This is a genomic window from Ruminococcus sp. AF31-8BH (assembly GCF_003460605.1).
GTDB lineage: Bacteria > Bacillota > Clostridia > Lachnospirales > Lachnospiraceae > Blautia_A > Blautia_A acetigignens.
The window spans coordinates 13,204-70,874 of the sequence record NZ_QTVN01000020.1 but is presented as its reverse complement, the minus strand read 5'-3'; the positions used below and the strand labels follow the sequence as shown (position 1 = coordinate 70,874).

Below are 57,671 nucleotides of genomic sequence, written 5' to 3'. Positions count from 1 at the left end.
ATTCCAAGAAGGATTGTTTTTCTTGATATTTGAAATCACGCCAACCCAATAGGTGCGTGATTTTTCGTCTAACTTAGATGCAAATATCTTACTTAGATGGCCTTTTGCAACAGGAAAATCATAAACAAGCTTAAAAAATCTATTTTGATCCAGCAAATATGCTTCAAGAAAATTTTTGAGCACATCAGTTAAAAAGCTGGCATCCTGTTTGTTGACAGAATATTTCAACTGTATATGAGTAATATCATTACTACCATTTTTCTGCATGATACAATCAATATCTTCAATCCCCTCAAGCTGGAAAAAATTGCTTGGATTTGATGACGAAAGAATTAAATAACACGAATACAAAAATTGATATGAATACCCCCTGAGTGCAATTTGTCCGCCATCCCTAGAAATACTTAATTCCTGAATATTTGCTTTTGGAGCTGTAACCTTTTTGTTTTTCTTCTTTGTGCTTTTTCCCATATTTCTCCTTTCGTTCTCTTATTACATCTACACGTGCTCTAATCTGTACTTATCAAATTTTCCAATTCAGAATATCGAAAGATTCTATTTCTATTAGGAAGTTTAATGGCATTCATCAATTCCATTTTCTTGTAATGAATAAAACATTTTAGATACTATAATAAAAAATCCCGCTGCTTTAATAATACCATCTTCTTAACCCATTTTCTATATAATCTCTTCCAAACAGCGAAAAGCTCCCGAAGGAGCTTTCCATTACCTTAAATATACACTAATTCTTTTAACACAATCTCTTCCGCTGCATTCCGGATGTTATTTACAGCTCCAACCCACACCATCTGATCACGAGCTTTCAATTCTTCCGTAACGCCTTGCTTCTCCATCATCTGACGCACCAGAATATCCATTCTCTCCTGTGCTTCATCGTCCACAGTATTCAGATGTTCTGTCAATCTGTCTTCCAACATATACAGAGAATACATTGCCGAACGATGCTCTTTCAGATACGTTTTCCGAATCATTCCATATTTCCCATAATGCGGTTCTTCATCTGTACTGACAAGATTCGAATAGTAAATTCCGTCTGCGCCAAGTGTGTAGGTTCCACCCATTTTTTCAAATGTACTTTTCATGTGTTATTCCTCCTTGAAATCAGCGATGTCCTTAGATCATCGCAAAATATTTCAGGGCAGCCTTGATAGCATCTTCTTTCTTTTTCGGGCATTGTGGAACTCTTGCATTTTCTGATTTTGGAAGATTATAGTTTTCTCCCACTTCAATTCCACATTTGCGTTTTACCTGAGAAATATATAAACTTGAAACCTTCAAGCCAAATTCTTTCAGCACATAATCTTTGATTTCCTGATAGGTCGCTTTCGTCTCTGCACTGGTTGCATCCAGCTCATCTAAGTCTAAGTCGATCTCTATCGTGTCATCTGGTTTTTGTTGGGACAAAAGAACAACCGTCTCAACATGTTTCTCATTGGATAGGGAATTTTCTGTATCTTCATCATCAAAAAACATTGTGTCAACAAGCTTTCCATCAACATTTAATGGAATCTTGAACTGTACTGATTTCACCCAACGACCGTCTTTCTGCTTCTCTTCATAAATTTCCACTTTCTCAATCAACAGATTCATCATCAGCTTTTTATCACTGTCTGGCATATCGTCTATGTGGTCTAACATTTCATCAATAATTCTTTTATAGACCTCAGCCGACAGATTTTCACCCTGAGCATTTTCAATACTCAAATCATTCTGATACATCTGATTCTCTATTATAGCAATCTGTTCATTGATTTCCTGCACACCAGCTCTGTATGTCTTCATCAAATCATCGTATAATTCATCATCAATATCCAACCCATTGATTCTGCGTAATTGCTTTGATTTCTTTGAATCCAGCTTCTCATGTTCTTTCGTAAGACGTTCTTTTTCTTGTAATAATTCACTCAAAGAATCATCAGAACCCAGCTTTTTAAGAATCTGGTCTTTCATATCGTTTTCACCACAAAAAACATACTTCACAAGCTGTATGACCTCTGCATTGATTTCATCTTGTCTGATATGCTTCTTGTAGTCGCACAGATGCCCTGAGACCATTTTTCGATTCTTACAAAGATAATACCACATATCAGTGTAGAATTCGTCAGAACCCTTCTTTTTCTTACGATTTACCACACCATACATTGACGAACCACACACAGGACATTTTATAATTCCTGACAAGATATGTTCATGCAATAATGAATGTGTCTTCTCTCTCTTGAAAGCATTCTTCTTACGTTTCACTTGCACTCTGTACCATGTATCTTCATCAATGATTGCTTTGTGTTGCCCCTGATACAGCTTGTATGATTCTTTATCCTGCTTAACCACATGAAACTCATTTCTAGTACCGTCAATCTTTTCAGTTCTCCTACGTCCATACGAAATCTTTCCGCAATAGACAGGATTATCAAGCACATTCGTTACAAAATGAGCTGATATGTTAGGAACAGTTCCATTCTGTCTCACAGTCTTTGTGTATCCATTCTCATTAAGCCATTTTGCAACCGCATTTACGCCCATACCCTGTAAATACTTTTCATAAATCAATCGAATCAGCTTTGCTTCTTCTTCATCAACAACCAGCATCTTTGATTTCTGACCGTCTACATTGACCAATTTATATCCATATGGAGCAAAACCACCGTTCCAGAGTCCGTCACGTGCCTTTTGCTGTCTTCCAGCCATTGTCTGCTCTTTGATATTTTCACGCTCGATTTCAGCAACCGCCGCTAACACTGAAATCATCAGTTTTCCAGATGCACCAGCAGAATCTATATTGTCTTCAACACATAGTAGATTCACTCCGTAATCTTCCATATATTGCAGACTATTCAGTGTATCAGCTGTATTTCTACCGAAACGACTGAGCTTGAATACAAGTACATAATCAACATTATCTTTGCCAGATTTAATATCAGCAAGCATCTTACGAAATTCCGGTCTTCCAGCAACGTTTTTACCTGATTTTCCCTCATCTGAATATTCACCAACAATTCTCATTCCTCGATGACTTGCTTCTTTCCGTAGTCGTTCCTTTTGAGCTTCTAACGAATATCCATCAAGCTGTAATTCTGTTGATACTCTCGTATATATATAGCAATTCAACTTCCTTTTCGCCATTTTCCTACCCACTTTCTTAGGTTTAGTCAATATCGTGTTTCTATTATATATCAATGATACATTTCTTTCAACATTTTTCTACATGATTGAAAGCAAAGAAAAAGACACCTGATTTCCCAGATGCCATTTTATTTATAAATCAATCAATGTCATTTCAATTCACGCTCCCTGTACAGGGAGCGACCATTACTATAAATCAATGTCTGGAACTTTCCATAATTCTTCCATGTAATCTTTTAGTCTTCCAGACTGAACCGTTCTCAACAATTCTTCCATCTCTTCTTTTGCCTTGCTGTATTTTTTATGATAGTCCAGCCAGTCCTTGCCTGTCTCTACATGACCACATTCGATTTCATCCTCACAAATTTCTCCAAGAGTATTTCTTACATCCTCTAATGCTTTTTTCAACACATCAATTCTATCTCTGATTTGATAATCTAAATCACCATAGACATACAAATATTTTTTTGTATTTTCATTCATGTAAACGCCTCATTCTCTTACAAACTTCTATCTCCACGTTCATCTTGTTCATCAGACATATCAAAATATGTACCCTGCTGAATCTGTTCACGTTTCACTCTTGTTTCGTTAATTTTTGCCTGATATTTTCTATTCAGCATATCTGTATTTCTTGTCAGAACACCAATCATATCACTTGTAACTCTTTTACCTTTTTCATTCATTGATTCTTTCAAAATTTCCAAAACATTCTTTGCAACAGAAACAGGGGATTTATAAGATTGTACATCATCAATCAAAGAATCAAGAAGAACTAATTTTTTACCATATTCTGCTGATTTTTGAGCAACCTCATTTTCTTTTACATCAACTGAATTTTCTCTTTCAGAAACGCTTTTTTCACGTTGTGAAATAACACGTTGTTGAGCTTCCATCTTATCTTCTTTCATCTGAAAATCTTTTTCGTCCTGCTCCTGCTTCTTTTTCAATTTTTCTTCACGCTCATCAATTTCTGATTCCTTAATAAGAACATTCGATTCTCTAAGAATCAATTCAGAATTTTTCTCAGAAAATGCCATTTCTTTTTTGCGAACTTGTTCATCTCTGTCATTGATTTCTTTTGATTTTTCATCATTCAATGCTTTCTGTCGTTTGACACTATTTTCTCTCTGTTCCAGAGCAAATTCTCTTAATTGATTATCTGCAACTGCATCATTGACTTCCATTTGTAATTCTTTCAAATCCTGTCTTTCCGCAGCCATTTCTCTAAATTCTGAAACATCTGAACGCTTTCTATGCTCACCAGAATCAGGTGTTCTTTGAATTGCTTCATAGCCATATTCAAGTGCATCATTTATCATTTCTTCTTCAATGATTTCTTTGAATCTTTCATGCAACTGTACAATTCCATATTCAGATTCTTTTGTCTTTTTAAATCCCATCTGTTCAAGTGCTTTCACACTTGCAACTCTTGATTCCATACCCTTTTCATATCCTGTTGCTCTTAACACGTATGCAAGATGACCATGACCTGTTCCACATGGTTCATCTCCATGATATGTCGCACGAATGACAATTAAATGTTCAGGGTCTAATGTTGCAATTCTTTCAACTGCTTTATGAAGAATTCTTTTTGTTCTTTCTGTATTTTCACTTTTATTCAAATGTGAAATCGCATACTCCGATGCTTCTTTTTCATGTCCAGATTTTTTCAATGTTTTCCAATGTTCCATACCAAAATCTTTATCTGTCACACCATTGTCATCTTTATTTCCAATCTGTAAAACAACCTCTTGAATCGGTGTTTCTTTTTGCTTTCCTTTTCCATAGCAAAATGTTCCATCCACAACACCATCATAATAACTTTTCTGTCGTTCTGGGCTTGTAGATTCCGCACCCATTTTTCGTGATGGTCTTGTTTGCTTTGCGTTAAAATCATCCACTGAATCTTGAAAAATTTCATTAAATTTATCCGCATCTGTTGAATTCATATCGCCAATCCAAAACTCATTTCTTGAACTCAATTCAACATCTGCATTTGCCGATGTAGTCAGTCGCTGGTCGTGCCATTCTGCTGTATGACCCTGCGATGATGATACTGTCATTGTTTCAGCCATCTCGTCCATCTCCTTTCCTGTAATATATCCGCATCCGTATTTGTTTCCAACCTTGCCTCTGCCAAGGTTGCTCAATACAACCTTTGACGCTTCGCATCAAAGGTTTTCTTTCGCCAAAAGGGGCTGTCTGCCCCTTTCTGGACTTACCCCGACCCTGCGGGGCTTGAAAAAATGTTCTTTACTGATTCTGTCCGTAGAATGGATTTGTAACATTTTCTCTCTCCTGTTCAACTACATTTTCAACTGGAACAGATTCTTCCTGATGTGAAATTTGTGTCTGAACAGGTTCTGTTTTCTGCTCTGCATTTCTCGCTTTGCGATTTTCAAGAATGTGCTGATAAACTTCTTCCTCACGTTCATCAATTTCTTTCCAGAAGTTGATTTCTTTCTTCTGTCTTTTTACAGCAACATCTCTTTTTGCTTTCAGCTTTGCTTCAAATTCTTCATAAACTTTTCTTTCATCTTCACTCAGATAATTTAATAATTCATTTTCTTTTTTACTACGTTTGTTCATAAAAATTTACCTCAACTTTCTATCAAAAAAATTTGTAATAAAAAACGGTGAACAGAATCAAGAAACAATAAGTTTCCATCATCTGCTCACCGCTGCGTCTCTCACGTATTTTTATTTCAGAATACGCTTCTGCCAGAAGCTGTGCGTCCGTAAACAATTCGGTTTTCTACACCGTACTGCGTAGATATTTTTTCATATCGGACATTCTCTCGTGAACTTTTTTATTTAATTGTTCAATGTAAATATAACAGATTTCACTCCATGAAGATAGTCTTTATATCATTTTATTTTTACATTAACATATATTTAATAATTCAAAGTTTCCAATTATTTTTTCTGATATATTCATCTCCTTCTTCATGCGTTGTTCCATATAATTCCAATCTGGTTCTCCAGTAGATGTCGCAGGTAACTTAACTATCATTGTTTTTAAACTATCTTTTGTAGCTTTTACATCATAATTAAATAAATTCTCCATTGTTTTATTAAGAACCGCAATAATAAAACGAACATTATATATATTCAAATTATTATTTTTGAAAATACTTGTTGCACCGTGTCCATCTTTTAAATAAAATGGTTCATCAATACAAAAACTTAAATGATTATTTGAATGAATTATTATCGCAATATCTTTTTCTTTGTTATTCAGTAAAACTTCATCATCTAAATAAATATATGAAATAATACAGTTATTTTCACTCGATTGTCCCAAAAAAGGATACAAAACATCACTTTTTTGCGAATTATTTAACGCATAAATCGGACTGACTTCTTTCTGTGGTTGAATCTCAAACACTTCTCCAAAAACAAAATCCCTCCATTCCTTTATGTCAACAACGCTTTGCTTTTCTTTCACTTTCTTCAAATTCTCAATATTTATATCAACTTCATTCAGAATTTTCTGCATATATTTCTCCATATACGTATAATCTGGTTTTTCAGTATTTTTTACGATAGGTAACCAAATTATTTCATCAGCTATTGTCTGAGAATTTAATTGGTCTGAATAAGAATACTTGGTTAAAGCATTACGAATAACAGAAGCAATAAATAAACCTGATAATTCTGTTAATTCATCATTTCTTAACATTAAAATTGCCGAACCTGCACCACCTCTCCCCAAAAAATTTTCTTTTTGATAGAAGGCAGAACCATCCAATGGACTTACAGTAATACAATTTCCTAAATCTAATGCTTCATCTTCTTTAGGCATACACCATTTAACAATTCCATTGTTATAATTTCCAGAAGCTACAAAAGGTACATTTCCCTCAGTATACTTTGCTTGACTTCTCGCAATAGGTCTACTAATTTCAAACAACTCACCAATGACAAATTCTTTCCAATCGTTTGTATTAATCTTTTTCACTTCTTGTACCGCCTTTCTCCATCGAAATTGTTACGGTTTTATCATCCGCTTCAACTTTGCTTGAATACATGGCTTTATTCAACAATCTTTCTCCAAAATCTTTTGTGTCAATTCCTTTTTGAAACATAATATAATCCATTGCTGTTTTTCTAAAATCTTCTTCAAAAATTTCAAATGGTTTCTGTGGTATTTGATAAGATAAATGTTCTTCTGGATTTACCCACTGACATGTATCATCACCTGACTGTTTCATCACAATGTCAACCCATTTATCTTCAATAGTTGACCATTTATTATAAACGTCATGACGACCTTTATTCTTCACAGTCGCAAGACCGTCTGATTCCATCCAGCAGGCAAAAAATTCATTTTTATCTTGTGGAATTCCTGTTTCAAAAATAAAAATACTTGTAGTAACACCAACATTAAAAAATACATCTTCTGGCAATTTAATCACCTTACGCAATCTATGATGTTTTAAAATACGCTTCATTTGAGCCTTAGACGCTTTTTCTAACTTCTTATCCGGCAAAATGAACCCACACATTGTATGTGCCGGTACGTTATCAAGAACATTCTCAACAATCTTCATACAACCATATTTATTCTCATATGGTGGATTCATCAACACTTTAGTTACATTTTGTTTAGCAATCCATTTTCCAGAAGTTTCAGTTCTAGCATCCATCTGCTCCAAATTCGTTTTTCCATCTTTATGAATAAGCATGTTGGCACATGCCAATGCATAAATTTCACGGTCATACTCAATACCAAAAAGCTGAGAACTTTTAATTTCCTTTGCTTTGTCTGTTTGCAGACCACCAGCTTCTTGAATCATATTTGCCATTGCTTTTACAAGGAAACCACCAGAACCGCAACAAGCATCCAATACACGGTCATCTTTATTCACTTCAAGAATGCGATACATAAAATCTGTAATATGCTCAGGTGTAAAAATCTGTCCCGCTTCCGATTTTTTCTTATATCTGTTGAACTCATTGAAAAAGATACCCATAACATCTTCACCACGCCATGCATCTGAATTCAAACAATCACTAATATCAGAAACCCAATCAATAAATTGTCCAATCAAATCTTTTACTCTCTGCTGTTCCTTTGCATCCTCACTATCAACATTCAAATTCATTCTGATTTCTGAAAACACATCTGACAACAAAGAAAGTTTCTGATTCTGTCTCTTATCTCGCATAAGCTCTTTGTTTAAGCAATTAAGAATAGCATTATGAAATTCTGAATAATCCATGCCCTTAACCATAAGTGCATCATATCTCTTTGCAACCAATGCACATGCTGTAAAAATCATACGATGATACAGATTCTTAATTCCAAACTCAAAATGCAAACAATTATTGATTTTAGCAGTCAATTCATATATGTATTCTTTGTCAATATGTTCCTTATTGAACAAAGATATATAATACTCAAGGTTATGTAAAATATTAGAACCATTACCCTGAAATTCAATTTCACCTTTAAACACTCTTGTATCATCACCGTTATACAGGATTCCAACAACATTTCCATATTGTTCTTGTACGATTTTGACATTCTTCAAAACTTCATCTACCTGTTTATCGCCCAATGGGATATATGATGCTTTCGTTTCGAGAACAAGAGCTGTATCTGCATGATTATCAGGCAAATACCATCCATCCGGTTTATCAGCTATTCCCGCAAATCCTAGCTGATTGAATGCAGTCAACTGACCAACTCCAGACCTTACACCATCTTTATCTTTAAATCCGAGAATATCTCGTGCTTTATCACGCACAGCATCCTCTGTCAATTTCTTTGCCATGTGAATCTCTCCTTAGTATCATGATTTCATGAATTCATTAAAATCCTTGTAATTTCAAAAAATCCTCTGTAATTTTATTCAAAACATCTGTCATCTTTGTATCATTGGACAGACAATACATTTTCAATCTTTTTTTCATATCATTTGTCATATAGAACTGGGCAGGAACCATTTTCTGATTTCCATGATTTTTTGCAGATACAGATGTAGTTCCACCCTTTGCCTGTTCCAGACGTGATTCTTCCTCAACAGCTCGCTTTTGCTGACGAACTTTGAATCTATTTTCAGTCATATCTTAAAATCTCCTTTCTTAACTTTGTGGAAAATATGGATAACTCTACGAGTTACCCACATATCCCACAAAATCGGCTACTACTGCTAATTCAATTTTCATGATTTCATTCTATCATGATTTCATTAAAATTTCAATTTTAAGATTTTCCATACGCCATGTGTCAGCACGCTTGTAGCCAATGCAGCTGGAAGCCTTGGATTATATGCAACCACCGACTGATTTGCAAGCCTTGACTGTACAAACGCTTCACTTTGTGGCAGACAATAGATTGGCTCGTCTTTATGTTCTTCTTTGAAAAATTCCATAAATTCCTTTGTAGCCTTAAATCTATTTGTACCATTAACCACATACACAATAGGTGTATCTGGTGCATTACGCTTTACAAGGTCAATCGTTGTTTCCGTAGCTGGCATATCCGTCACACTTGGACGCATAGGAATAATAACCACATCCGCATCTTTGACCCATTCACCCATCTCACCTTGTAATGAACCCGGTGTATCAATAATTGATATATCCGCATTATCCATTTCAACAGGTTCATGCAGTGTACCGCCCTGACCGTCGAGGTCATAAAAGCAATACGGAACATTCTTGGCATCCAAAGCAAAAGCAAGTTCATCTGCAACCAATGTCTTACCAACACCACCCTTACGGTTGATAATCAATATGTTCTTCATGATTCATGCTCCTTTCATGATTTCATTTTTTCATGAAAACATTATATCATGATAATACAGTGAATTTCAAGCTGTTTTTCCCTACCCAAATACACATTTGAAATTGCTATCATGTTTCAATATGCTGTATTTGATTAAAAATAAGCCCGTGGTGAAGATTTTTTAGAAAATCGAGGGATTTTACAAGTTTGAGATTTTATGCTTGTGGTGACGTCATACGGTGTGTTAAACGATAGGTTTTGATTTGTTCTGCTGATTACATACAGAAAAAATAGATGATAGATGTTATTGACCATTGAAAATACAGAAGCAAAAAACGTAGCACGTTTCTTGCTACGCATAAATCCGTTGTCTCCCAACGCATCCAGCGTTTTGTAGCAGAAAACGTAGCAGACCGAAAAAACGGCTTGCTACGCATAAATCCATTGCTGGGTAAAGGATTTATGTGTTTTGTAGCACGTGTAGCACGTTTTCCAAAAAACATATATATAACATTTTTATTTTAGTCTACACTAAATACAAATCCATTGCGTATCAACACATTTATCCAAATTACACATAGTATCATAGTGATACAAAGTAAAATACACTTATAGATAACATCACAATGATACAAAGTAAAGCCCTTATAAATCAATGTTTTTAGGCTTTTTTATTTTTCACGTGTATATATCTTAAAAAAATGTGCTACATCTGCTACAAATAGATAAATCTGTTGTCTCCCAACACATTTCATGTATCATCAACATTTTTCTACATGCTACATTTTTTTGTAGGATTCGCTAAACCTGTTGTCTCCCAACAGATTTAGCGTAGCTGAAAACGTGCTACGTTTCTGCTACATTTCTCAAAAAATCACCTAAAAACAAAAAGTGATAGCACATTTTCTGTACTATCACTCTGTATTACACTCTAAAAATCCCTCTATAACTAACTTTCAATGCTGGACAACATTTTTTACTCAAATCATTTCCCTTGTAGGTCGGATGATACCAATCTTCCAGCTTGTATTCATCAATCAGCCATTCAGGTTTATCCATCATATTCTTAGGTCTGACAGCTTTTTTACTGTCAGGACAATCCCAGTCTGGATAATCTTTAAGCAGATTCAGAACATCTTTGATAAATACCTGTAATGATTTTACTTCCTGTTTTCCAACGTACTTTTTGTACCATTCTTTGTATAAATCATACAAGAATGTAAATGGAACTGAATATTACGGTGCGGCAGAGCCGCCTGTCCGGTCATCTTAGAGCCAGCCTTCCGGAGGCATAGAGCCACTATGATTTTGCTTGATTATTGGTTATTTGACAGAACAGTGCTTGTCAAGGCCGAAGCCGCATTAGCGGGGCGTTAGCAGCCTTTACAAGGGCTTTTCTGACAGATACTATTATCAAACCAAAATCAGAAAATTTGGCTGGCTCTCATTCTCTGGAATGGTGGCTCTCAGAGTCCGGACAGATGGCTCAGAAGCCCCCGGAATAATCATGGAACAAAATCCCACTGCAACTGTGGCATGATTTCAGCCATAAACTGACGTACCGGGTCATTGAACTCTTTATATTCTTCCAACGCATTCTTACATACTTCTGGTACATCAAACTCATAATAGTTCATGTTCAGAACCTTATACATCACATATTCTACGACTTCTTTACGTTTCAAATAATCATCCTTGATATATTTGCGTTCAGCTCCAGTAAAGCATTTTGTAAATGGGATGAAAAGCTGTCTTCTGTAGAATGAATCCGACTTATCTTTCACTCTTGGCATTTCATTCAGACACTGCACCATAAATCCTTTAAACTTAAAAGAAATCGGTGCTTTAAATTTACGATTAACCTGAATTGTATCACCTGTAATTACAGCCTTTAAATTCGCAGCCTTGTCAATATATGTACCGACATCGTTTTCATCAACAATAACAGATGTGGCTCTAATCAATGGTTCCAGCATGAAATCTTTACCGAAATCTTTCAATGGAATAGATGCATATCTTCCTTCGCCAACAAGCTGTCTCATCAATACACATAATGTACCTTTACCATTGTTACCAGATTCTGAATACATGAAACAAGCCTTATTCCATGATACATTTGGACGAATGATAGCACCTAAAATCTGCCAGAGAATTGTGACCACACCTTTGTCATCAGACAATGTGTTCATCCAGCTTTCCACATCCCAGTCTGTACCATCTTCGTCGTTATGAATCACCACATTTTTTGCATTTGGATTGTAATCTACTCTTGATTTTGAAGTGAACACTTTATCCGGTGTAAACGGCATTAAGGTCTTTGTATCAAAATCAAAGATTCCGTTATTGACAGCAATCAGATTCCGCTCACTACAGCGTTTCACTCTCGGAGCTTCCTCTCTCATGATATACATCATTTCCTGGAATTCTTTGTATGTAATTCTTCTCTTATAAAGTCTTGCAATACGACGGATTTCAGAATCCTTTGTTGTATAGATACCTTCATCCTCACCATCTTCCATGTATACTCCTAAGAGAGCACAATCTGCATCATCTTCAGATTCAGTTGTCTCAATCAATGCGATATAATGCACATGCAGCATAATATACGCAATCTGGTATGTTTCCAGCTCCATTGGAACCTTCCACTTCGCCCCTGCTGAGCAATCGAGTTATACATCGTAACTTCGTTTCTGCTGTTATCTAAAATATTTCCTTTAATTTCATCAGGTGTTGGCAACACTGGCTGTGCTAATGCATCGTTCACAGCATCTACTGTTGCATCATAAATTGTTTCTTCGTAAGTTCTAGCCATATATTAACACGTCCTTTCTCATGATTTCATGTTTTCATGAATCTTCTGTTTTTCTCTTGAAGTCACCAAGAAAATATGCTAATATATGAGCATAAATAATAAAAGAAAGAAGTTTTCATGATAACTTGCCTTTTCCTTGATGACTTCCTTGATAGCAACAGTGATGCCACTCACAGTTGCTATTTTTTTGTAATTTTACTTTTCAATATGTTTTTTCGCTTTAAGGAAATTTTCAAAAGCAATTCTATCAACCATAACTTTATTCTGTTTTCCTACTGTAATATAATCTTCAAATTCCCCACCCTTGACATATTTTCTAACTAAATCATAGCTGATGCCAGTATATCTACTAAGCTCTCTCTGGGTAAGAAATGTTCTTTCCTGAACAGGAATTGAATTTGTCCAACCTTTTTGCTTTGCCATCTTTATTCCTCCATTTTACTGTATTTCTTACGGTTTAATAAAAGTCTAGCACACTGAATTTCTAATTGCAATACTTTTCCTACCCAATTATGTGTCATTTACTTTTAACGTGTTGCCTAGCAACGCATCCAGCTCAAAAAATTTTTTTTCAGAACATCAAAAAAAAGAGAAAGCAGATGTTCTCCACTTTCTCTCATTCTGATTTTTTCTTATATCATTCTAAAATGCTTGAACGCTTCCAGAATCAATTTTTCTTTCTCAGCTGGACAGTTCGGTACTCTATGACCGTCAGCACCTTTATTATAATTTTCACGCTTCCCAAAGCCTAATTTGTCTTTTACTTGAGCAATGTATAGATTTGATACAGAAACATCATGTTGTTCCTTAATCCACTCTTTGATTTCTCTGTATGACGCTGAACCCTTAGCACTTTTCAGATACTCTGCATCTTTTGGTTCATAATCAACATGAGCATACTCAACATTCTTATCGTTGACTATTTTCCTACCCAAAAGGCAAACCGTCTCTACCGACACCGTGTTCGGGAACATGTCTACGGGGCAGACTTTCTTTAACTGGTAGCCGTGGGCGCAGAGGTACTTCAGGTCACGGGCCAGAGTGGCGCTATCGCAGCTTACGTAGACCACTCGGTCGGGCTGCATTTCGATGATGGTGGCAAGGAGGGTCTCGTCACAACCTTTGCGGGGCGGATCCACTACGATCACGTCGGCGCGCTCGCCTGTGCGAGCGTACTGCTCCGGCAAAACCTCTTCGGCTTTTCCTACAAAGAATTCTGTATTGGTAAATCCGTTCAGCTTGGCGTTTTCTTTGGCATTCTCAATAGCTGCAGGAATAATCTCCACGCCTCTTACCATCTTCGCCTTCTGTGCCAGGAACAGGGAAATGGTTCCGATTCCGCAGTAAAGATCCCATACGGTTTCATTACTGGTAAGGTCTGCGTATTCCAGTGCCTTTCCATAAAGCCGTCCCGTCTGGTAAGGATTTACCTGGAAAAAGGACAGCGGCGAAATCTGATAGGAAATCTCCCCAATCTTATCTGTAATGTAAGGCTTGCCCCAAAGCAGCCGCACTGTTTCCCCAAGGATCACGTTATTTCGCTTCTTATTCACATTCACCATCACACTTACAGTCTCCGGAATTTCCCGAAGGGATTTCACAAGAGCGTCCTCCCCCGGAAGCTCCTCCCCGTTGATGATCAGACAGACCATCATCTCATCTGTGAAAAAGCCGTAGCGGATCAGCACATGGCGCACCAGCCCTTTGCCTGTGTTCTCGTCATAGGGCTGGATATGGTACTTTTCCATGTGGGAGATCACACGGTCCAGCACCTCTTTATTCTGGGAAACTCCAAGAGCGCAGTCCCGGTTCTCAATAATGCTGTGAGTCCTTCCTGCATAAAATCCGGTAATAATTCTGCCGTCCTTTGATTTTCCCACAGGAAACTGGGCTTTATTTCGATAGTGGAAAGGCTGCTCCATTCCAAGGATCTCTTCCATGGGAATATCCGTAAAGCCGCCGATCCGTTCCAGATGTCCCCTTACCTTGTCGGCCTTGAATTCCAGCTGCTTCTCATAAGAAAGAGCCTGCAGCTGACAGCCTCCGCACTGTCTTGCAAAAGCACATTCTGGCTCCACACGGTTTGGTGAGGGTGTAAGGATCTCCTCCAGCCTGCCATATCCGTAATTTTTCTTCGCTTTCATGATCTTTGCGCGAACTGTGTCTCCGATTACCGCATCCTTGACAAAAACGGTGAAGCCATCAGCCTTTCCGATACCTTCACCGTCAATTCCGCAATCTTCAATCTTTAACGTAACAATATCATTCTTACGATACTCCATAAAGATTACCATTCTCCTGTCTTTCTTAAGTTAGATTCAAACAATCTGTTATATCCAAGCCATTCCTTCTTGCTCTTGTCTGCCGCAAAAATCTCGGTAAGGGTCTCCATGCGGGCGTCTGTATTATCTGCAAGGTTTAAGGCAACCGCCTCTACCATAGCAGGCTTCTTCGGGGAACCGTATTCCAGTTCGCCGTGATGGGCCAGAATGCAGTGTACCAGCTGGTTCTCAAGATCTTGCGGAAAATCCGGGATCTCCTTAGCCAGATCATGGATCATCTGTGCTCCGATAATAATATGTCCAAGAAGCTGTCCTTCATCTGTGTAGTCATTCATCGGAAAAGAAGAAAGCTCCCTTGTCTTGCCCACATCATGCAGAAGAGCGGCTGTGATCAGCAAATCACGCTTGATCATCGGATAAGCACCTGCCATATAATCACAAAGTCTGGCAACGCTTAAGGTATGCTCCATCAGACCGCCCATAAAACCGTGGTGCACAGTCTTGGCTGCAGAATGCTCCTCAAAGGATTTCAAAAATTCCTGATCCTCCACAAACAGCTTCTTCAGAAGGGTATTCAGATACCCATTCTTCACGGTACCGATCATAGCCGTCAGCTGTGCGTACATATCATCCGTGCTGTTCTCACTTACCGGAAGGTAATCTGCCGGATTGTATTCGCCCTCGCCTGCCTTGCGCACGCGCTTGATATTCAGCTGCATGGCACCTGCAAAGCTAGTCACATCTCCCATGACCTCAATATAATCCAGTGCATCAAAATCGTCGATTCCAAGGGAATTGGGATCCCAGATCTTGCCGTCCATCACTCCGGTTTTATCCTGAAGAATAATATTTTCATAGGGCTTTCCGTTCTTGGTCACAGCCGGCTGCTTCTGCTTGCACAGGTAAATGCCGCTGATCCGGTCACCCTCATGTAACTCGTTCAAAAAACGCATATAATCTCTTTCCTAACCTTTCTAAACACATATACCTCTAAATCATGCTCTGCGCACAGGCGCTCACAATAAAGAATCCGAATCTTTTATAGCATACCAAATATTTATGAACATTTTATGAATTTCTTCCCACTTTTTCCTTTTCAAGCGGGGATAAATCATGTACAATAGGTGTTGCAGCAAAGCTGCCCGCAGAGAGCACATTTCTGATGCTGCCTCTGTGAACAGCGTAAAGAGCAGTATATTTGCGTTACTGTTCACTCTGTGCCCAGTAACATATTTACAGGAGAAATTATGAATCAAAAAGCTTTAAAATCACTTGAATATTACAAGATCATCGACCAGCTGGCCGAGAAGGCTTCTTCCCCTATGGGAAAAGACCTGTGCAAACACCTTCTCCCATCTGAAGATGTTTATGAGATCCGTCATATGCAGACCCAGACAAGAGATGCCCTCACCCGCCTTTTCCAGAAGGGAAACATTTCCTTTGGAAGCGTGAAGGATGTGCGGGGCTCCCTGAAGCGCCTGGAGATCGGAAGCTCTCTGGGAATTTCCGAGCTGCTTGCCATTGCCGGACTTCTTGAAAATACCAACCGTGTCAAAGCATATTCCCGCAACGAGCGCGGAGATGCCAGAGAGGATTCCCTTGACGGCATGTTCGAGAGCCTGGAGCCGCTGACTCCTCTCTCCTCTGAGATCCGCCGCTGCATCCTTTCCCAGGATGAGATCAGCGATGACGCCAGCAGCGGACTGATGCATGTGCGCCGCAGCATGAAAATTGCCAACGACCGCATTCACACACAGCTTGCCTCCCTGGTAAACGGCAGCGCCCGCAATTACCTGCAGGATTCTGTGATCACCATGCGAAACGGCCGCTACTGTATTCCAGTCAAGGCAGAATACAAAGGACAGGTTCCCGGCATGATCCACGACCAGTCCTCCACAGGCTCCACCTTATTTATTGAGCCTCTTGCCATCGTCAAGCTGAACAACGACATCCGCGAACTGGAGCTGGAAGAACAGAAAGAAATCGAAGCAGTCCTTGCCGCCTTGAGTGAGCAAACCGCACAGAACGTGGATGCCATCCGTGCAGACCTGGAGATCATGATCCAGCTGGACTTTATTTTTGCCAGAGCCGGACTTGCCATGGATATGAATGCCACTGAACCTATTTTTAATACAGAAAAAAGAATCCGCCTGAAACAGGCACGCCACCCTCTGATTCCGAAGAAACAGGCAGTTCCCATTGACATTCGTCTGGGCGAGGATTTCGATCTGCTTGTGGTAACCGGACCGAACACCGGCGGTAAAACCGTTTCCCTGAAAACCGTGGGACTTCTCACACTGATGGGACAGGCTGGCCTTCACATTCCGGCCCTTGACCGCTCCGAACTTTCTGTTTTCCGTGAAGTTTACGCGGACATCGGGGATGAACAGAGCATTGAGCAGTCCTTAAGTACCTTCTCCTCCCACATGACCAATGTGGTGTCTTTCCTCGAGAAAGCAGATCAGGACTCTCTGGTACTTTTCGACGAGCTTGGTTCCGGTACGGATCCCACAGAGGGGGCCGCACTTGCCATTTCCATTCTCTCCTTCCTTCATGAGCAGGGAATCCGGGCCATGGCAACCACCCACTACAGCGAGCTGAAGGTTTACGCCCTTTCCACCAAAGGCGTGGAAAATGCCTGCTGTGAATTTGATGTAGAGACCTTGCGTCCCACTTACCGTCTGCTCATCGGAGTTCCTGGAAAGAGCAACGCATTTGCAATTTCCTCCAAGCTTGGTCTTCCTGATTTCATCATCGACCGTGCCAGAAAGCGCATCAGCAAAAAGGACGAATCCTTTGAGGATGTACTTGCTTCCCTGGAAAACAGCCGTGTGATCATTGAAAACGAACGTCAGGAGGTGGAGCGCTACAAGACAGAGATTGCAGCCCTAAAGCAGGAGCTGGAGTCCAAGCAGGAGAAGCTGGATGAGCGCAAGGAGCGTATTCTCCGGGAGGCCAACGAGGAGGCCCGCAAGATTCTTGCAGACACCAAGGAATACGCAGACCAGACTATGAAGATGTTCCACAAATTCCAGAAGGATCATGTGGACACCGCTGCCATAGAGAAAGAGCGCCAGAACCTGCGCGCCCGCATGAACAAAGCCGAAAAAGGCATGTCCATGAACACTGCAGTAAAGAAACCAAAGAAAGAGCTCAAGCCCAAGGATCTTTCCCTTGGAGATACGGTTCACGTACTGAGCATGAATCTGAAGGGAACCGTCAGCAGCCATCCGGATTCCAAAGGCTTCCTTTTTGTACAGATGGGAATCATCCGCTCCAAGGTACATATTTCCGACCTGGAGCTGGTAGACGAGCCGGTGATCAATACTCCCGGACTTTCCCGCACAGGCGCAGGCAAGATCCGCATGTCCAAATCCACCAGTGTCTCCACAGAAATCAATCTTCTTGGAAAAACTGTGGACGAGGCCGTGGCAGAGTTGGACAAATATCTGGATGACGCTTACCTTGCACACTTAAAAAGCGTCCGCATCGTACACGGAAAAGGAACCGGAGCCCTCAGAAAAGGCGTACACAATTATCTCCGCCGCCAGAAGCATGTGGCTGATTTCCACCTGGCTGAGTTCGGCGAAGGAGACGCAGGCGTTACTATTGTAGAGTTTAAGAAATAAAAGGAGAAGTTATGGTTGCTAAACAGAAAATCCTCATCGTAGATGATGACAATAACATTGCAGAGCTGATTTCTCTGTATCTTACCAAGGAATGCTTTGAAACCAAAATCGTAAATGACGGCGAGCTTGCACTGAAGGAATTCCAGACCTTCCGCCCGAACCTGATCCTTCTGGATCTGATGCTTCCGGGCATTGACGGCTATCAGGTATGCCGGGAAATCCGCCACACCTCTGATGTGCCCATTATCATGCTCTCCGCAAAAGGAGAAACCTTTGACAAGGTGCTTGGCCTGGAGCTTGGAGCTGATGATTACATTATCAAGCCTTTTGACTCCAAGGAACTGGTAGCCCGCGTCCGCGCCGTGCTCCGCCGCTTCCAGCCAAAGCCGACAGCCGTTGTCAGCGACGAAAAATGTGCATCCTACCCAGATCTTACCGTGAACCTTACCAACTACTCTGTTACCTACATGGGAAAACAGGTGGACATGCCGCCTAAGGAACTGGAGCTTCTTTATTTCCTGGCAGCCTCACCCAATCAGGTATTTACAAGAGAGCAGCTTCTGGACCATATCTGGGGCTATGAATATATTGGAGATACCAGAACCGTAGACGTGCACATCAAGCGTCTCCGTGAAAAGATCAAAGATCATCCAAGCTGGTCCATCTCCACAGTCTGGGGAATCGGATATAAATTCGAGGTGAAAAGCGAATGAGAAAAACAGTGCACAGCAAACTGATCGCCTGTTATATTCTCATCGGAATCATTGGTTTTCTTTTTGCCACAGCAGGAGGATCACATTTTGTGGAATCCTATCTGGAAGGTGAGGTAGGACACCGCTTATATGACGGTGCCACCCGCTTTGCTTCGGATGAGATTGCAAAGACGCAGATCACAGAAGCGGACAAAGAAGGCCTTCAGAAACTGGTGGATATTCTGGCTTCTGGGGAAGAAGCAGGCGTGCTGCTTTTTGATGAGAATGCTCATGTGCTGGTTCATTCCTCCAATATTGCTTCCCGAATGGCAGTTTTTGATGCAAAGTCCACTGAAACGGACTTTGCAGATGCAGATAAAGCAGCTATCAATGATAATATCTCCCCATTTGAGCTGGATTCTGAGCTTTGGGAATCAGCGGAATACCGAATCAGCAATTTTTACGGTTATTTCGACAGCCCGCAGTTAAACGTGGTAGCTCCCATAAAGGATTCTGAGAAAATCCTGGGATATGTGACCTATCATTATGACATGCAGCAGCTTTATCAGAAACGCAGTGGTCTTCTTGGAATCCTTCAGATGATTTTCTTTGGAGTATACGCACTTTGCGGACTTTTGCTTCTGTTCTACCAGAAATGGGTGCACATTCCCATGAAGCAGATCATTAAGGGGGCTTCGGAGTATGCAAACGGAGATCTGACCTACCGCATTCCGGTAAAGTCAGAGGACGAGCTGGGTTACCTTTCCAATACCCTAAATTACATGGCTGACAAGATCAACCAGAACGGGGAGTACCAGCGAACCTTTATCGCCAATGTTTCCCATGATTTCCGCTCTCCCCTTACTTCCATCAAGGGCTATGTGGAAGCGATTCTGGATGGTACCATTCCGCCGGAGATGCAGGACAAATACCTGAATATTATTTCCCATGAGGCAGACCGTCTGGAAAAACTGACCCGCAGTCTTCTGGTGTTGAACGATCTGGATCAGCGCAAACGGATGATGAACATCCGCCGTTTTGATATCAACGATGTGATCAAGAATACAGCCAATACCTTCGAGGGAACCTGCTCCCGGAAAAATATTGATCTGGAGCTTTTGCTGTCCGGCAAGGAACTGTTTGTGGAAGCGGATATGGAACAAATCCAGCAGGTACTGTACAACTTACTGGACAATGCTATTAAGTTCAGCAATGACAATTCTTCCATCAACATTGAGACAACTGTGAAGAATGGAAAGGTGTTCGTGTCTGTGAAGGATCACGGAGTGGGAATTCCAAAAGAAAGTCTTTCCAAAGTGTGGGATCGTTTTTATAAGACAGATACTTCCCGTGGAAAGGATAGAAAAGGAACCGGACTTGGACTTTCCATTGTAAAGGAAATCATCCGGGCACATAATCAGAATATTAATGTAATCAGTACAGAAGGGGTTGGAACAGAGTTTATCTTTACCCTGGAAAAAGCGAAGTGAGAAATTTGGGGATGGCAGAATCTGCCATCCCCTGTTTATTATTTCCAATTTTCTCTGCCATACAACTGCTTATTCTTTACTTCCAGTCGTATTTCCGTAAATGTCCTTCCAGCTTCAGATGGGCGAAATCATGCTGGCGGAAGGCTTCGTAGAGAATGATGGCTACGGAGTTGCTTAAATTCAGGGACCTGGTCTCGCCGAACATGGGGATTCTGACACAGGTTTCCTGATTGTCTCTTAAAATCTCTTCCGGAATTCCGGCGCTCTCTTTGCCAAACATGATGAAGCAATCGTCCTCATACTGTACATCCGCGTAGGTCTGAGGAGCTTTGGTAGTGGCATAGTAAATCTTCGCTCCTGGATTCTTTGCCAGAAAGTCCTCGTAATCCACATATCTGGTTACGTCCAGATCCTTCCAGTAATCCATTCCGGCACGCTTCAGTGCTTTCTCACTTAGAGAAAAGCCCAGGGGCTCGATCAGATGAAGACGTGTTCCTGTTGCCACACAGGTACGTCCGATATTTCCTGTATTTGCCGGAATCTCCGGCTCATGAAGTACAATGTTTAAGGTTCCCATTTTATTCTATTATTATCTCCTGTTTCTGCAGTACTTTATAAATCTCATCTTTCGCAGGTCTTTCCAGATATCTGCCGTTTCCGTTATAATACAGCATTCTGTCATTCCCACTGTTGGTCTGGCCAATTACGGCAGCCATAAGGCCCATGCGGCGAAGCTCCAAAACCAGCGCCTCTCCTGCCGGAACGCCAATCAAAATAGTTCCCTCTGACTGCAGTTTATATGGATTTACATCAAAAATCTCACAAATCTCAATGGTTTCCTGCCGGATGGGCACTTTGGTAAAATCCATTTCCAATCCCACCTGGGAAGCTTCCGCCATTTTCCAGAGGGCACTTAGAAATCCGCCCTCTCCCATAGCATATAAAGCAGTGGCCCCAGCTTTCTTAGCTGTTTCCCAGGCTGCGCTTTCCTCTGGATTTTCTCCTACACCGTAACTCTCCTGCATGTTCTCAGAATCATACAGAAATCCCTGGGAAAAATGTTCCCTGAGAATCTCATGCTTTTCTTTTGCAATCAGGGCAGTTCCCTTAAGGGCTACGGCTCCTGCCACAACCAGCTCATTTCCCGGCGAAAGCTGCCCGCAGATTTCTGCCTGCAGCGCCTCCATAGCTGCTTTTCCAAGTCTCATCTTCCCACATCCTTACAGAAGAAGAGAAATGACCGTAGGCACTACCATTGCCAGAACAAGAATCACTGCAATGATGGCTGTCACAAGCTTTCTTTTTTTCGGATCAAACATTCCCATATTTCTAACCTCTCTTTATAGCTGGATCTCACGCACTGCGGCATTGTTCAGCAGCGGATCCCGGTTTTCATAATCAAATAATAATACTCTGCCGTCACGGAATACCTCAATCTGGGCAGTCTTCGGAATCTCCTCCCTGCGCCTGTATTCCCAGATGGCTTTCTCGTAAGGCTTCTGGTCCTTTTCAAAGGACGGATGGCTTTTGAGCTTTTCCCGAAGATACAGATCGTAAATCATGGAATCTGCCACCTTTTCCCAGGTAATGGCGTCCTTAGAACCGCCAGTCTCTTCCCTGACAAACTCCAGCAAAATCTCATAGCGTCTCATTCTGGAATGGGAAATTTCAGAATAGCCTTTTTTCTCATAGTACTGTCCCAGTTTCTCGTACAGGGTAAACGCATCCTCAAAAAGCGGCTCTATACAGGCAATAGTATTCTGAAACTGTCCGCTGTTATAGTACACTTCTACCATACTTTCCACCATTTTCAGGCGCAGAATGTCCTCGTAAGGCAGCCATTTGGTTCCCAGTACCTCATAAGGCTCCTGTTCTTTGTACACGATCTGGTACTCTTCCACCATCTCTTTCATATGAGAGCCTTTCAGCACCTTCAAAAATCCAAGCTGAAGCTGCTGGGGCTTCAGTGCGTACACGTCGTTGAAGGATCTGTGAAAGCTTTCATAGTCCTCGTAGGGAAGACCTGCGATCAGATCCAGGTGCTGGTGAATATTCTGAAAACTATGAATGCGGTTTACGATTTCTGCCAGCCTTGGGAAATCCATGGTACGGTGAATGGCACGGATAGTGTCCGGATTTGTGGACTGTACTCCAATCTCCAGCTGGATCAGTCCCGGGCGCATAGTGCTCATCAGCTCCAGTTCATTCTCCCTGATCAGGTCTGCGGAAATCTCAAAATGGAAGTTGGTGATTCCATTGTCGTGATCCTTTATGTACTGCCAGATGGCCATCGCATGGTCATGCTTGCAGTTAAAGGTTCTGTCCACAAATTTTACCTGAGGCACCTTGTGATCCAGGAAAAACTGCAGTTCCTTTTTGACCAGGTTAATATCTCGGAATCTTAATTTCTTGTCGATGGAAGACAGACAGTAGCTGCAGGAAAAAGGACAGCCCCTACTGCTTTCATAATAGATGATGCGGTTCTCAAAATCCTCCAGGTTCTCATATGCAAAGGGAACCTTGCTCAGATCCATAAGCTGACGCCATCCGTTGTTCTGAAGAGCTCCGTCCGCTTTTCGATATACAAGTCCTCTGGTTTCTTCCAGGGTGACACTTCCGTCCACATAATGCTTCAAAAGCTCCAGGAAGGTTTCCTCCCCTTCTCCTACCATAACGCCATTAAAGGCAGGATTTTTCCCAAGAAAGGTTTCTGCATCGTAGGAAACCTCCGGGCCGCCTGCCCAGAACGGAACATCCGGCAGGATCTTGCGAAGATCCTGCATCAGTTCCCGCACAAAGGTAATGTTCCAGATGTAGCAGGAGACACATACCACATCCGGATGACAGCGGTAGATGTCTTTCAAGATGTCATCTTTTAGCTGGTTAATGGTGTATTCCCGAAGCACAACCTGGCTGTCATATTCCTTTGCATAGGCTTTCAGATTAAAGACAGCCAGATTGGAGTGTATATATTTTGCGTTGCATGCTGCAAGTAATATCTTCATTTTAGATTACTCGTCAAGCAGCTTTTTCAGGTCTTCTTTTTCTGTAAGGCCAACCAGACGGTGTGCTTCCTCGCCATTCTTGAATACGATCAGAGTGGGAATGCTCATAACACGGAACTGCTGTGCAAGCTCCATGTTCTGGTCTACGTCAACCTTGCCTACTGCATAGCCTTCTTCTCCCAGTTCTTCCACGATTGGGCCCTGACGCATGCATGGTCCGCACCAGGTTGCCCAGAAGTCCAGAAGGAACGGTTTCTCAGATTTCAGTACTTCTTCTTCAAAATTCTGTGTTGTGATTACTTTTGCCATAATTGATTCATCCTTTCTATCTGATATTATTTTGTAACTGTTGATTTGCTGCGCACATACTGATTGGCGCTGATGCCTGCCTGGGCGCCGTCATAGACGGCTTTCGCCACCTGGAGAAGTCCTCCGGTACAGTCGCCTGCCGCGAAAAGACCGGGGATGGAGCTCTCCATCTTATCGTTTACTTTTATGTTTCCTTTCTCGGTAAGGGATGCGCCCATCTGCCTTGCCATCTCCGCGCTTCCTGCAGTTCCCATAGCCACGAAAATGCCGTCAGCGGGGGCGAAGGTTTCCTGCTTCGTGGAATCTTTGCACTCCTGTGTGCTGACTTCTGCCTCTTCTTTCTTTCCAGAAATCACACGCAGCCCGGATACCTTGTCATCACCTTCCACGCACTGAATCTTCATGGTATTCACTGCAAAAGACGGCTCTCTGGAAAATTCCGGTTCTTTGCCATCGGTATAGATGGTAACAGAACCTGCCATTGGGGCCAGTTCTTCTGCCTCATGAAGCGCAAAGTCACTGTTTCCAACCACGGCAACGTCTTTGCCTCTGTAAAAGAATGCGTCGCACACCGCACAGTAGCTGACTCCTCTTCCCTCGAACTCCTTAATTCCAGGAATGGAAGGAGCTTTTCGTTTGCTTCCTGTGGCAAGGATCACGCTGATAGTCTCGAAATCTCCGGCAGTAGTCTTTACCTGGAAGGTATCAAATCCGCCAATGCCAAGAACCTGGGCATCCAGAATCCGCACGCCAAGAGCCTTCGCCTGGGCTAATCCAATCTCAAAAAGCTCTTTGCCGGACACAGGATGATCCATGCCGTAGTAATTCTCTATTTTCTCCGCTTTTTCCAAAGCGCCGATTCCATTGTTGATCACAAGGGGATCCATGTTGGCCCGCGCAGCATACAAGGCTGCTGAAATTCCAGCCGGTCCGGCGCCGATGATCACTATTTTTTCCACATTCTCACCTGCTTTTTATCAGATTGCCTGTAGGGATTTCTCTGTTGCTGCTCACTGTGAGTCAGCAATACTGCTTCTACAGGTTACTGCCATTCTAACATTACTATATATGAAAAGCAAGGCATGGATTTTACAATGGCTATCTCTTTTGGACGTTTTGCATTCTTGAAATTGACAGATTTTACAGATTTTTGCAAAAATTCTGTTGCATGCGAAACATTTCTGTGGTATGATAACGTCTGTAAGTTCAAAGAACTTGCAAATGCCCAGATAGCTCAGTTGGTAGAGCAGAGGACTGAAAATCCTCGTGTCGCTGGTTCGATTCCGGCTCTGGGCATTTTTCTATACCTTTTTTTTTGCTCACGGCTGGTTAGAAAAAGCCTGGGCATTTTTCTATACCTTTTTTTTGCTCACGGCTGGTTAGAAAAAGCCTGGGCATTTTTTTGTTAGAAAAAGCTGCCCCCGGAGGGACAGCCTTTTTATTTACTCGGATAGCATTTTGTCGAGGATTTCGTTCAGCATCTCTCTTGATGTGACCTGGATTGCCTCAATTCCCATATTCCTTGCCGCTTCCACATTGTCTGCGCGGTCATCGAAGAACAGGCACTCCTCTGCTTTCAGATCATATTTCTCCAGAAGCAGCTCGTAGATTCTTCTGCCAGGTTTGATCTCCTTCACCTGATAGGAAACGATTCCACCGTCAAGAACCTTCAAAAAAGAAGCATCCTTCGTATGCATCTCGAATAATTCTTTTGAATAATTGGACAATATGTAGATGTTATAGCCTTTTTTCTTTAGTCCGATAACCTTTTCCCAGATTTCAGGACGCTTCACAGCCATCCTTTCTCCATTTCTGAGAAACCATTCCATTACCCGAATATCCTGCGGATACAATTTACCGTATTCCAGAATCGCCTCATCCAGAGTAATCCGGCCACCGTCCAGACCAAGTCCCCACAGATCATTCTCAAACATTTCGTTTCCGATTCTGTTTGCCTCCTCCGAAGACAGCCCAAAATCTTCTGTGAGCATCTCAAACCAACGATACCCGATCAGAACATTTCCAACATCAAAAATCAAATTGCGAACCATATTAGTCATCATAACCATTCGGGTTATTGCTCTGCCATCTCCAGGAATCCTCGCACATTTCACGGATGCCATTTTCTGCAGTCCAGCCAAGCTCTCTGGCTGCCTTGGAAGCATCGCAGTAGCAGGTTGCAATATCACCGGCACGACGAGGTTTGATCACGTATGGGATCTTCACGCCTGTTGCAGCCTCGAAGTTCTTCACAATGTCAAGAACGCTGTAGCCTTTGCCTGTACCAAGGTTGTAGATTGCAAGTCCCGGATTCTCCTCGATCTTCTTGAGGGCTTTTACATGGCCTTTGGCAAGATCCACTACGTGGATATAATCTCTCACACCAGTTCCGTCCGGAGTGTCGTAGTCGTTTCCGAATACGCCAAGCTCTTTCAGCTTGCCAACAGCAACCTGTGTGATGTATGGCATAAGGTTGTTCGGGATACCATTTGGGTTCTCTCCGATGGTTCCGCTCTTGTGTGCTCCAATTGGATTGAAGTAACGAAGAAGCATTACATTCCACTCAGGATCAGCCTTCTGAATGTCAGTCAGCACCTGCTCCAGCATGGATTTGGTCCAGCCGTATGGGTTGGTGCACTGTCCCTTCGGGCACTCTTCTGTGATCGGGATCTGAGCCGGATCACCATATACAGTTGCAGAGGAAGAGAAAATAATATTCTTAACGCCGTGTTTTCTCATTACATCTACAAGAGTCAGGGTTCCTGCAATATTATTCTCATAATATTCCCATGGTTTCACTACAGACTCTCCAACTGCCTTCAGTCCGGCGAAATGAATACAGGAGTCAATGTCTTCTTTGTCAAAAATCTGGTCGAGGGCTTCTCTGTCCAGGATATCAGCTTTATAGAATTTCACTGGCTTGCCTGTAATTTTGGAAACTCTATCAAGTGCCTTCTCGCTGGAATTGGACAGATTGTCCAGAACTACTACATCGTAACCGGAGTTCTGAAGTTCTACAACTGTGTGGCTTCCAATATATCCTGCACCGCCTGTTACTAAAATTGCCATGATAATTTCCTCCTTATGCAACCAACTTTTGGTTTCCTTATGGTATCCGCAAAGACAACTTATTCTCTGCAAGTTTTAGGATACCACTATTTATATTTTTGTACAATAGCTTTCATCTCAGATAATTTCTGTTCCATATCCCAAACAAGCTTAAACTGGGTTCTGGCACGATCCAGATTGTGATTTTCCCTGTGGATACGGAAATAATGGTCTCCCTCAAGGTGATCTGCAAGGAAGCGCATTCCACATTCAAAGGTCATAAGAATGGCGCCCATAGGAAGCATTTCCACTTCCAGATCTGTAAGTGCACCGCCGCAGCCTTCCAGGAATCCCTTTACATACACTTCAAACAGGTGAAGGTCACAGGATACTTTGGAAATGTCCTGTTCGTCCTCTGCTGCCGTGCTGGCTCCGAAGCGGATGGAATCTCCGAAATCATTCAGGGAAAGTCCCGGCATTACCGTATCAAGGTCAATGACGCAGATTCCCTTGTGGGTGACATCATCGATCATAATATTGTTCAGCTTGGTGTCATTGTGAGTTACGCGAAGCGGCAGCTTTCCTGCTTTCTGAAGGTCCACAAGGGTATGTGCCAGCTGCTCTCTTTCCAGGACAAACTGAATCTCCTTCTGGACATCAGCTGCGCGGCCGCACGCATCCTCTGCCACAGCCTTTTTGAAATCGCCGAAACGCTTCACTGTATTGTGAAAATCCGGAATGGTCTCATGAAGAGTTTCTGCCGGATAATCAGAAAGAAGTCTCTGGAAATTACCAAATGCAAGGGCACTCTGGTAGAAATCCTCATCATTTTCCACCTGGTCAAAGCAGGTCGCTCCTTCAATAAACAGGTAGGCTCTCCAGTATTCTCCTTCTTTATCTACCAGATAAGGGGAACCCTCGCGGTCATTGACAATATTCAAAGTCTCACGCTCCACATCCCCGCCGTTCTCCTGGATTTTCTTCTTCAGCCAGGAGGTGACTCCGCTGATATTTTCCATAAGGCCAACGGGATCCTTGAAAATCTGGTGATTCATTTTCTGCAGAATAAATTTTTTCTTTCCGGTATCTGTGGAAAATACCGCACAGTAAGTCTCGTTAATATGACCGTTTCCAAAAATACCAACCTCTTCCAGTTCTCCGCCAAAATCAAAGCCTGAAATTACTTCCAGCAGTTCCTGACGGCTTGCCTCTTTTGCTCTTTCCACGGATCAGTCCTCCCACAGCTTCTGAGGATAAACGCCTTCATCCTTCATCTTCTGGACAGCAGCCATTACAACCGGCTTGTCCTCTTTATAGGTAACGCCATACCATTTGTCCATGGATTTCAGCACCTTAACAGTGGCTTTCTTCTCACCAAGAAGCTCATCTACTACAAATGGAAGGAAATACTCGCACTTCAGCGGGTTCTTCTCTATGTTCTTCTCAAGGAATAACGGGAATCTGTCCTTCAGCTCCTTCAGAATGCTTGCGGAAAATCCCCACATGTTCATGGATACGGTAGCATCCATAGGAAGTGCGGTCCAGGTAGCACCGTCATCCTCTGTGTAGGCTGCGCCGCCGTCCTTTTTCTCAATGTGGGTACGCTCATTGATATCCTTCAGGTATCCGTCCTCGTCTGTCACACATACGCCTCGTGCCACATGGCCGTTGTCGGTAAGGGTGTTCTCCAGCTTGTAGCCAACCATCATATACTGGTAAACACCATCCTGATCCTGGTTCTTGGTAAGGAAATCATAAGCCATCTGAAATGCATGACGACCATAATAATCGTCTGCATTGATAACTGCAAATGGTCCGTCGATCACATCGATACAGCTCATGATCGCATGACCTGTGCCCCATGGTTTCACACGTCCTTCCGGAACCTGATAGCCTTCCGGAAGATTGTGCAGATCCTGGAATACAAAGACTACCTCTGCATGCTTGCTCATGCGGTCGCCGATGGCTGCACGGAAATCTGCCTCGTTTTCTTTCTTTATGATAAATACAATTTTTTCAAATCCTGCCTGGAGCGCATCATAGATAGAAAAATCGATAATAATATCTCCCTCTTTATCTACCGGGTCGATCTGTTTGAGACCGCCGTATCTGCTTCCCATACCTGCTGCCATTACTACTAATGCTGGCTTTTTCATATTACTGCTACCTCCCTGCTTTCGCGCAATAAAATTTCAATTTTGTTACTCTGATTATCGTAACAGACTATCCCATTCTTGTCAATTTTAACCTCAAAGTTCCTGCAGAACTCCCAGCCCGTTTCCAAGTTTTTTCCCGGACAGAAGATACTGTTTTGCCCTTTTTTGCAGGGTGGTGTTTTCTGGATATTTTTCCGGATTTTCTTCCACCTTTCCGAAAATTCGCCACTCTGCTTCTTTCTCTGCAAAATCAATGTCCACAATCTGAAAATAATTCTGAAACTGCAGGATATTGCTTGTCTGTGAAAGTACTTCTTTCAGCCCCGGATATAAAAGCCAGGAATGACACAGATAAGGCAGCTCATCTCCCCAGAAGCTTTTTCCTTTTTCCAGGGAATGGGCTGCTGCCTGGGGTGTCAGCTTTTCCCCCTGCGGAATGTGGACACTGATCACCGGGTGGCCTTTTCTTATTTCCCAGCCCGCAGCGTGGATCTCCCATGGAGATTCCATTTTTTCAAATTCCAGCCTTCCCAGCCGGAAAATCTGCAGGTCAAAATGACGGAAAAACCAGTCGTATTCGTTGATGCCATACTCCCCATATTCCCGGAAGCAGTTTTCACACCATAGGGTAAGATCATAAAAGGTAGCGTCAAATATTTCATCCCCGATTCCCTGTGACTGATAATCCTCATAGGCTTCTACTCCCATGCGGCAGAAATCATACAAAAACCGCAGCCGATAGTCCTTATGCTGCTTTACCTTCTCATAAAACTGCTGCCTGTTTCTTTTATAAAGCATTTTATCCTGCAAATACTGTTCTTCTTTTATTCTTTTGGAAGCAGCCAGCTGTTTCAACATTTCCACAGCTGGCTGTACCATATGAATTCTATTCAAAAATTCAATTAATTCCACTTACAAAACTCCCCGAAATCGATAACCTGTCCTTTTACTCTTGCTTCCTCTGCTGCCAGGGCCATCAGATGGCTTTCCACAGAAACGGAGGCATCTGTCTTTCCTTTTTTGCCTTCTCCGATCATTCTTACGAAATCACGCATCATGCTCATGTCGCTTCCGTTGTGTCCCTTGGCCGGAGTGTGCAGCTGTATGGTTTCATGGTTCTGGCTTACGAAATCAATGATCTCGATCACGCCCGTGTCCATATCTCCCTTGATTTCCCCCTTTGTTCCCATAAGGCGGATCCGTCTTGCACACTGGTTGGTAAATGCGGTCATAAGGAAGGTAGCGGTCACCTGATTTTCAAAATGGATATCCACACTCTGATGATCCACAACGGTGTTATCACAGTGGAACACACATCTGCCGTAAGGCCCTTTTTTCAGCGCTTCCAGAACATGCTCCGGGTCTGCCGGATCTGTTACGGCATACACAAGCCCGTCATCCACTGCTTTGGGATGCTCCAGATAAAACCTTGGTGCATAAAAGGCACATTCATCCCTGTGGCTGCAGCCATCCAGACAATAGGCAGGCGCACCTTCGGGACTGTTTTCCTCTTTGAAATAAGATAATTCCCCGAAGGAGCTGATGCTTTCGCATTTGCTGTCCGCCAGCCACAGCATAATATCCATATCATGGCAGCATTTCTGCAGGATCATAGGGCTGGATTCCTCTGCATTTCGCCAGTTTCCGCGGACAAAGCTGTGAGCGTGGTGCCAGTAGCCCACTTCCTCCATGTGCTGAATGGTCATCAGCCTTCCGATTCTGCCCTCTTCCAGAAGTTCCTTTAATTTGGAAAAGAAGGGTGAATACCGAAGTACGTGGCACACAGACAAAATCCGGTTGTATTTTTTCGCCATCTCCCCCATCTTTATGATTTCTTTTTTGTCCGGTGACATGGGCTTTTCACAAAGTACGTGATAGCCTTTTTCCATTGCCATTACAACTGGCTCATAATGCATTTTATCCTGGGTGCAGACCATTGCGCAGTCCGCCATTTTTTCTTTTGCCAGAAGCTCCTCATAGCTTTTGAAGCATAATTCTTCCGGAATGTGATGCTTCGCAGCAAAAATCTCCCTGCGTTCTTTATCCGGCTCTGCAACTGCCACAACCTGAAATTCGTCCGGATGATCCAAAGCGTACTGGGAATACACATAGCCGCCCCTAAGACCCGCTCCGATCAAAATTGCTGTAACTTTTTTCATATTCTGCTCACCCCTGTCTCAAACGGATTTTTAAAACTGTGTCTTTCTCATCGGGCAGTGGATATGTAAATACCGGATTCTCCCCAAAGGATAAAAATGCCACATCCGGATACAATACGGTATTCCAAGCCTCTCCTCTGTTTACCTCACTTCCATCTGCAAGATAGGTAACGGATTCCAGCTTATCCGGCCCGATTCCATATAAAGGCAATGCACCAAGAGGAGTTTCATAAACATGGGCATAAATTACATCGCCATTCTGGGTATACCTTCCCCAATCCGGTTTTTCCAGCTGTGAAATACCGCAGCCGTAAATGCTCTCTTTATTTTTGTCCATCCATTTTCCCATCTCCGTGAGAATTTCCTCACTCTTAGTCGGAATGTTTCCCCGACCATCCGGACCCACGTTCAGGATCATGTTGCCGCCCTTGCTGACGCACTCCACCAGTTTTCGCACAAGCATCTGAGGTGTTTTGTACTGATAGTCGAAATTGCAATATCCCCAGTGGTTGTTCATAGTGGCACACAGTTCCCATGGAATGGGATTTCCATGTTCATCACACACACCCTTTGGCGGAATGATCTGCTCCGGGCTTGCGAAATCGCCGCTGTAGATCAGAGGTTCATCTGTGGTGATGCTGCCGTGATTGTCTCCTGCCCCTTCCAGGCGGTTGTCTATAATTACGTCCGGCTGGTAGGTGCGCACCATTTTAATCAGCTCAGTTGCCTTCCATTTTTCCCCAGTCATATCATCATAAGAAAAGTCAAACCACAGAAGATCCAGTTTGCCGTAATTGGTCACAAGCTCTTTTACCTGTCCATGCATGTATTCCAAATACCGGTCAAAATCAATTTTTTCATCCTTGTATGCCAGATTGTTCCGCATTGGATGCTGCCTGTCCCCATATTTTGGAAAGTCCGGATGGTGCCAGTCAATAATGGAAAAATATAGTCCGGTCTTCAGCCCTTCCTCATGGCAGGCATCTACAAATTCTCTTACCAGATCGCGTCCGGCTTTTGTATTTGTTGCTTTGTAATCGGTCAGCTTGGAATCAAACAGGCAGAATCCATCGTGATGCTTTGCAGTAAGAACTGCATATTTCATTCCCGCTTTTTTCGCCAGGCGAGCCCACTTTTTCGGGTCATAATCTACAGGATCAAACTGTTCAAAATACTTGTGATATTCTTCTGTTGTCATTTCTTTTTCTGACATCATCCACTCGCCGCAAGCAGGAATGGAGTAAAGTCCCCAGTGAATAAACATGCCGAATCTGGCATCCATAAACCATTTTGTACGCTGTCTTATTTCTTCGTTCATATTATTTTCTCCTATTGTTTTCTAAGTCTTCAAGCGTGTTTGGTAAATCATCCCTTTACTGCTCCGCCGGACAGTGCCTCAATAAAGAATCTGCTGAAAATACAGTACAGAAGCACAGGAGGCAAAATGATAATTACCATAGCAGAAAAAAGTCCGTTGTAATTAGTATTAAAGGCAGTTGTAAAGGTGGACAAAAGTGCAGGCACGGTCAGCTTTTCCCTGGTGATCAGTACAAGAGAAGCCCAGTAATATTCGTTCCAGTTGTTCAAAAACGCAAGCACTGCAGCTGTCATAATACCAGGACGTGCAATTGGGAAAATTACTTTTACCCAGGTCTGTACATAGCCGCATCCGTCGATTCTGGCAGCCTCCTCAAGCTCTCTTGGAATATTGTCATAATAGTTCTTGATTACAAAAAAACTGACTGCAATTCCGCTGCAGGAGTAGATTAAAATCAGGGCGGATCTTGTATCATACAGATGCAGGCGATTTACCAGGTTGTAAACCGGATAGGTAAGAGCTGTAGCAGGAATAAACATGGTAGAATATAATAAAATATTTACCAAAGCTTTTCCCTTGAATTCCATTCTTGCAACTACATAGGCAGACATGGAGATCATCACAACACTGATCATAACAGATACACCTGCTACGAATAAACTGTTTCCGAAGTACCTCAGCACATGCAGATCCCTAAAGGTAGAAATATATCCATCCAGGCAGATGGTCTCCGGAAGCTGAAATCCTGGCCGCGCCATAGGGTCCTTTTTCAAACTGGAGAGTACCAGCCATCCAAGTGGAACCAGTGACACGACAAGTGCCCACACAAGACAAATATAAGTGACAATTCTGGTTCCTGCCGGCATACTGTTTATGCCCCTTCCAGATTTCGTTTTTTTCATATTCTTCCTCTTTTCTTACTTTTTCTCTTTTTTGAAAGAAACACTGTATACAAAATTAATTACCAGAATGATCACCATTCCAGCCAAAATCTGAATCATGGCAACTGCATTTGCACGACCAAACTGGGTTCTTGGACTGGTGATTGCCAGTTCACGGATAATGTAGCTGATACTGTAGGTTCCGGCAGCACCTTTTGTCAGGAAATAAACCTCGTTGTAAAGGAGGAAACCGGAAGTGGCAGCAAGTACAGATACGGTTTTTAAGGTTCCTTTTATCATAGGAATGGTGATATGCCAGTCCTGCTTCAGACCACTGGCTCCATCCAGCATGGCTGCTTCCCTTACCTCTTCCGGTACTGCCATAATATTTCCCAGAATCATCAGGGTGGTGGTCCCGGTAAAAAAAATGTAGGCGCAGGTCATTGCCACAAAAGCAGATCCCTTCAGAAGCAGAATATTATCAGTAAAGTCCTTATGAAAAAGACGAATAATCGGATTGATGATTCCATAGGACGGATTATACAGCTGTAAAAATACAATGCCCATTGCGGCAGTTGAAATCATATTTGGAATAATATAAACATTTCGTACAAATTTGATGCCTTTTACTTTTCTGGACAATGCCAGAGCGATCAGAGTTGCTATAGGAATCTGAACTACCGCACCCAAAATTGCCCATGTTGTGGAATTGCGAAGGGCTTCCCAGAAAAACGGATACTTGTTAAAAATATAATCATAATTGTCCCAAAGATTGCTCCAGCCGAAAAATTCCGGGCTGGTAATGTTAGTGTAATCCCATTTGCAAAAAGAAGTGACAAACACGGTGATAATGGGATACAGATAAAATACGCAAAATGCAATAAGAGTAGGTGCAAGAAAAGCAATGATAAAGCCTTTTTTACGCATTCCCAGCTTATTCTTTCTTTTGTTCACAGCTTTTAAATTTTCCAAATTAATACCTCCGGAGTAACCGTTTACAGTTACCTTTCAAAAAGGGAAGGGATTGCTCCCCTCCCTTTCCTTCATAGTTTATGTTCATCACAGCATATTTCTGAATTTCTGTTATTCAGGCGATCAGTGCAATCAGTTCTGTCTGAAGCGCTGCGAATCTTGCCTCAATATCAGTTCCGGATACTGCGCACTCCATCAGGGCATTGATAATTGCCTTGTCAACGTCAGATCCCCATGTGTAGTTTATATCGATTACTACATTTTCAGCTCCGTTTACCTCAGAGCAAGCCAGTGCAAGCTTCTTGGTTGCTGCATCATCACTGTTTTCAGCCAGTGCATTTAAATCGATTGTTGTATTACATGGATTCGCCTGTACGCCTGTGAAGATTTTTTCCTGAACCTCTTCGCTTGTCATGTATTTGATAAACTCAAGTGCAAGCTCTGTTTTTTCCTCGCTCATGTTGTTTGCAACAGCAAGTCCGCCGCCTGCGGAAGCGATTGCGATGTTTCCCGGGAAAAGAGCCGGCTCAATCACATCACTAAGGGATGCGTCGATTCCACTTGCATTCCATACGCCGTTGAACAGAACACCAGCTTTGCCATTTGTATTAAACTCAGCCATAAGGTTTCCGTTGTCATCCGTTGTGTGCTCAGATCCGTTGTCCTGATCCAGCTTTGCTGCAGTCTTAAATGCATTTGCGAACTCATCAGAATTGATGGTATCTTCTGTAAGTTCAGATTCCAGCATTGCTTTTCCTTCGTCAGTAGATGCCATGACCGTATTTACAATATAGCTGGAGCCCTGTCCTGCAATGTATCCGTAAACATCCTCATCCAGAGCACGGATTTTCTCCATAGCTGCTGCAAAGGAATCCCAGTTGGCAAAAGCATCCTCTGTGATTCCGGCTTTTTCAAAAATGTCGGAGTTGTACCACAGTCCGCGGCTTTCAATCTGATCATGCACTGCATAGATATGTCCGTCAATGTCATGCTGTGTGTAGTTCAGTCCAACAGCATCCTGAAGACCGTTCTCATCAATGTATGGTTTCAGGTCATATACAAGATCCTGGGAAAGTGCTGCCTGTGGAACTCCACCGCCTCCAACATCTACCATATCCGGAAAGGAACCGCCGGCAACCTGTGCGCTTACAATATCATCTCTGTTCTCCACTGCGATTGGTTTGAAAGTAACCGGTCCGTCTGCATGGGCTTCTGCAAACCCGTCATAAATATCACGCATTACCTGCGCTGCTGCCCACTCACTCTCATCCTGATAATAGCCATGGTAAAATTCCAGAACATCATCAGCTGCATAAGCTGTGCTTCCAAATCCAACCAATCCAGTAGCCCCCATTGCTGCTGCCAGTAACACACTTACCATTTTTTTCTTCATTGAAAATTCCTCCTTCATAGCTTTATATGTCTTTGCTTTTACTATCCTTATTGTATCGTTGTTTTTGGTATTTTTGAATGAATCCAATTTGCATTTTACAGGTAATTATTGACATTTTCACAATGAAAACCAGGAATATATTTACCGTCGCTCAATATTTTACACTTTTTGCATAAAAAATAAGATGAAGTTCAGCTTTTTCTTTTCCACTTCTGCCGATCTCCATCTTATTTTTTTGTTTGACAGTATTTATTTCTGACTGTTATTTTCTGTAATTCGCATTTTTCCAAGACGTTTCTGAAAGTTCTCCGGCGTCATTGCACCTGTCAATACACGGAAAATATTGCCTGTAAAATAAGCCTTCTGGTCTGCCGGCCACAGGTTATCCGGAACTTCAATTTTCCTGTCAGCTTCAAGCACCAAAGAAGCAGCCTGATACAGACGGGGCATTGCCTCCTTGTAGGCATCCAGCACCACGTGTTCATTTGCTGGAATCTGCTCTGTTTCCTCCAGGATTCTTTTTTGTACCTTTTCGCTGAGCATATATTTCAGAAAATCAACAGACGCATTCTCCTTCTGCTCATTTTGGCTGTTTCCCAGCACATAGCCAAGGCATGCTGATTCGCAGGAAACCGCATCCTGGGAAAAGGTGGGAAGCAGAGCATATCTGGCATTGATATTTTCGGAAATCATGGAAGCGCCCCAGACACCATTTACATACACTGCCAGCTTTCCTTCGTTAAACAGTCTGGTCTCATCCAGATAGCTGTATTCTGCATTTTCTGAAGCAGAATAAGCATAGATTCCCTGAAGCTGCTTGAGCACCTCCCGAACCTGGTTCTTCCATAAAATCTGATTTCCCTCATCTTCCAACAGCATCTGATCCATAAAATAAAGATATCCCTCCGGCGAGGTCTGAAGCGGCTTTACCTCATTTTTCTGCTCGTTGGCCCATTTAAGTATTTTGTAGCACATGCCGCGAAATGCATCCCAGGATTTCGGAAGGCTTTTCACCCCTGCTGCATCTAAAATATCCTCGTTATACCAATATCCACCACTCAAGGATAAAACATCTGCTACGGTGAACAGCTGTCCCTTATCTGTCGTCCAGTAATTCAAATTAGTTCTGGAAATATTCGCCGCAAACTCCTTATCTTCTTTCAGATAAGGCATAATATCCAGTGCCATATTGTTTTTCACAATAAAATCATAGGTTGTGTTCTGTCCCATTCCGCTGAAGGTGATCACATCCGGCATGTTTCCCACCATGATCATATCTTCCACTTTGCGCAGCATCTCCTCCCGTGCCGGCATGGATATCATTTGGACTTCAATATCCGGATTTTCCTTCTGGAAGCCATCGTAAATATCACGCATTGCAACATGGTCTGCCCCGGTTCCGCCCCAGGCATGGATCACTGTAATAGTCACAGGCTCTTTTTCCCTTTCTCCGCATCCGTAAAGAGACAGTGCCAGCAGCAATATAAGACCAGACAGGCTGTTTCTACTTCGTCTCTTCATTTTTTTCTCTTTTCCTGAATTCTTTTGGAGATACTCCTGTGATCTTTTTGAACATCTTGGAAAAATATCCTGCATCCTCCACTCCCACAGCCTCTGAAATTTCATAGGTCTTCATATCGGTATTCCGCAAATAATCCTTCGCAGCCTCAATACGTTTATTCAAAATAGCATCAAACAGATTTACTCCTGTTTTGTTCTTGTAAAAACGGCTTAAATAGCTCCGGTTCACATGCATAGTATCTGCAATGTCATCCAGCGTAATCTTATTACGGTAATTTTCTTCCACATACTGTTCTACCTGGGAAAGCAGGGATTCCGGTTCCTCAGTTCTTCTGGCTTCGGTTGTTTCAAATTCTTTTTTCAGCCTGGATAGGTTCCCGATTGCTTTTTCCACAGCTTCCGGAAGCTCATCAATAATGGAAATTTTCAGTACATAACCGCAGGCACTATACTTGATGGCTTCCTTTGCATATTCAAAATCCGAATATGCAGTAAGAATGATCACCTGGGTTTCCGGACTTGTTTCATATATATATTTACATACCTGAAGCCCGTCTACGCCTGGCATCTGGATATCAGTGATCACAATATCCGGCATGCTTCCGGTAATCCCGTCCAAAAGTTCCTGACCATCGCTAACCACCTTTTCCAGACTACAGTCCATTTTCTCCCAGTTGATCAGCTTCTGCAGGGCTTCCCTGATATAGCTTTCATCATCTGCTGCCAATACTTTCCACATAGCTCTCTCCTCTTTCAATAGGAACCAGTATCTCAATTCTGGTTCCCTTTCCCTTCTCACTCCATACCTTAAATTCATGGGCATCTCCATACAGGATCTGAAGCATTCTTCTGGTGTTTTCCCATCCGGTATGAGTGTGTTCTATCTTATTCGTTTCTCCTGATTTCTCCTGTTTTTCCTCCATTTTGGTAAAATCAATACCCACTCCGTTATCTTCCACGCAAATATGAAACATCTCCCTTTCGTAAAGATGAACCTTCAGCATTCCTTTTTCCCGTTTTGGTTCCAAACCATGGGACACCGCATTTTCCACCAGAGGCTCGATAAGAAGGCGTGGAATCAGATTGTTCTCTATGTCCGGATTTTCCAACATCACTTCATAGGAAAGCTTGTCCTGGTATCTGCTTTTCTGCAGATACAAATAAAACTGCACAATTTCCAGTTCTTCCTTTACCTTGATCTTAATCTCTTTTTCCCTGAAGATCTTACCCTGCATCAGCTTAGAAAACGCATTCAGGCCGTCGTAAACCTCTTCGTTTCCCGCCATTTTTGCCTTCAGACTGAGCATAGCCAGAATGTTGAACTGAAAATGAGGATTAATCTGAGACTGCAGATACTTTACCTGGGCGCGGACCGCCAGAATCTCTTTCTCATATACCTGTGTGATCAGATACTCAATTCTGTCTGCCATCTGGTTGAACACAATCCCCATATCGTGAAATTCCTGAATGGAGGAATCCTCCATACGCACATCCAGCTTGGGCTTGCCAAACGCCTGAATACTCTGAATCATTCTTGTTACCGGTTTGGTAAAACGATAGCTGGTAACATAGGATACCAGAAAGGTGATGGCAATTACCACAACCAGGCCCACCAAAAAGATCAAAAGAGTGGGCTTCAAAATAGAAAAAATATTTCCATATCCAACTGCGATAACTGTTCGCATCCCGAAGCCGCACTGATCTGCATAACCAATTACCCTCGCATTACCCAGTGTTCTGATTCCGCTCCAGGAAATCTCTGTTTTCTGAAGTGCCAGAATATTTTCCTTATCACCATCTGATGCAAGAAGCATATCTGTTTTATCAAGTACTGCCCAGGAACCGTCGCTGTAGGAATTCACTGCATTTAATAAAGCCGCTGCAGCTGTCTGGGAAATCTGGACGATTCCCAAGCCTTTTTCCTTCATGCTGTCATCATAGATACGGAAAAAAATATTTATCTCATCCTCATCGGTCAGACAGATATATTGGCTTTCTGTTATTTTCAAACTCTGCAGCATGTTTTCATACCGGCTTTTCTGCTCCCGCTCAGCAGCCAGGGTAGTAGCATAATAATGTTCATAAATGCAGTCATCACTGTTGTTAAACAGATAAATGCTTGTCACAAAGGGCAGCTGCCTGTCCACCATGTTCCGCTGTGAAAACAATTCCATGCTATAGGAAAGCTGGGATTCAATTTCATCCGGATCATAGTCTTTCTCCTGAAAAAACTCATTCAGCACTGTATTGTGGCGTATAGTGATCACACTGTCCTCAATGAACTGCATATGTGCTTGATACTGCTGGCTGGTGTTGCGAAGCACATACTCAATATCTTCCTGTGTCTTCTGGAAAAAGAAAGAAAAGAAAACATAAAAAACAGCCACACATGCAGACAGCAGGGTGCACGCAGATGCCAGTATCATAAGAAGGGTCAGTTCTTTTTTTAATGTGTGTTTTTTCTTCATTTTTATAATTCCTGTGCATAAATTGCGCATCATCTCTGATATGGAATCAGATTTTATGCTGTTATTTTCATTATAGAAAATGATTTTCCAACATGCAATCACTTTTCACCAAAAAAGGCAAAAAAGAGCAGAAATATTTATAGCATTTCTTACAAATATACGTTATACTGATAGTATCAGAAATACAGGGGCAGGGGTTTTCAGATGGCAGCATCCCATATGCCGTTATTTTTTTGCACCCTGTTGATGATATGCGCTATCGGCTTTTCCCCATCAAAGCGGATAAGCATGCCATATAGATAGAGAAGGAGATCAGATATGAAGGTTATTAAAGTAAAAAATTATGAAGAGCTCAGCCGTACTGCAGCTACCATTATTGCAGGTACGATCTTATCCAAACCGGACTGCATCCTGGGTCTTGCCACAGGCTCTTCCCCGGTAGGAACCTATGACCAGCTGGCTGCTATGTACGAAGAGGGAATTCTTGATTTCTCCCATGTAAAATCCGTGAACCTGGATGAATATGTGGGACTGGACGGCTCCAACGACCAAAGCTACCGCTATTTCATGAACAAGAATCTGTTCAGCAGGGTGAATATTGATGTTAAGAATACATATGTTCCTGATGGAACCAATCCAGATGCAGATGCATGCTGCAGCGCATACAATACTCTGCTTGAGAATATTGGCACAGTTGATTTACAGCTTCTTGGAATCGGACCCAACGGTCATATCGGTTTTAATGAGCCGGCTGATCACTTCGAGGCAGGCACACACTGTGTAGATCTTACAGATGCAACCATTCAGGCAAATAAGAGATTCTTTGCAAGTGAAGAGGATGTTCCGCGTAAAGCCTATACTATGGGAATTGGCAATATTATGCGTGCTAAGAGCATCCTTCTGGTTGCCAACGGCAAAAACAAGGCAAAGGCTCTTGCAGCAGCCCTCAAGGGTCCGGTTACTCCACAGTGTCCGGCTTCTATTCTTCAGTTCCATCCAAATGCCATTATTGTGGCAGATGAGGACGCAATGAGCGAACTGTAAATCTCAATTTCATACAAAATGGAGCTGCCTAAAATAGCAGCTCCATTTTTGTACCTTTTCCAAGATCACTATCCACTGTAATCTTCGCATGGTGTAAATTAGCTCCATGCTTGACAATGGACAGTCCAAGTCCTGTTCCTCCGGTTTGCCGTGAATGGCTTTTATCCACCCGGTAAAACCGTTCAAATATTCGTTTTTGTTCTGATTTTGGAATTCCTATTCCGTCATCCTCTACCCTGTAAAATGGCTTTCCGCCTCTTTTTCCTACATAAATATGGATGTGTCCACCTGGATTGGTATAGCGCACTGCATTATCTGCAATATTGTAAAGCATTTCGTAAAGCACATGGCGTACTCCCTGAATAGTTGCCGGCTCTCCGTGATAATCCAGAAGGATTTCTTTTTTCTCTGCGTGACTGCGAAGATTATTTACCACATCCTGGGCAAGCTCATCCAGTTCCACACTCTCCATGGAAACTGTGCTGTCCTGCTGTTCATCCAGACGGGAAAGCTGAATAATATCTGCCACCAGATTTCCCAGACGATTGGCCTCCTTATAGATTCTTCCTGAAAAATCAGCAATGTTCTCTGGTCTGACCATTCCGTTCATCATCAGCTCTGCATAGCCGGAAATAGACATAAGCGGAGTTTTCAGTTCATGAGAAACATTGGCGGAAAATTCCCTGCGCACAGCTTCTGTTTTTTTCAGTTCTTCCAGCTGGCTTGCAATCTGCTTATTTTGCTGGTCAACCCTCACAAGAAGAGGCCGAAGCTCCTCATAACACACATTGTCAAGAGGCCTCTCCAGATCTAGATTATTAATAGGCTCGATCAGGCTCTTTGTCTGCTGCTGTGCAAGCACATATTCTACCAGGATGATCAGAATCATAAGAAGCCCAAGCAAAGTAAAGCTTGTCATCAAAGTATGAAAAACACTGTCTGTTGTTTTTGCCAGACGCAGGATTCTGCCATCAGACAGCTTCACTGCATAATAAAAGGTCTGCCGGGCAAGGGTTTCTGAATAACGGACGATCTCACCCTGCCCGCTCTCCATTGCCTGAATAAATTCAGGACGATCGCTGTGATTAGGAAGCAAAGAAGCATCAGCCTCACTATCGTAAAGAACATTTCCGTCTTTATCCGTAAGCGTAATACGAGTATCTGTAGCTTGTCCCACTTTTTCATTCAGATAGATTGTTCCTGCTTCCTCCAGCCCTACCTTTACATATTCGGCTTCATTTCTGACTCCTGTTTTCATAACTGAATCAAATTTTCCATACATCACAAAGCTTGCAGCCACAAAAGTTAAAAGCACTGTAAGAATAATCATTATGCTGGTATGATTCAGAATTTTCTGCTTCATCCCTGATTTCCTCCCTTATCCGCCATGCGATAGCCCACACCACGAACAGTTTCAATCAGTCTGCCGGTATCTCCCAGCTTCTGGCGAAGGGTTCGAACATGTACATCCACAGTTCTCGTTTCTCCATCAAAATCATATCCCCATATGTGACACAGAATCTGATCACGGGTCATAACAATTCCTCTGTTTTCCATAAGGTAGAGAAGGAGCTCAAATTCTTTTCTGGTTAGTTCTACAGGCTGATCGTCGCTGTAAACCTGATGACGTCCTGGGAAAATACTCAGTTTGTCGCAGCGCAGCTCCCTATCATCTCCGTGACGGCTGCTGCGCCGAAGCACAGCCTTCACCCTGGCAATAAATTCCATCATTCCAAAGGGCTTGGTAATATAATCATCTGCGCCTGCTTCCAGGGCACGCACCTTATCAAATTCGGCCTCTTTGGCGGTTACCATAATTACCGGAATATCTCTGGTCCCGGAGGATTTCTTCAGCTTATCCAAAATCGAATAGCCATCCTCTCCCGGGAGCATGATATCCAGTAGGATCAGTTCCGGCTCCTCTTGTGCAAGAGCTTGCCACAGCTCCAAAGGATCTGCCAGGCCTTTTGCATGAAAGCCTGTGGTCTCCAGGGTGTATACCAGAAGATCACGAATATTGTTGTCGTCCTCTACACAAAAAATCATTTTCAGTTCTCTCCTCCCATACGCATTATCTGCGCACATTTATGGAAGCATATAGTTTACTCTTGCCACCTCAAGCTCGTGGTGAAAAAGCTCTCCCGGAGCATTTTTCACAGAGTCCAGATGGCTGTGTGTGTCATATAGGTCTTCCCTTACCTGTGTTACACAGACGCCAATATTAGAGCAATGATCTGCAATTCGCTCAAGACTTGTAGTTACATCGGACAAAATAAATCCCATCTCAATAGTGCATTCTCCTGCTCTAAGGCGGTTTACATGGCGTCTTTTTAATTCACGACTAAGCTCGTCGATCACTTCCTCTAAAGGTTCGATTTCCTCTGCCAGCTGAATGTCCTGGTTGGCAAATACAGCATACGCCTTATCCACAATATCAACCACCGCTTTTTCCATAACATGAAGCTCCTTCACTGCCTGTGGAGAAAAAACTGCATTTTTTTCCCACATCTCTTTGGCTGATTTCATAATACTTAAAGCATGATCAGAAATACGTTCAAAGTCACCGATGCAATGAAGCATAATAGAAAGGCTGTGACTATCCTCTACTGAAAGCTCCTTCTGATTCAATTTAATCAGATAGGTTCCAAGCTCATCCTCATAGCGGTCAACCTTTGCCTCGATTTTTTCCACTCGGAACGCATTTTCCTCCTGAAAGCTATCCAGAAGTCCAAAGGAAAGCTTCAGCGCATTTTGAGACTGCTCTGCCATTTTTTTTGCTGCTGTTTTGCTCTGTTCAATGGCAATTCCAGGATTGCTCAAAAAACGGGATTCCAGGATCATAAACTCCTGATCTTCTTCTGAGATGGCTTTTTCTTCCTTGGTGTCACGAATAGTCGCACATGCCATTTTTACAAGAACATCACCAAACGGAAGAAGTACAACAGTTGCAATTACGTTAAATGCGCTATGAATGACAGCAATCCCTGCCGGTCCTGCCACATCATTTATAAATGAAAAATGTAAAAATGTATTAAGAAGATAGAAAACACCCATAAATGCAATGGTTCCCACAATGTTAAAGTACAGATGGACCACAGCTGCACGCTTTGCGTTTTTGGTTGCACCAACAGAAGAAAGCATAGCTGTAATACAGGTTCCAATGTTCTGTCCCATGATAATCGGCAGTGCTGTGCCGTACTGAACGGCACCGGTTACACAAAGTGCCTGAAGAATTCCTACGGAAGCGGAGGATGACTGAATAACCGCAGTCAAAAGCGCACCTGCCAACACTCCCAGAACCGGGTTGGAAAATTTCAGCAGAATATTAGTAAATTCCGGAACCTGGGCAAGTGGCTTTACAGCGCTGCTCATAGTGTTCATTCCGAACATAAGCACTGCAAATCCTACCATAATGTTTCCTATATCCTTCTTTTTTTCATCGTGAAGAAAAACAATGAAAATCACACCAATCAGTGCCAGAATAGGTGAAAATGAGCTTGGATTTAATAATTTCACAAAGAAATTCGAGCTTTCAATTCCGGCAAGACTAAGAATCCATGCAGTAATCGTAGTACCGATATTTGCTCCCATAATGAAGCCAACGGCCTGGGATAAGTGCATGATTCCTGAGTTTACAAAGCCTACAACCATAACTGTCGTTGCTGATGACGATTGAATAACTGCTGTCACGGCAGCGCCAACCAGAACTGCCTTTAATCTGTTTGAAGAAAGATTCTCAAGAATCTTCTCAAGCTTTCCTCCTGAAAGCTTTTCCAGTCCGTCTCCCATAACCTGCATTCCGTACAAGAACATTGCCAGGCCTCCCAGCAAAGTCAGGATGCTAAAAAAATCCATTCTTTTTCCTCTCCTTTTATCCATTTGTTAGAGTTTGTTTGTTTCTTGGTTATGAGATTAATATAGGTGGTCTATGTAAAATTTCGGGGGAGAGGAATGTTAAATCTATGTAAAATACTTTACATTTCCCTGGTTTTTACTACCAAATCTTTGTTAAATCACATTGGCTCCAATGTAAAATTACTGTAAATGCGGCTGGTGAGCCTGGAAAACAACTGAATGCAGCATTTTATCCGGTAAAGGTCTTTTAAAATCCTCTTATCTCTTCCTCCTCAGAGTGGGTTTTGTCAATGGAGCGGATTTCCAGGAAGTAGCTGTAATTATCATTTACTTTTACTTCCACGCGGTCGCCTACCTTGTGGCCTTTTAATGCCATGCCGATGGGGGAATCAATGCTGATCCGGTTCTCCATGGAGTTTCCCCTGATGGATGTAACCAGCTTGTATTTATCAATCTCGTCATCCTCCTCGAAATAAACCTCCACAATATCATCCATTCCTACTTCATCACTGCTGGATTTGTCCGATACGATGGTGGCTGTTTTTAACATGTTCTCCAGATAGCGGATACGGCTCTCGTTCTGGTTCTTATGGCGCTTGGCAGCATAGTACTCGAAATTCTCGCTTAAGTCGCCCTGGGCACGTGCTTCCTTTACCGCTTCAATGGCTTCCTTACGGATTACCAGCTTGCGATGCTCAATTTCCTGCTCAATTTTCTCAACATCCTTGCGGGTAAGCTTCTCTCTCATTTTTGATACATCTCCTTTATCTCATCATTTTCAAATTGTCAGTAAACCGCTTACAGTTTTTTCTTTCCAAGACGGACTTCCTCCATCAGCTTTGCTGTTTCTTCATCTGCATGATCAAACAGGTACGTATGGCTTGACTGGCGGCGCTGATGCCACTCCTGGCGAAGCTGCTTCCTTGTTTCCTCAATTTCCTCTTTCAGGCCTCTTGCAGAAATTCGGTTTGCCCCCTGTCCCATAATTATAATCTGTTCCAGGCCATCAGAGGTAGCTACTGTCACCTGATGCTGTCTGCCGATCTTGTGGACCGTTTTCTCAATATACTGATCTGCGGTCTCTGCTTCTTTGGTATAAACCACATGAATGTTGTGATAGGTCAGAACCTCTTCCTGGTGGCCTTCCACTTTGTATGCGTCAAAAACAAGAATCAGCGTGCATTTTTTGTATCCCTGATAATTGCTGAGAATGTCCATCAGCTTGGTCTGCGCCGCACGGACATCCGCATCTGCCAGTTCCTTCAGTTCCGGCCATGCAAAAATAATGTTGTAGCCGTCCACCAGAAGGTATTCTTCTTTGTCCTTTTTCCGGTAGGAGCTGGTGGATGGAGAGGATGGCGCAGTTACTACTTTTTTATAGGAAGACATTCTGTCTCTTTTTACAGGACCGAAGGTTCGCTCGAAAATTGCCTGAAGTTCCTTATCGTCTTCATAGCTGCCGCGATAAGCGGACTTTGGTGGCTGGTAGCCGGATTTTCCTGAAGTCTGGCTGGCACCGCGGGCCTGATTTCCCGATTGGCTGCCGGCACCGCCGTATGCTGCATTTTCTTCTCCGCTTTCTGTGCTCTGCCAGTCTTCCTCTGCGCTTAGATCATCAAACTCCTCGGAAATCCCTGTGTCCAGATGCATATACTCTTCCACCTGATACCATGGCACCACAAATCCGGCGCCATGGGCACAAAATACAGAACCAGTGGGATTGTCCAGGTCACGCTCAGAATCATAGCCAATCTGTTCCACAATCTCTTCCTGATTTTTACAGGGCTCATAGCCTTTCAGGCTGCAGAACAGCCTTCCCAGGCCTCTTGTATAGGAAACCACTTCCTTCTGGTAATCACGCATAGCAGAAACCGGTGCTTTTCCCTTCAAAATTGCAGTCATGTCCTCCGTTTCCGGGGGCAGAAGGGTTCCCTGCATTTTCTGGATATCCGTCATGGCACGACCTACTGTGTCCACCGGAATTTCCAGGCGAAATTCATAGTATGGCTCTAACAAAACGCTTGTGGCTTTTTTCAAGCCCTGGCGGATAGCGCGGTAGGTTGCCTGTCGGAAATCACCGCCCTCTGTATGCTTCTGATGGGCGCGCCCGGTGAGCAGTGTAATCTGCATATCCGTGATAGGCGCTCCGGTAAGCACGCCTCTGTGTTCCTTTTCCTCCAGATGGGTGAGAATCAGCCGCTGCCAGTTGCGGTCCAGAACATCCTCGCTGCACGCCGTGAAAAACTGCAGGCCGCTTCCCGGCTCACCTGGCTCCAGAAGCAAATGTACCTCCGCATAGTGGCGCAAAGGCTCAAAATGTCCCACGCCCTCCACAGGCGCAGCAATTGTTTCCTTATATACAATGTTTCCGGTGCCGAAGTCTACTGCTACATGGAACCTTTCCCAGATCAGCCGTTTCAGAATCTCGATCTGCACATCTCCCATGAGCATGGCATGGATTTCTCCTAACTGCTCATCCCATACAATATGAAGCTGGGGATCCTCCTCTTCCAGTTCCTTTAATTTCTTCAGCATCTGGTGCACATCGCAGCCTTCCGGGAGCAGGATCCGGTAGTTCAGTACAGGCTCCAGAACAGGCATGTTGGAATTTTCCGTGATTCCAAGTCCCTGGCCCGGAAATGTGTGGGTAAGACCTGTGACGGCACAAACAGTTCCCGCTTTTGCTTCTTTCGCCAGTTCAAATTTCGCTCCGGAATAAATGCGGATCTGGTCGGCTTTTTCCTCCCAGATTTCTTCCCCTGCTGCCACATTTCCCTTGCTTGTGGTAAGAAGGTCTTTCACCTTCAGGGTTCCGCCAGTGATTTTCATATAGGAAAGGCGGTTTCCCTGCTCGTCCCTTGCAATCTTGTACACCTTGGCACCGAAGGCCTCCGGGTAAAGGGGATTGGCTGTATAGTGCTCAAGTCCGCCGATGAGATATTTCACGCCGCCCATTTTCAGCGCAGAACCAAAATAGCAGGGGAAAACCTTGCGCTCAATGATCAGCCTAGTGACTTCTTCCGGGCCCACCTCGCCCTCTTCCAGATATTTTTCCAGAAGATGCTCATCGCACATAGCCAGGCTTTCCCAGAATTCTTCCCCGTGCTCTGCTTCTGTGTGGAAAATTTCGTTGGTGTTCTGCTCCGCGCGGCTGCCCGGATCTGTTTCTTTTTGAATCTCTGTTTTGATATCCATGGGACCAAAGTCCAGACAGTTTTCGCTCAGGCGTTTCCTCAGTTCTGCCAGAAGAGCCTCCTGGTCGGCTCCGTCCTGATCCATTTTGTTGATAAAAATAAAAGTTGGAATCTGGTATCTTTCCAGAAGTCTCCACAACGTTACAGTATGTCCCTGCACGCCGTCTGCTCCGTTGATCACCAAAATGGCGTAATCTAATACCTGCAGGGTCCGCTCCATCTCCGCGGAAAAATCCACATGGCCCGGAGTGTCCAGAAGCGTGACTCTGGTGTCTCCAAGATCAAGGATGGCCTGCTTGGAAAAAATTGTAATTCCACGTTCCCGCTCCAAAGGAGAAGTGTCCAGGTATGCGTCTTTATGGTCTACTCTTCCCAGCTTGCGGATTTTGCCGCTTAAATATAAAAGTGCTTCTGACAATGTAGTCTTTCCTGCATCTACATGTGCCAGAATGCCTATGCTCAAGTTCTTTTCCGGATTCTTTCCAAAGGTCTCTGCCATGGAAAATACCCCTTTCTTTATGTTCTTAATAGGATGTTAGGGGCAAAAAGTATTTTGCCCCTAACTTGATATCTACGAATTGCTCCGCTGTTTTGCAGCTCCCGCAATTCTTTATCTTTATATTATCATAACACACAATCCCCCATCAGTCGATAAGAGAAATCTGTCTGCAAATTTATCTTGATATTAAAATTATTTTATCTTTACAATATTTGAAACCATGATATAATTTCATTCAGGATAAAAACCGTACAAGAAAGCGAGAAATTTTATTATGAATCCAGTAAAGAAAATATACTGCAGAATTTTCCAGAATGTATTTAAGTTCGCACTTCCCTTTCTGCCTTACCGAAACCCGAAGATCATCGGCAGCCTGAAGGAAGTTCCCGATATGCTGAAAAAGAAAAAATGCGAGAATGTGCTGATCATCACAGATGCAGGCATTCATCAGCTTGGGCTTACCGACCGTCTGGAAAAGGCGTTGACAGACAGCGGCATTTCTTATATCCTTTATGACAAAACAGTAGCCAACCCTACTACAGACAATGTGGCAGAAGCGCTTGAGCTTTACCATGCAAACAACTGTAAAGCCATTATCGGCTTCGGCGGCGGTTCCAGTATGGACTGTGCCAAGGCAGTTGGTGCCAGGGTCGCCAAGCCCCGTCAGTCCCTTGCCAAGATGAAGGGAATTCTGAAGGTGCACAAGAAGCTTCCTCTTCTGATTGCTGTTCCAACTACAGCAGGAACCGGAAGTGAAACCACGCTGGCCGCCGTAATTGTAGATGCGCAGACCAGACACAAATATGCCATCAACGATTTTCCGTTGATTCCGCGCTATGCAGTTCTGGATCCTAAGGTTACCTTAAGCCTTCCGCCTTTTATCACCGCAACTACTGGTATGGATGCCCTTACCCATGCAGTGGAGGCATACATCGGCAATTCCACCACGCCAGGCACCAGGAAAAATGCCCTGGATGCTGTAAAGCTGATTTTTGAAAATCTGGATACCGCATACACAGATGGCTCTAATAAGGAAGCCCGCCGGAATATGCTCCGCGCTTCCTACTTTGCAGGCTGTGCTTTTACCAAATCTTATGTGGGCTATGTACATGCAGTAGCACATTCCCTGGGCGGACAGTACAATGTGCCTCACGGACTTGCCAATGCAGTACTGCTGCCTTATGTGCTGGAAGCCTACGGAAAAACCATTCACAAGAAACTGGCTGCTTTAGCTGTTGCAGCAGGTGTGGCTGACACGGAAACACCTGTGGAGGAAGCTGCTGCAGGCTTTATCCAGGCCATCAAGGATATGAAAGCCCGCTTTGGCATCGGGGATTTCATTCCGGAAATCCAGGAAGAGGATATTCCGAAATTGTCCCATTATGCAGACAAGGAAGCTAATCCTCTGTATCCCGTTCCGGTACTGATGGATGCCGGGGAGCTGGAGAAGTTTTATTATATGCTGATGCCGGATAAAGAACAGCCGGAAGCATAAAACGCTTTTTTCAAACAGGATCTCGTCCCTGGAGAGGGACTCTAAACAATACTACATTTTATAATGCGAGGAAAATTCCATGACGCAGGAAGCTATCCGGGAAATTATCCGCAGACAGCGGGAATTCTTTTATACAGGTGCTACACTTAATATTGATTTTCGTATTGAAGCATTGAAAAAGCTTCAGGCCTCCATCCAGGCTCATCAGGAGCAGATTGATGCCGCATTAAAGGCAGATCTTGGGAAAAGCAGCTTTGAGAGCTACATGTGTGAATCCGGTCTTGTTCTCAGCGAGATCACCTATCTGCTGAAGCATATCCGTTCCCTTTCCAGAGAAAAAACTGTGCATACACCACTTGCACAATTTCACTCACGAAGCTTCCAGAAGCCGTCTCCTTACGGTGTTTCACTGATCATGAGTCCATGGAATTATCCGTTTCTTCTCACCTTTGACCCTTTGGCAGATGCGCTTGCTGCCGGAAACACAGCAGTCCTTAAGCCAAGTGCTTATTCTCCTGCCACCGGAGCTGTTATCTGTGAAATCGTCCGGGAATGCTTTCCGGAGCACCATGTAGCAGTTGTTATGGGAGGACGTGCAGAAAATGCCTGTCTTCTTCAGGAGCATTTTGACTATATCTTTTTCACAGGAAGCCAGTCTGTGGGAAAAGAGGTTATGCGAAAGGCCAGTGAGCATCTTACTCCTGTCACTTTGGAGCTTGGCGGCAAAAGCCCCTGTATTATAGACAAATCTGCAAACTTAAAGCTCGCCGCCAAACGTATTGTATTTGGAAAATATCTTAATTGCGGACAGACTTGCGTGGCTCCTGACTATGTTTATTGCCACAGTGAAGTAAAAGACAAATTTCTAGAGCAGATCCGAAAACAGATCCGCAAGCAGTTTGGCAAAGCACCTCTGGATAACAAAAATTACGGAAAGATCATCAACCAAAAGCATTTTGACCGTATTCAGGGATTAATTGATTCCTCAAAGGTAATCTGCGGTGGAAATGTACGACCCAAAACACTGCAGATCGAACCTACTGTAATGGATAAGGTTACCTTCGAGGATGCTGTAATGCAGGAAGAAATTTTCGGACCTGTGCTTCCTGTGCTTACCTTCACCTCCATTGATGAGGTTATCCATAAAGTAAATTCCCTGGCTCATCCTCTTGCACTTTATATTTTTGCGCAGGATAAGGCTATAATAAACAAAGTCACCTCTGAATGCGGATTCGGAGGCGGCTGTATCAATGATGTAGTCATTCATCTTGCAACCAGTGAATTGCCCTTTGGAGGCTTCGGAGAAAGCGGTATGGGAAGCTATCATGGTAAAAAAGGATTTGAAACCTTTTCCCATTATAAGAGCATTGTGGATAAAAAAACCTGGATGGATCTGCCTATACGTTATCAGCCCTACGGGCGGATTTCCCAGAAGCTGCTTCATCTGTTTCTGAAATAATAAAAACACCGGTACAGTATGAGTATAAAACTCACACTGCACCGGTAATTTCATCATGGACTAATAAGTGCCAGAATCTTTCTGAAAAAGTTCCACCCTTTTTACTGAGCTGCAACAACGGATACTTTGATTTCCTTCTCATTTTCGCTAAGGTCGAATGTACCGCCATCCTGTACCAGAACGTGGATTTCATACAGTACATCCTCAGATAAGGTATCCGGGATCGCTCCCTCCTCTGTCTGGATATGCCACAGGTCTGCAGGCACTTCCTGAAGGGAGCCGTCTGCACCGTAACCGTAAAGCTTCAGTGCATCTGCGCTGCCGGACAGACCTTTCACTCGCAGCGCCACTGTGGTGTTCGGATGCACATTTTCAACAGTTACGGTATTCAGCCAGCCCATAACATTTCCCTGTCCGCCATCCGCTTCAAAGGTTTCCTGTCCAAGCACATTTCGCATTGCCTGATCCAGATCCACTTTGCGGTACGGCATTTCCGGCAAGTAAACAAAACGGTCCTGAAGTCTTAACAGCTCCAGATATCCGGTCGGACAATAAAGGGCATTTCCGCTGTTTCCGGCATACATGCCGATGGCCATGTTGTTGTAACCAGGCTTGCTGGAAACATCCATTGAAAATACGGTCTCGCCAGTCTCAAAATCCAGCATAATATACTGCCACATGCCAGTTTCCAGATCCTGAACATAGCCGTAAATATATCCGGTGGCAGTGGAAAGCTTCAGCATGGAAGTATCGGACAGATCACTTCTGCACCAGATACTCTTCATTTCGTAGCCGTCATCAGTTTTGATGGTGTCCACTCGTTCTACACCTGGCATGATCATTTTATTTCCCTGGCTTAACCAGTTTACATCATAAATATTGGCATAGCTCTGGATGGAAGAATCGCTGTCCTCTTTTCCAAGAGCAGCACTTCCGGCACCAAACCAGTTGCACACAATGGTACTCACCGTTCCTGCACCGTTGTCGTATACAATTGCGGAGTTTTCCACAGATACCTGACTGTCCTCCGGAAGCTCGTCGATAACCGGAAGGCTGGCAACTGTTTCTCCGGTTTTCATATCAACAGCAAGGAGATTTACCGGATTCTGATTGTCGGTAAACATAACCAGGTCTTTTGTAAGAGAAGGGGAACAGCCGCCGCCCCAGGCAAGACCACCACCTGTAGTGGCGTCACCTTCTGCGCTTTCCTTGGCACCTACGCTCTCATAAGAAGTTTTCCATACCTTCTGCACACCGTTATCTGCCTGGAACAGATAGCAGTTCAGGTTTGTCAGGATCACAGCGCCATCCTTGGAGGATGCAATGCCATTTTCTGCGCCCTCTCCCGGAGTCAGTTCATATACAAATACAGAGTCTGTCAGATCCACTTCCTCTCCGTTTAAGATCGCATCAATGGCACTGCGGGAAATGTATCCAACAGCTCCTTGCTGCTCCCTGTCCGGATAAATGCGGAAGCCGCCGGTGGCAAACCATAAATTCCCGTCATAGTCAAATACTACTGATAAAAGATTCTGATCCAGTGTTTTTCCAAGAGCTGCTTCAGCTGCAGCCTTGATGTCGATATCCAGCACCTTCTCAAATTCCGGCAGCACGTTTCCTTCCTCGTCGGTTGCTTTTAACATCAGCACATGATTGTTGCTGGTTGGACACACGATTCGGTTACTCTCATCTACGAAGGAGTAGGAGCTCTGGATCACATAGCCGCCTTCGTCATGCTGCTTCGGGGAAAAATATCCCACTGTCTGTGTCTCATCTGCATTGATATCACGAATAGCAAGTCCACCAAGAAATGGAACCACTGCGTGACCGTAGGAATCAAAAAAGATGGCCGGGGATGCGTTTGCGTTTACCTTCTCGTAGGAAACATTGATCTCGGAATAGATACCTACCGGCAGCACCTCATCTGTAGAGTCGGTATTGTAGCAGTCATGATGGATGTTGGAATCACTTTTTGCCATATAAGGATTTTCTTCCACTACCTTGGGGGAAAGTGCTTTTATTGGAAGCTGGGATGTACCTTCGCTTTGAGAGTCTTCAGCTTGTGCTTCCTTGGTTTGGTTTGTGTTTCCTCTGCATGGAGAAGCTTCACCGTGCAGTCAGAGGCAACCGTAAGCATGGCTGCCATCATCGCAATAATCATAGCCCTTTTTTTCATTATCATCTTCCTCCTGAACTAAAATAAATATAATCACCTGCGTCCGAAACATGCCGTAAGCCCTTCCCAGAGCTTCTGTTCCTCCACGGGTTCCATAAAAAAATATTCCACACGCAGTTTAAATGCATGAAGGGAAAAATCCAGATCACTACACCAGATCATTTTGCATTTCGGATGCAGGGAACGGAGGTGCTCCGCAGCATTCAGCCCTGCTACTCCCTGAAGTGCCAGAAGCACAATGGACGGTATTGTTTTTTGTATTTCTCCAAAAAACTTTTCCTGATCCTGATAGATCTGAACCAGGGGAAATATCTTTCTATCGGCGCAGTAGTTCAAAATATATTCTGCATAGTCCTCTCCCTTTTGTCCTTTATCAATCAATACAGCAATGCAATACACGAATCTCCTCCTTTCCTGTTTGATTTTTTCCTTCATTTGTTAAAATCATTATATAAAAATCCATCTGTTTTTCAATTGGTTTGGCACGAAACGACGGAAAATGGCACGAATTACATATGGGGTATGTATTGACTTGTCTACTATAAATAAGAAAGAAGAATCCCTGCTCCAATCTATTGCTGACTGGAAGCAGGGATTCTATGACGATGTGTTGTCAGGTAAGACAGCGTATTACAGCAATCTGGTTCCGGAATTGAGGAAGTGATAAGTCGGTACAGTTGATGCAGCAAATCATTTTCCTTGCAATCTGTTAAAAGATGTAGCATGCCCATTTTCCAAATGATACATGGCGGTTTCATGATCATAAACCAGAATGCCATCATATATGCTTAGAAATATCAATTCGCTCCGTCAGAATATTGTAGCGGATTGCGCCTTCCAGCTTCGGGTCATTCTGAAACACAGTCAGACAGTTTCGGATGCTGTTTTTGACAGTGGTTGTCCTTGCAGGACTACCTACGGTTCGTTTTGACTTTTCCAATACTCTGTGCAGCCGGATTAGGGCAAAAAAAGCCCCGGAAAACCTTGATTTTCCGGGGTTTGTAAACATTTTGATATAGTCTTAGCAGTCGATTATCTCTTGGATAACTAAGATTAACGTTTGGGTAACCGAGAATAGCGAAAACACGGGGCTTTAGCCGGAATTTGTTGCAGATGCGTTACAAACCCTGGACGGTTTAGCACGATTGAGGGCACCTCTCTTATCCTCATGACGTGCAATCCATTTACCTCCCCAACTTTAGAAGTCTTCCACAACTACTTTCATTTGACAAGCACTTATAGGCCTACATAAACTATTATTTTGTATCTTTTTTCTTTCTACAATATGGACATCCTTGATTTCTTCCTACTCTTTTATTCGGTGTTGCTTCCCATTCTCTGCCACATTTTTTACATTTCCACCACACTTTTCTATTAGAGCCACTTCCTATTGCTGTAGGTAAAATAATATTTTTCTCGTAATCCCACTCTTCTACAATTGTAGGATATCTTGTAGCTAAATCATTATACCCTCTCAATATTTTCCTTCCAGAACAATATGGACAACCTGTTGGTTTTTTCCCTGTCCTTTTATTTACATCTGCCTGATAAGAATGTCCTTTCGGGCATATCCACCACACCTTACATTTACTGCCTGATGTTACTTCACTCGGAGCAATTAAATTTTTATCATAATCCCATTCTCTACAAAGTAATGGATACTGTTTTAAAAGACTTCCTCGTTTTTTAATTCTATTGACTCGTGATGTTTCAACTTGTTTATTTAAATTCTTTGCACACTTTGGGCATCCTGTATGCAAATTACTTGTCCTATTATTTACCTTGCTCTGCCACTCAAAACCACATACAGAACATTTCCACCACACCTTTTTATTACTTGAATATGCTATATATTCTGGACCTTTTATTTCATTTTTTTCATAATTCCACTCTTTAGCTACATCAGGACACTTTGTTTTCAGATCATTAAAACCTGTCCATGACCTTTTTCCAGAACAGAACGGACAACCAACACCATTATTTCTACTAGCTATTACCGCCATCCATTCATGTCCATTTTTACACCTCCACCATACTTTAATTCCTGCATTTGCAAACACCTTTTCAGGTATCAATTTCCCATTTTTATTATAGTTCCATTCCTTAGCCAATATTGGATTAACTACCGCCAGTGAGCCTAATTTCATTTCATGTTGATACATATTAAATATTTCTATAGAATCTCTGTCTATATTTACATCTGCGTTAATATTACAATTATATGTACTATTAATATATTTAAACATTTTTTGTATTGCATGATTCATATGCGTAGCATTTGATGTTGGTTTTTCAGTTATAATGCAAATACTATCATCTTCTAATTTAGGACATTTAGGCTCTCTAAACCGTACAATCACTATATCATGCTGTTTTAAAAGCAAATCTTTTTTCTTATCCTTTTCTACATCTTGATGCCATCTTTCACCATCATATTCTATTGCCAGCCTTAAAGATGGAACATAAATATCAATTTCTGATTTTCCGAGCCATACGGCTTTATAATTGTCGATCGCATCTTTAAAATACTTTAATACATAAAAGTATACTGCTTTTTCCGGCATTGAAGTTTTTCTTTCTTTTGAACAAATGGGGCAGCCACTTCCCTTTGTTCTATTATCAACTGTTGACTGATATCGATGTCCTTTTTCACAAATCCACCATACTTTTTTCATAGAGCGTGGCAATATCATAGATGGTGTTAATTCGCCATTCAAATCATAGTCCCATTCATTTGCTAGTTTAGGATTTACAGTCATGAGATCATTTACTCCTGTCACTAATGTATGTGTTCCATTACATATCGGACATGGTCTTGCAAATTTTGCTCTATAACCTACACTTGCTTGCCACTCATGTCCTTTTTTGCATTTCCACCATACCTTTTTACTCGTTCCTCTAGCACAATTATGTGGTGTTAAGGGATAATTTTTGTTATATTCCCATTCTGAAAGTAGATTTTCTCTATTATTTTCAATACACCAATCATAAAAACTCTGTCCTCTCATTTTACTTCACCATCACAATTAAATAGCCTATATATTTATTATCAGTTAAATACTTTTATTTTCTCTGCGCACTAACATAAAACTGATTATGCATTATTTACATCTTTAATATTTTTTAACAAGGATACGCAACATGTTTGTGTCCATTTCAATCTCTTACTTATCAACCACTCTATACACCAATTGTTTTTACCTTTTTAATCATATACAATTATACTCCATTAGTCGTAAAAATTATATTAAAATAAGTTTTATAGTATTTATCATTGTGTATTTTCAAATTTATTTTTGAATATTTCATTATTTTGATTATTACTAATATTTTGTATTAAATCCATGATTATTAGTACTCCTACCTGCAATCCAATCTCCATATACACACTGGCCATCTCACTGCTCACCTCATTACACAGATCCAGCAAATCTGAAGTCTTACACTTATCATATTTCTCTACAGCCTTCTCAAACCTCATATATGGTTCATCCAATCGTTCCTCATAACTCCGATTATCTTGATTCGGTCCCATTCCAAACAACAGATAATCTGCTATTCCCCGTATTGTAGCTCTTTCAAATATTTTATCAACAAACATTTTCTAATCAATCCTTTCTTTATTACGAATTTTTAGGAGTAGTACAGATATGCAAAAAATCAGACCAGACATGGATATCGGCCATAATATCCAGCGTCTAAGACGCAATACAAATATGACACAGGATCAGGTTGTTGCGCAGTTACAGCTGATGGGAATTGAAATTTCCAAAAGCACTTATGCAAAACTTGAAACTAATCGGATGAATATCAAAGTCAGTGAACTGATTGCACTCAGCAAAATCTTTGACGCAGATATCGCTGAATTCTTTTTCGGATTACTATAATTCATTTATTCCAACCTGCAATTACAGCCGGAGCCTTCAATGAG

The 57,671-nt window shown here is 42.7% G+C and carries 52 protein-coding genes and 1 tRNA gene (1 of these 53 running past the window's edge); 9 read left to right on the top strand and 44 right to left on the bottom strand.

Going from position 1 to position 57,671, the window contains the following annotated elements:
* The 15 genes from DWZ38_RS19485 to DWZ38_RS19415 all read right to left on the bottom strand — a co-directional run.
* A protein-coding gene (locus tag DWZ38_RS19485) for a hypothetical protein (RefSeq protein ID WP_117854776.1) crosses the window boundary here: on the bottom strand, nt 1–471 show its 5' end (the start). It extends 3,477 nt beyond the left edge of the window; the window shows 471 of its 3,948 coding nt (coding positions 1–471); it begins with the start codon at nt 469–471; its stop codon lies off the left edge, out of view.
* Between the two features lie 260 nt (nt 472–731).
* The gene (locus DWZ38_RS19480; protein ID WP_117854774.1) at nt 732–1,103 is read right to left on the bottom strand and encodes a TnpV protein; all 372 of its coding nucleotides are present in this window, start codon (nt 1,101–1,103) and stop codon (nt 732–734) included.
* Between the two features lie 31 nt (nt 1,104–1,134).
* Nucleotides 1,135–3,144, bottom strand: coding sequence for a recombinase family protein (locus DWZ38_RS19475; RefSeq protein ID WP_117854771.1), 2,010 nt, complete (start codon nt 3,142–3,144; stop codon nt 1,135–1,137).
* A gap of 189 nt (nt 3,145–3,333) precedes the next feature.
* Nucleotides 3,334–3,627, bottom strand: a complete 294-nt coding sequence (locus tag DWZ38_RS19470; protein ID WP_055249256.1) for a hypothetical protein — start codon at nt 3,625–3,627, stop codon at nt 3,334–3,336.
* 17 nt (nt 3,628–3,644) lie between these two features.
* A complete protein-coding gene (locus tag DWZ38_RS19465) occupies nt 3,645–5,222 on the bottom strand; it encodes a hypothetical protein (protein WP_147343037.1) in 1,578 nt (525 codons plus the stop codon).
* A 178-nt stretch (nt 5,223–5,400) separates the two neighbouring features.
* Nucleotides 5,401–5,736, bottom strand: coding sequence for a hypothetical protein (locus tag DWZ38_RS19460; RefSeq protein WP_117854765.1), 336 nt, complete (start codon nt 5,734–5,736; stop codon nt 5,401–5,403).
* 295 nt (nt 5,737–6,031) lie between these two features.
* Complete coding sequence (locus DWZ38_RS22390) at nt 6,032–7,108, bottom strand: restriction endonuclease subunit S (protein ID WP_178105385.1); 1,077 nt, start codon at nt 7,106–7,108, stop codon at nt 6,032–6,034.
* On the bottom strand, nt 7,095–8,927 hold the full coding sequence (locus DWZ38_RS19450; RefSeq protein WP_117854762.1) for an N-6 DNA methylase: 1,833 nt from the start codon (nt 8,925–8,927) through the stop codon (nt 7,095–7,097). Before DWZ38_RS19450 ends, DWZ38_RS22390 begins: the two co-directional genes overlap by 14 nt.
* 37 nt (nt 8,928–8,964) lie before the next feature.
* Nucleotides 8,965–9,219, bottom strand: coding sequence for a hypothetical protein (locus DWZ38_RS19445; RefSeq protein ID WP_117854760.1), 255 nt, complete (start codon nt 9,217–9,219; stop codon nt 8,965–8,967).
* A gap of 125 nt (nt 9,220–9,344) precedes the next feature.
* The gene (locus DWZ38_RS19440; protein WP_117854757.1) at nt 9,345–9,902 is read right to left on the bottom strand and encodes a ParA family protein; all 558 of its coding nucleotides are present in this window, start codon (nt 9,900–9,902) and stop codon (nt 9,345–9,347) included.
* Between the two features lie 905 nt (nt 9,903–10,807).
* Nucleotides 10,808–11,098, bottom strand: a complete 291-nt coding sequence (locus DWZ38_RS22535) for a hypothetical protein (RefSeq protein WP_117854754.1) — start codon at nt 11,096–11,098, stop codon at nt 10,808–10,810.
* A gap of 290 nt (nt 11,099–11,388) precedes the next feature.
* Nucleotides 11,389–12,516: a phage/plasmid primase, P4 family gene (locus tag DWZ38_RS19430; protein ID WP_117854751.1), complete on the bottom strand. Its 1,128-nt coding sequence runs from the start codon at nt 12,514–12,516 to the stop codon at nt 11,389–11,391.
* Nucleotides 12,517–12,890: 374 nt separating this feature from the next.
* Nucleotides 12,891–13,118 carry a hypothetical protein gene (locus tag DWZ38_RS19425; RefSeq protein WP_117854749.1) on the bottom strand — a complete coding sequence of 76 codons (228 nt, stop codon included), beginning with the start codon at nt 13,116–13,118 and terminating at the stop codon, nt 12,891–12,893.
* A 209-nt stretch (nt 13,119–13,327) separates the two neighbouring features.
* On the bottom strand, nt 13,328–14,977 hold the full coding sequence (gene rlmD, locus DWZ38_RS19420; RefSeq protein ID WP_117854794.1) for a 23S rRNA (uracil(1939)-C(5))-methyltransferase RlmD: 1,650 nt from the start codon (nt 14,975–14,977) through the stop codon (nt 13,328–13,330).
* A 5-nt stretch (nt 14,978–14,982) separates the two neighbouring features.
* Nucleotides 14,983–15,930, bottom strand: coding sequence for an HD domain-containing protein (locus DWZ38_RS19415; RefSeq protein ID WP_117854746.1), 948 nt, complete (start codon nt 15,928–15,930; stop codon nt 14,983–14,985).
* 294 nt (nt 15,931–16,224) lie between these two features.
* On the opposite strand from DWZ38_RS19415, the gene DWZ38_RS19410 reads away from it, so the two are divergent.
* The 3 genes from DWZ38_RS19410 to DWZ38_RS19400 are packed head-to-tail and all read left to right on the top strand — an operon-like array spanning nt 16,225 to nt 20,788.
* Entirely contained in the window at nt 16,225–18,606 is a 2,382-nt protein-coding gene (locus DWZ38_RS19410; RefSeq protein ID WP_021925192.1) for an endonuclease MutS2, read from the top strand.
* Nucleotides 18,607–18,617: 11 nt separating this feature from the next.
* Nucleotides 18,618–19,319: a response regulator transcription factor gene (locus DWZ38_RS19405; protein ID WP_021925193.1), complete on the top strand. Its 702-nt coding sequence runs from the start codon at nt 18,618–18,620 to the stop codon at nt 19,317–19,319.
* Nucleotides 19,316–20,788 carry a HAMP domain-containing sensor histidine kinase gene (locus DWZ38_RS19400; RefSeq protein ID WP_117854744.1) on the top strand — a complete coding sequence of 491 codons (1,473 nt, stop codon included), beginning with the start codon at nt 19,316–19,318 and terminating at the stop codon, nt 20,786–20,788. The genes DWZ38_RS19405 and DWZ38_RS19400 overlap by 4 nt, the downstream gene beginning before the upstream one ends.
* Before the next feature lie 76 nt (nt 20,789–20,864).
* On the opposite strand, the gene DWZ38_RS19395 is transcribed toward DWZ38_RS19400, so the two are convergent.
* The 5 genes from DWZ38_RS19395 to DWZ38_RS19375 all read right to left on the bottom strand — a co-directional run bounded on the left by DWZ38_RS19395 (nt 20,865) and on the right by DWZ38_RS19375 (nt 25,061).
* Nucleotides 20,865–21,365: a tRNA (cytidine(34)-2'-O)-methyltransferase gene (locus DWZ38_RS19395; protein WP_021925195.1), complete on the bottom strand. Its 501-nt coding sequence runs from the start codon at nt 21,363–21,365 to the stop codon at nt 20,865–20,867.
* 1 nt (nt 21,366) lies between these two features.
* Nucleotides 21,367–21,996 (bottom strand): AIR synthase-related protein, encoded by a 630-nt coding sequence (locus DWZ38_RS19390; RefSeq protein WP_021925196.1) that lies wholly within the window; start codon nt 21,994–21,996, stop codon nt 21,367–21,369.
* Between the two features lie 132 nt (nt 21,997–22,128).
* Nucleotides 22,129–23,793 carry a B12-binding domain-containing radical SAM protein gene (locus tag DWZ38_RS19385; RefSeq protein WP_117854741.1) on the bottom strand — a complete coding sequence of 555 codons (1,665 nt, stop codon included), beginning with the start codon at nt 23,791–23,793 and terminating at the stop codon, nt 22,129–22,131.
* Nucleotides 23,794–23,799: 6 nt separating this feature from the next.
* Nucleotides 23,800–24,129, bottom strand: coding sequence for a thioredoxin (gene trxA, locus DWZ38_RS19380; RefSeq protein ID WP_330608623.1), 330 nt, complete (start codon nt 24,127–24,129; stop codon nt 23,800–23,802).
* A complete protein-coding gene (locus tag DWZ38_RS19375; protein ID WP_021925200.1) occupies nt 24,129–25,061 on the bottom strand; it encodes an NAD(P)/FAD-dependent oxidoreductase in 933 nt (310 codons plus the stop codon). The genes trxA and DWZ38_RS19375 overlap by 1 nt, the downstream gene beginning before the upstream one ends.
* Nucleotides 25,062–25,325: 264 nt before the next feature.
* Between DWZ38_RS19375 and DWZ38_RS19370 the strand changes: the two genes are divergently transcribed.
* Nucleotides 25,326–25,398, top strand: a tRNA-Phe gene (locus DWZ38_RS19370).
* 146 nt (nt 25,399–25,544) lie between these two features.
* On the opposite strand, the gene DWZ38_RS19365 is transcribed toward DWZ38_RS19370, so the two are convergent.
* From DWZ38_RS19365 to DWZ38_RS19305, 13 genes are all read right to left on the bottom strand, one after another.
* The gene (locus tag DWZ38_RS19365; RefSeq protein WP_243000402.1) at nt 25,545–26,165 is read right to left on the bottom strand and encodes an HAD family phosphatase; all 621 of its coding nucleotides are present in this window, start codon (nt 26,163–26,165) and stop codon (nt 25,545–25,547) included.
* Nucleotides 26,155–27,171 (bottom strand): UDP-glucose 4-epimerase GalE, encoded by a 1,017-nt coding sequence (galE, locus tag DWZ38_RS19360; RefSeq protein ID WP_021925202.1) that lies wholly within the window; start codon nt 27,169–27,171, stop codon nt 26,155–26,157. The genes DWZ38_RS19365 and galE overlap by 11 nt, the downstream gene beginning before the upstream one ends.
* An 86-nt stretch (nt 27,172–27,257) precedes the next feature.
* On the bottom strand, nt 27,258–28,343 hold the full coding sequence (locus tag DWZ38_RS19355; protein ID WP_202031018.1) for an aminoglycoside phosphotransferase family protein: 1,086 nt from the start codon (nt 28,341–28,343) through the stop codon (nt 27,258–27,260).
* 36 nt (nt 28,344–28,379) lie between these two features.
* Complete coding sequence (locus DWZ38_RS19350) at nt 28,380–29,306, bottom strand: sugar phosphate nucleotidyltransferase (RefSeq protein ID WP_021925204.1); 927 nt, start codon at nt 29,304–29,306, stop codon at nt 28,380–28,382.
* 93 nt (nt 29,307–29,399) lie between these two features.
* On the bottom strand, nt 29,400–30,218 hold the full coding sequence (locus tag DWZ38_RS19345; RefSeq protein WP_021925205.1) for an acyltransferase domain-containing protein: 819 nt from the start codon (nt 30,216–30,218) through the stop codon (nt 29,400–29,402).
* Nucleotides 30,209–31,465: a Gfo/Idh/MocA family oxidoreductase gene (locus tag DWZ38_RS19340; protein WP_021925206.1), complete on the bottom strand. Its 1,257-nt coding sequence runs from the start codon at nt 31,463–31,465 to the stop codon at nt 30,209–30,211. The genes DWZ38_RS19345 and DWZ38_RS19340 overlap by 10 nt, the downstream gene beginning before the upstream one ends.
* A 7-nt stretch (nt 31,466–31,472) precedes the next feature.
* The gene (locus tag DWZ38_RS19335; protein WP_117854736.1) at nt 31,473–32,783 is read right to left on the bottom strand and encodes an alpha-L-fucosidase; all 1,311 of its coding nucleotides are present in this window, start codon (nt 32,781–32,783) and stop codon (nt 31,473–31,475) included.
* A 47-nt stretch (nt 32,784–32,830) separates the two neighbouring features.
* Nucleotides 32,831–33,685 carry a carbohydrate ABC transporter permease gene (locus tag DWZ38_RS19330; RefSeq protein WP_021925208.1) on the bottom strand — a complete coding sequence of 285 codons (855 nt, stop codon included), beginning with the start codon at nt 33,683–33,685 and terminating at the stop codon, nt 32,831–32,833.
* Nucleotides 33,686–33,700: 15 nt separating this feature from the next.
* A complete protein-coding gene (locus DWZ38_RS19325; RefSeq protein WP_347520199.1) occupies nt 33,701–34,636 on the bottom strand; it encodes a sugar ABC transporter permease in 936 nt (311 codons plus the stop codon).
* A 115-nt stretch (nt 34,637–34,751) separates the two neighbouring features.
* Nucleotides 34,752–36,029 (bottom strand): ABC transporter substrate-binding protein, encoded by a 1,278-nt coding sequence (locus DWZ38_RS19320; protein ID WP_117854733.1) that lies wholly within the window; start codon nt 36,027–36,029, stop codon nt 34,752–34,754.
* Nucleotides 36,030–36,278: 249 nt separating this feature from the next.
* On the bottom strand, nt 36,279–37,550 hold the full coding sequence (locus tag DWZ38_RS19315) for an ABC transporter substrate-binding protein (RefSeq protein ID WP_117854731.1): 1,272 nt from the start codon (nt 37,548–37,550) through the stop codon (nt 36,279–36,281).
* Nucleotides 37,534–38,289 (bottom strand): response regulator, encoded by a 756-nt coding sequence (locus DWZ38_RS19310; protein ID WP_117854728.1) that lies wholly within the window; start codon nt 38,287–38,289, stop codon nt 37,534–37,536. Before DWZ38_RS19310 ends, DWZ38_RS19315 begins: the two co-directional genes overlap by 17 nt.
* On the bottom strand, nt 38,264–40,018 hold the full coding sequence (locus DWZ38_RS19305) for a histidine kinase (protein WP_243000400.1): 1,755 nt from the start codon (nt 40,016–40,018) through the stop codon (nt 38,264–38,266). Before DWZ38_RS19305 ends, DWZ38_RS19310 begins: the two co-directional genes overlap by 26 nt.
* Before the next feature lie 318 nt (nt 40,019–40,336).
* Between DWZ38_RS19305 and nagB the strand changes: the two genes are divergently transcribed.
* Nucleotides 40,337–41,062: a glucosamine-6-phosphate deaminase gene (gene nagB, locus DWZ38_RS19300; RefSeq protein WP_117854725.1), complete on the top strand. Its 726-nt coding sequence runs from the start codon at nt 40,337–40,339 to the stop codon at nt 41,060–41,062.
* 28 nt (nt 41,063–41,090) lie between these two features.
* Here the strand turns inward: nagB and DWZ38_RS19295 are convergent, their stop codons facing one another.
* The 5 genes from DWZ38_RS19295 to DWZ38_RS19275 all read right to left on the bottom strand — a co-directional run bounded on the left by DWZ38_RS19295 (nt 41,091) and on the right by DWZ38_RS19275 (nt 48,610).
* A complete protein-coding gene (locus tag DWZ38_RS19295) occupies nt 41,091–42,425 on the bottom strand; it encodes an ATP-binding protein (protein WP_117854722.1) in 1,335 nt (444 codons plus the stop codon).
* A complete protein-coding gene (locus tag DWZ38_RS19290) occupies nt 42,422–43,108 on the bottom strand; it encodes a response regulator transcription factor (RefSeq protein ID WP_117854719.1) in 687 nt (228 codons plus the stop codon). Before DWZ38_RS19290 ends, DWZ38_RS19295 begins: the two co-directional genes overlap by 4 nt.
* Nucleotides 43,109–43,147: 39 nt before the next feature.
* A complete protein-coding gene (locus DWZ38_RS19285; protein ID WP_117854717.1) occupies nt 43,148–44,917 on the bottom strand; it encodes a Na/Pi cotransporter family protein in 1,770 nt (589 codons plus the stop codon).
* 247 nt (nt 44,918–45,164) lie between these two features.
* Entirely contained in the window at nt 45,165–45,665 is a 501-nt protein-coding gene (gene greA / locus DWZ38_RS19280; protein WP_021925218.1) for a transcription elongation factor GreA, read from the bottom strand.
* A 50-nt stretch (nt 45,666–45,715) separates the two neighbouring features.
* The gene (locus tag DWZ38_RS19275) at nt 45,716–48,610 is read right to left on the bottom strand and encodes a TetM/TetW/TetO/TetS family tetracycline resistance ribosomal protection protein (protein WP_117854714.1); all 2,895 of its coding nucleotides are present in this window, start codon (nt 48,608–48,610) and stop codon (nt 45,716–45,718) included.
* Nucleotides 48,611–48,884: 274 nt separating this feature from the next.
* Between DWZ38_RS19275 and DWZ38_RS19270 the strand changes: the two genes are divergently transcribed.
* Together DWZ38_RS19270 and DWZ38_RS19265 are read left to right on the top strand one after the other, a co-directional pair.
* Nucleotides 48,885–50,105, top strand: coding sequence for an iron-containing alcohol dehydrogenase (locus tag DWZ38_RS19270; RefSeq protein ID WP_117854711.1), 1,221 nt, complete (start codon nt 48,885–48,887; stop codon nt 50,103–50,105).
* Nucleotides 50,106–50,184: 79 nt separating this feature from the next.
* A complete protein-coding gene (locus DWZ38_RS19265) occupies nt 50,185–51,564 on the top strand; it encodes an aldehyde dehydrogenase (protein WP_117854708.1) in 1,380 nt (459 codons plus the stop codon).
* Nucleotides 51,565–51,665: 101 nt separating this feature from the next.
* On the opposite strand, the gene DWZ38_RS19260 is transcribed toward DWZ38_RS19265, so the two are convergent.
* The 3 genes from DWZ38_RS19260 to DWZ38_RS19255 are packed head-to-tail and all read right to left on the bottom strand — an operon-like array spanning nt 51,666 to nt 54,139.
* Nucleotides 51,666–53,543 (bottom strand): hypothetical protein, encoded by a 1,878-nt coding sequence (locus DWZ38_RS19260; RefSeq protein WP_243000398.1) that lies wholly within the window; start codon nt 53,541–53,543, stop codon nt 51,666–51,668.
* 38 nt (nt 53,544–53,581) lie between these two features.
* Nucleotides 53,582–53,740, bottom strand: coding sequence for a hypothetical protein (locus DWZ38_RS22995; RefSeq protein ID WP_243000397.1), 159 nt, complete (start codon nt 53,738–53,740; stop codon nt 53,582–53,584).
* A gap of 33 nt (nt 53,741–53,773) precedes the next feature.
* Nucleotides 53,774–54,139: a response regulator gene (locus DWZ38_RS19255; RefSeq protein WP_243000395.1), complete on the bottom strand. Its 366-nt coding sequence runs from the start codon at nt 54,137–54,139 to the stop codon at nt 53,774–53,776.
* 100 nt (nt 54,140–54,239) lie between these two features.
* Here DWZ38_RS19255 and DWZ38_RS22385 point away from each other — a divergent pair, with 100 nt between their 5' ends.
* Nucleotides 54,240–54,404: a hypothetical protein gene (locus DWZ38_RS22385; protein WP_173765307.1), complete on the top strand. Its 165-nt coding sequence runs from the start codon at nt 54,240–54,242 to the stop codon at nt 54,402–54,404.
* A 114-nt stretch (nt 54,405–54,518) separates the two neighbouring features.
* Here DWZ38_RS22385 and DWZ38_RS22530 read toward each other — a convergent pair whose 3' ends face one another.
* From DWZ38_RS22530 to DWZ38_RS19240, 3 genes are all read right to left on the bottom strand, one after another.
* Nucleotides 54,519–54,680 (bottom strand): hypothetical protein, encoded by a 162-nt coding sequence (locus DWZ38_RS22530; protein ID WP_178105383.1) that lies wholly within the window; start codon nt 54,678–54,680, stop codon nt 54,519–54,521.
* A gap of 316 nt (nt 54,681–54,996) precedes the next feature.
* Nucleotides 54,997–56,748 (bottom strand): zinc-ribbon domain-containing protein, encoded by a 1,752-nt coding sequence (locus DWZ38_RS19245; protein WP_117854698.1) that lies wholly within the window; start codon nt 56,746–56,748, stop codon nt 54,997–54,999.
* Between the two features lie 263 nt (nt 56,749–57,011).
* Nucleotides 57,012–57,341 (bottom strand): hypothetical protein, encoded by a 330-nt coding sequence (locus DWZ38_RS19240; RefSeq protein WP_117854695.1) that lies wholly within the window; start codon nt 57,339–57,341, stop codon nt 57,012–57,014.
* Nucleotides 57,342–57,390: 49 nt separating this feature from the next.
* Here DWZ38_RS19240 and DWZ38_RS19235 point away from each other — a divergent pair, with 49 nt between their 5' ends.
* Nucleotides 57,391–57,627 (top strand): helix-turn-helix transcriptional regulator, encoded by a 237-nt coding sequence (locus DWZ38_RS19235; RefSeq protein WP_117854692.1) that lies wholly within the window; start codon nt 57,391–57,393, stop codon nt 57,625–57,627.
* The last annotated feature ends 44 nt before the right edge of the window (nt 57,628–57,671 follow it).

Coding starts and splice junctions, on each gene's coding strand:
- DWZ38_RS19480 (WP_117854774.1), bottom strand. CDS start 1,103: ATGAAAAGTACATTTGAAAAAATGGGTGGAACCTACACACTTGGCGCA.
- DWZ38_RS19475 (WP_117854771.1), bottom strand. CDS start 3,144: ATGGCGAAAAGGAAGTTGAATTGCTATATATATACGAGAGTATCAACA.
- DWZ38_RS19470 (WP_055249256.1), bottom strand. CDS start 3,627: ATGAATGAAAATACAAAAAAATATTTGTATGTCTATGGTGATTTAGAT.
- DWZ38_RS19465 (WP_147343037.1), bottom strand. CDS start 5,222: ATGGCTGAAACAATGACAGTATCATCATCGCAGGGTCATACAGCAGAA.
- DWZ38_RS19460 (WP_117854765.1), bottom strand. CDS start 5,736: ATGAACAAACGTAGTAAAAAAGAAAATGAATTATTAAATTATCTGAGT.
- DWZ38_RS19450 (WP_117854762.1), bottom strand. CDS start 8,927: ATGGCAAAGAAATTGACAGAGGATGCTGTGCGTGATAAAGCACGAGAT.
- DWZ38_RS19445 (WP_117854760.1), bottom strand. CDS start 9,219: ATGACTGAAAATAGATTCAAAGTTCGTCAGCAAAAGCGAGCTGTTGAG.
- DWZ38_RS19440 (WP_117854757.1), bottom strand. CDS start 9,902: ATGAAGAACATATTGATTATCAACCGTAAGGGTGGTGTTGGTAAGACA.
- DWZ38_RS19430 (WP_117854751.1), bottom strand. CDS start 12,516: ATGGAGCTGGAAACATACCAGATTGCGTATATTATGCTGCATGTGCAT.
- DWZ38_RS19425 (WP_117854749.1), bottom strand. CDS start 13,118: ATGGCAAAGCAAAAAGGTTGGACAAATTCAATTCCTGTTCAGGAAAGA.
- rlmD (WP_117854794.1), bottom strand. CDS start 14,977: ATGGAGTATCGTAAGAATGATATTGTTACGTTAAAGATTGAAGATTGC.
- DWZ38_RS19415 (WP_117854746.1), bottom strand. CDS start 15,930: ATGCGTTTTTTGAACGAGTTACATGAGGGTGACCGGATCAGCGGCATT.
- DWZ38_RS19410 (WP_021925192.1), top strand. CDS start 16,225: ATGAATCAAAAAGCTTTAAAATCACTTGAATATTACAAGATCATCGAC.
- DWZ38_RS19405 (WP_021925193.1), top strand. CDS start 18,618: ATGGTTGCTAAACAGAAAATCCTCATCGTAGATGATGACAATAACATT.
- DWZ38_RS19400 (WP_117854744.1), top strand. CDS start 19,316: ATGAGAAAAACAGTGCACAGCAAACTGATCGCCTGTTATATTCTCATC.
- DWZ38_RS19395 (WP_021925195.1), bottom strand. CDS start 21,365: ATGGGAACCTTAAACATTGTACTTCATGAGCCGGAGATTCCGGCAAAT.
- DWZ38_RS19390 (WP_021925196.1), bottom strand. CDS start 21,996: ATGAGACTTGGAAAAGCAGCTATGGAGGCGCTGCAGGCAGAAATCTGC.
- DWZ38_RS19385 (WP_117854741.1), bottom strand. CDS start 23,793: ATGAAGATATTACTTGCAGCATGCAACGCAAAATATATACACTCCAAT.
- DWZ38_RS19365 (WP_243000402.1), bottom strand. CDS start 26,165: ATGATGACTAATATGGTTCGCAATTTGATTTTTGATGTTGGAAATGTT.
- galE (WP_021925202.1), bottom strand. CDS start 27,171: ATGGCAATTTTAGTAACAGGCGGTGCAGGATATATTGGAAGCCACACA.
- DWZ38_RS19350 (WP_021925204.1), bottom strand. CDS start 29,306: ATGAAAAAGCCAGCATTAGTAGTAATGGCAGCAGGTATGGGAAGCAGA.
- DWZ38_RS19340 (WP_021925206.1), bottom strand. CDS start 31,465: ATGAAAAAAGTTACAGCAATTTTGATCGGAGCGGGTCTTAGGGGCGGC.
- DWZ38_RS19335 (WP_117854736.1), bottom strand. CDS start 32,783: ATGAACGAAGAAATAAGACAGCGTACAAAATGGTTTATGGATGCCAGA.
- DWZ38_RS19330 (WP_021925208.1), bottom strand. CDS start 33,685: ATGAAAAAAACGAAATCTGGAAGGGGCATAAACAGTATGCCGGCAGGA.
- DWZ38_RS19320 (WP_117854733.1), bottom strand. CDS start 36,029: ATGAAGAAAAAAATGGTAAGTGTGTTACTGGCAGCAGCAATGGGGGCT.
- DWZ38_RS19315 (WP_117854731.1), bottom strand. CDS start 37,550: ATGAAGAGACGAAGTAGAAACAGCCTGTCTGGTCTTATATTGCTGCTG.
- DWZ38_RS19310 (WP_117854728.1), bottom strand. CDS start 38,289: ATGTGGAAAGTATTGGCAGCAGATGATGAAAGCTATATCAGGGAAGCC.
- DWZ38_RS19305 (WP_243000400.1), bottom strand. CDS start 40,018: ATGAAGAAAAAACACACATTAAAAAAAGAACTGACCCTTCTTATGATA.
- nagB (WP_117854725.1), top strand. CDS start 40,337: ATGAAGGTTATTAAAGTAAAAAATTATGAAGAGCTCAGCCGTACTGCA.
- DWZ38_RS19295 (WP_117854722.1), bottom strand. CDS start 42,425: ATGAAGCAGAAAATTCTGAATCATACCAGCATAATGATTATTCTTACA.
- DWZ38_RS19290 (WP_117854719.1), bottom strand. CDS start 43,108: ATGATTTTTTGTGTAGAGGACGACAACAATATTCGTGATCTTCTGGTA.
- DWZ38_RS19285 (WP_117854717.1), bottom strand. CDS start 44,917: ATGGATTTTTTTAGCATCCTGACTTTGCTGGGAGGCCTGGCAATGTTC.
- greA (WP_021925218.1), bottom strand. CDS start 45,665: ATGAGAGAGAAGCTTACCCGCAAGGATGTTGAGAAAATTGAGCAGGAA.
- DWZ38_RS19275 (WP_117854714.1), bottom strand. CDS start 48,610: ATGGCAGAGACCTTTGGAAAGAATCCGGAAAAGAACTTGAGCATAGGC.
- DWZ38_RS19270 (WP_117854711.1), top strand. CDS start 48,885: ATGAATCCAGTAAAGAAAATATACTGCAGAATTTTCCAGAATGTATTT.
- DWZ38_RS19265 (WP_117854708.1), top strand. CDS start 50,185: ATGACGCAGGAAGCTATCCGGGAAATTATCCGCAGACAGCGGGAATTC.
- DWZ38_RS19260 (WP_243000398.1), bottom strand. CDS start 53,543: ATGGCAAAAAGTGATTCCAACATCCATCATGACTGCTACAATACCGAC.
- DWZ38_RS22995 (WP_243000397.1), bottom strand. CDS start 53,740: ATGAAAAAAAGGGCTATGATTATTGCGATGATGGCAGCCATGCTTACG.
- DWZ38_RS22385 (WP_173765307.1), top strand. CDS start 54,240: ATGGCACGAATTACATATGGGGTATGTATTGACTTGTCTACTATAAAT.
- DWZ38_RS19245 (WP_117854698.1), bottom strand. CDS start 56,748: ATGAGAGGACAGAGTTTTTATGATTGGTGTATTGAAAATAATAGAGAA.
- DWZ38_RS19240 (WP_117854695.1), bottom strand. CDS start 57,341: ATGTTTGTTGATAAAATATTTGAAAGAGCTACAATACGGGGAATAGCA.
- DWZ38_RS19235 (WP_117854692.1), top strand. CDS start 57,391: ATGCAAAAAATCAGACCAGACATGGATATCGGCCATAATATCCAGCGT.